Genomic DNA, 57520 nt, shown 5'->3' with positions numbered 1-57520 from the left:
ATCTCGCTCGAGGCGGGACGTCGTCGCCACGTCGCGTCGGCGGTTGCCGAGCAGCTTGTCGAGCCAGTAGTCGCCGTTGCGACGGGGAATGTGTGTGTGCTCCTCGCAGTAGTGCCAGAGGCAGCCATCCACGAACACCGCGACTCGGAGTCGCGGAAAGGACAGGTCGGGTCGACACCGGGTCCCGTCGATCGTGCGGTCGACGAAGTACCGCCAACCCCGGGAGTGGAGCGCCCTCCTGAGGGCCAGCTCCGGGGCGGTGTCCTTCCGGGCAATCCGGCTCATCCTCTGGCTGGTGCCGGCGTCGCAGTCGAGTGCATCAGTCCTCGGCGCGCGCATCGAGATCGATTCGTCGTGGGTCGTCATGGCCTGTCACACCTCGTCCTCACGCTCTCGGGCCCGGCGTCCGAGGTCGGCGACGTCGGCGGCTCAAGACAAGTCCTGTCGGCTCGCGAGGTCGCGGAACGAATGCCGAGGCAGGGTCGAGTGGTAGCCGTCCTCGTCGAACGCGATCTGCCCCCAGGAGGTCGAAGACAGCAAGCTCCGGGCGCGCTTCGACGGACCGGTCGGCGTCGTCGAGCGAGACGACCGAGAGCGGTGCGCCTAAGGCGCCGTTCGCCTCGTGATCGCGGATGAGTCTCGGGTGGAGCAGTTCGTGGAGGTCGCATCCCGCTTCGATGATCATGCGTCGACGTTATGGACGGGCTCGAAGTCACAGGGCGGTGGCTCGTCCTCCTCGGGAAGGTGACCCGCGACGGGATGCATGTGGGCGAGTCGTTCTTGGTGCCTGCACGAGGTGAACAACGGGCGAGTGGGCAGAAAGGGTCCTTCGTCGGGCCGGGAAGGACCGTTTCTGCCCACTCGGCGAGCACGCACCCGCGCCGACGCGGAACGGGGTCAGCGGCGTTCAGGAGGCGCGGGCGGCGCCGGCGACGTCGCGAACGCGACGGCCGCGAGGCCGGTCAGCACGATCGCACCGATCGTCACGGGTGCGAGCGGCCCGGCGAACGCCGCCGCGAGGCCCTGCGTCGTGCCGAGGCCGACGACGAGCTGGCCGATCACCAGCAGCACGAGGCCGAACGCGGCACCCAGCAGGCTCACCCGGGCCAGGTCGTGCAGTCGGCGGGAGTCGTCGGCGAGGCGGCGCGTGCCCGGCGTTCCCGGCAGGCCGGCCGAGAGCCGACGTCTCATCCGGACGAAGAGCACGAGCGCGACGACCGACAGCACCAACGGGATGGCACTGCCGATCGTGAGGGCGGTCTGCACGACGCCGAACAGCGCGTCGGTGCCACCGGGGGAGGGCGGGGTGCTCATCGGACTCCGTTCGAGCGGGGTGGTGGATTCACGGGCGAGTTCGTCGCCGACGGGCGCCTCCGGCGGCCCGGGGACCACGAATTCGCCTGTCCACGACCGTCCCGGCCGAGTCGCCGACGAACCGCCCGGACACGACGACGCCGACCAGGCGGGAGCCGGGTCGGCGTCGTGGGCCGTGCGGACGGGTGTCTAGTAGCGGGGCTTGCGGGCGGGCCGCTCGCCACCCTGCGACCGGTCGGGGCGGTCGTCGCGGCGGGGCGCGCCTCCTCGGCGGTCGGGCTTGATCTCGATGAGCTTGCCGCTGATGCGGGTGTCGCTCAGACGGTCGAGCATGTCGCTCGAGACGTCCGAGGCGAGCTCGACGACCGAGAAGTCGGGGCGGATCTGGATCGCCCCGAAGTCGTCGCGGCTCAGACCGCCCTCGTTCGCCAGGGCACCCACGATCTGACGCGGCTCGACACGGTGACGGCGACCGACCTCGATGCGGTAGGCGGTCATCGGCTTCGACGTCCGCGGGCCACGCTCACGGCGCTCGCCCCGGTCGTCGTCGCGACCAGCGCGCGGGGCACGGTCGTCGCGCTCGCGCAGCGGCCGCTCGTCGCGCTGCGGGCGCTCGTCCTTCGGGTCGAGCAGCAGGGGCGTCTCGCCCTGGGCGACCACGGCGAGTGCGGCGGCGACGTCGGCCTCGGGCACGTCGTGGTGCTCGACGTAGTGGCTGATGATGTCGCGGAACGCCGAGATGCGGCTGTCCTGCGACAGGGCCTCGGTGATCGCGTCGTCGAAGCGGGTGAGGCGCGTGCTGTTGACGTCCTCGACGGTCGGCAGCTGCATCTGCGTGAGCGGCTGGCGGGTGGCCTTCTCGATCGCACCCAGCAGACGACGCTCGCGCGGCGTGACGAAGCTGATCGCGGCACCGCTCCGGCCGGCACGCCCGGTGCGGCCGATGCGGTGCACGTACGACTCGGTGTCGATCGGGATGTCGTAGTTGACGACGTGGCTGATGCGGTCGACGTCGAGACCGCGGGCCGCGACGTCGGTCGCCACGAGGATGTCGAGCTTGCCGCTCTTCAGCTGGTTGACCGTGCGCTCGCGCTGGGCCTGGGCGACGTCACCGCTGATCGCCGCGGCCGAGTAGCCGCGGGCGCGCAGCTTCTCGGCGAGGGTCTCGGTCTCGCTCTTCGTGCGGACGAAGATGATCATGCCCTCGAAGTTCTCGACCTCGAGGATGCGCGTCAGGGCGTCGACCTTCTGCGGGTACGACACCATCAGGTAGCGCTGGGTCGTGTTGACCGAGGTCGTGGTCTTGGCCTTGACCGTGATCTCTTCGGCGTCGTTCAGGTACTGCTTCGAGATGCGACGGATCTGCGGCGGCATGGTGGCCGAGAACAGGGCCACCTGCTTGTCGTCGGGGGTGTCGGCGAGGATCGTCTCGACGTCCTCCGCGAAGCCCATCTTCAGCATCTCGTCGGCCTCGTCGAGCACCAGGTACTTGAGTTCGCTGAGGTCGAGGGTGCCCTTGGCGAGGTGGTCCATGATGCGGCCGGGCGTGCCGACGACGACGTGGACGCCGCGGCGGAGCGCGCTCAGCTGGACGCCGTACGCCTGGCCGCCGTAGACGGGCAGGACGTGGACCCCGCGCATGCCGGAGGCGAACTGCTCGAACGCCTCGCAGACCTGCAACGCGAGTTCGCGCGTCGGCGACAGGACGAGGGCCTGCGGCTTCTTGGCCGACACGTCGAGGCGCGAGAGGATGGGCAGGGCGAAGGCCGCGGTCTTGCCGGTGCCGGTCTGCGCGAGCCCGACGACGTCGCGGCCGTCGAGCAGGGTGGGGATCGTGGCGGCCTGGATGGCCGAAGGGGTCTCGTAGCCGATCTCGCGGATGGCCTTCAGGACCTGGTCGCTCAAGCCCAGATCGGCGAACGTCGGCGTCGTGTCGGCTTGCTCTGTGGCGTCGCTCGGGGCTTGCTCGGTGGTGTCACTCATGGTGCAACGGTAGCTTGTCCGGGCCCTCTGCTGTTGCTCCCGCCCGCGAGGCGGGCCGAGTCAGGTCGGTGCGAGGGGCAGCACCGTCGCGACGAGCGTGGTCACGACGACCACCGTGGTCAGCGCGGAGGTCGCGACGGCGAGTCGGCGCAGGGCCCGGGACCGGCCCGGCCGTCGTCCGACCGTGGCCGACACGAGGGCCGTCACGGCGAAGGCCGCCGAGGTCAGGCCGACCACGGGCGTCGACGCCCGGCGACCTCGAGCGAGGCCGAACGGGAACCCGGTGGCTCCCTCGTCCAGCTCGCCCCAGCCCCACGCGACGTACCCGGCGGCGGCGACCGCCGACAGGGCCAGCGCGAGTGCGGGCTGGTGGGGGATCGGCTCGCGGTGGACGGAGACGCTCGGCGGGCCTCGTCGAGGGGGACGCCGGGGGCGGAGGATCGGGTCGCCGGGGTCGAGGGTGTCGTCGAGCAGGAGTCGGCCCCGACGGCGGAGCACGATCACCTCGTCGACCGGACGGGGTTGCCGCGAGTCCGGCTTCTGCTCCTTCGCAGGGGGTGACACGGTCGTTAGCCTACCGGTCGTCAGTCGAACGGACGGGCCTCCGTGTCGGCGGCCCGAAGTAGTCTTCTCGACGACCGATCCCGCCCCGCGACACCCCGAAGGACGATGTGCAACCGACGTACCGCACCGCCAGCGGTCGACTCTTCCAGGCCGACTGCCTCGAGGTCCTCGCCGAGCTCGACGACGAGTCCGTCGACCTCGTGTTCGCCGATCCGCCGTTCAACCTGGGCAAGGTCTACGGGGCGGGCATCGACGACTCGCTCGACGAAGACGCCTACCTGGCCTGGTGCGGTCGGTGGATCGCCGAATGCGTCCGCGTGCTCCGGCCGGGCGGTTCCTTCTACCTGTTCAACCTCCCTCGCTGGAACATCGAGCTGGGCCACGTGCTGAACGGCGAGGGCATGACCTTCCGTCACTGGGTCGCTGTCGACATCAAGTACGGTCTGCCGATCCCCAACAAGCTCTACCCGTCGCACTACTCGCTGCTCTACTACAGCAAGGGCAAGCCGTCGCGCTTCGTCCGTCCCCGCCTGCCGATCCAGGTCTGCCGGCACTGCGGCCGGGACATCAAGGACTACGGCGGCCACCGCAGCAAGCTGCACCCGGACGGGATCAACCTGACCGACGTCTGGCTCGACATCCCGCCCGTGCGACACCGGGCGACGAAGACCCGCGGGGCGAACGAGCTCAGCGAGAAGCTGCTCGAGCGCGTGTTGACCATCAGTTCCGAGCCCGGCGACCTCGTCCTCGACCCCTTCGGCGGGTCGGGCACCACCTACGCCGTGGCCGAGAAGATGCACCGACACTGGGTCGGCGCCGAGATCGGCGACGTCCAGCCGATCATCCGCCGCCTCGAGGGCGAGGACGCCCAGGTCGAGCTGCCGGGGCGCGGCGACACGGGTCGCGGCGACACGGGGCGCGGCGACGCCGGGCGTGGGGTCACTGCCGGGGCCGAGCGCTAGCCGTTCGAGGTCGCCGCGTCTGCCGGGGGCTCTGCGGATCGGACCGGAGTCGAGAGAGCGACCCCGGGCAGGCGGGGGGCCGTGGGGTCCGCGAGGCGCGGGCGTTCAGGGGTAGGGCTCGGCTTCGGGACCGTCTCGGTGGCCGACGGCACCACGGGGATCGGTGCGGTGGGCGTGGGCGCGGGCACCCCGACCGACGGCTCCGCGACGGGTGCCTCCGCGGCGACCGTCGGGACGATGATGCTGATCGGCGTCGTGTCCGTGTGAACCGACTGCACCCGCACGCGCTTGGCCCGGCGCAACCACCGGCGCGCGCCCGGGGTCGCGAGCAGGCTGCCGAGCACGAGTCCCGCGCCGATCGCGAGGGTCGTCAGCATCGAGAACACGAAGTCGACCTCGGCGCCGTCGTTGCCGGCCATGAAGTTGAGCAGCGACGACGCGACGGCGAGCGACGGCAGCAGCGACCCGCAGAACGCCGGCACGGCGATGACCGTCGCCGCCGTCCGCAGACGAGCCGCGGCCACGGTCGAGAGCGCTCCGAGCAGGGTGGCCGCGACGAACGTGGCCCCCATGAGCGGCAGGCCGAGCTGACGCAGGGTGAAGAGCGAGAGGTTGCCGACCAGGGCGACGCCGATCGTGATCGGGATCATGCGGGCGGTCGACCCCTGCGCGATCGAGTTGGCCGACGCGGCGGCGAAGCTCGAGATGAGCGAGAGCCAGAGCGGCAGGGCCTGCAGGGTGATGTTCGTCGGGTCGACCTCGATGTCCGCGAACCGTGCGGTCACGGCGAGTCCGGCCGGGATGCCGCACACGACCCCGGCGACGATCAGCCCGATCACCAGGGCGCGGCCGACCGCCATCGACCGGAAGCCCGAGATCGCGTCCTGGGCCCAGGTGACGATCGTGGGGTGCGGCAGGACGAGGACGACCACGGCCGCGACCAACGCCGCCGCGCCTCCCGGGGTCAGCAGCCCCGCCCAGATGCCGAGCGTGCCGAGTGCGGCGGTGGACGCGGCCTGCAGGCCGATGACGAAGAACTGGGGGATGCCGCGGGCGGTCAGCCCTCGGCCGGACGTCATGATGCCGATCATCACCACGAAGGCGCCGACGGCGGCCTGCCACGTGCCGCCGGCCTGCAGCGTCACGGAGACGCCCAGCAGGCCCATCGCCAGGTCGGTCATCCATGAGGGCCACCGGGGCGGGGACTTCAACACCTCGACGAGGCCGGCCACCGCCTCGGTCATGTCGCGGTCGTCGTGCAGCAGGTCGTCGACGATCTGGTAGACCCTCGACAGCCGGTGCAGGTTCGAGCCCTCGGCGTAGATGACCCGGGTCTTGACCAACGGGTTGACGCCGGCCGGGGCGTACTGGATGGTGATCGCCGTGCCCGTGATGTCGAGTTCGAGCGGGGCCAGGTTCCACTTGGTGCTCACGGCCACGATCGCGACCTCGGTGCTGCGGACGTCGGCACCCGACGACAGCATGACGTCGCCCAGGTCGAGGCAGAAGTCGACGATCTGACGGGGCGAGTAGAGGTCGCCCCCGATGCCGTGCTCGGGCGTCGTGCCCTCGTAGAGGGTGCCGCGCAGTCGCGCCCGGACGTCGCGCAGTTCGTGCTGGTTGACCAGTCGTGACTGGGCGGGCCCCTTCGGCCTGCCCTTCGGGGCCTTGGGCACCCGCGGCGGTCGGGGCTTGACCGGGGTGGGCCGCTCAGGGCGCCTGGTGTCCGACACGCTGACCTCTTCCTCGCTCACGACCGGCGGGCCGGAGCACCGCCGAGGCGGTCCCCGCGGACCCGTCCGTCGAGTCTAGGAGGCGCGGTGCCGGACGTCCGATCCCGTCGCGTCGAGCAGGTCGTCGGCCCTAGGACGCGTGGTCGGCGTCGTCGTCGTCACCGCGCTCGGCCCGCGCCTCGCCCGCGTCGCCCCGCTCGCGGCCGGCGTCGGCCATGTCACGGCGACCGTGGTCAGCACGCGTGGGGGCGTCGTCGCCGTCCCGCTCGGCGGCGTGCGCCCGGGCGTCGCGTTCGGCCTGCGCGACGAGCTCGGGGTCGTCGTCCATGTCGTCCTGCCCGCCGGCGAACGGCGACTGCGTCTGGGCCACGATGGCCTGCGAGGTCGAGCCGAGGATCACTCCCGGGTCGACTCCCTTCTCGTGGGCGAGGGCGGCGGTGAGACCGGCCGCGAGGCTGCCGCCGGCGGTGCCGAGGGTCGCCATGACGTCCTCCTGTCGCGGCGTCAGCGGTTCGTCGGTCAGCTCGGCGACGACCTCGCGGAGGTTCTCGTCGCTGGCCTCGACGGCCTCGGGGTCGCCCTGCGTGATGGCCGCGGCCTGGGACACGATGGCGAGCGCGAGGGCGGCCGCCTCGTCTTCGGGCGTGCGACCGGTGGGCTCGTTCGTGTCCTGATCCATGGGCCGACCGTACGCCCGGGCCTCGTGGGGCCTGTCAGGCGCGAGGGGCGGGGTACGTCGGTGTGGACGCGCCGGCCGGGAATGCCGGGAGGCGCGATCGGCTTGGACCACGGATGAGCACCACCGAGACCCCCCAGACCGACAGCACCCGGCCCGCCGCCCCGACAGTTCCGGGCACCGCCCTCGTGGTGGGCGCCAGCGGCATCACCGGCACCGCCCTCGTCGAGCAGTTGACGCGCGAGGGGTGGGACGTCCTTGCCCTCTCGCGCCGCGCCTCCTCGTCCGACGGGGTGACGGGCATCGCCGCCGACCTGACGAGTGCCGAGAGCCTGCGCACGGCGCTGGCGGACGCGAAGCCGACCCACGTGTTCTTCGCCGCCTGGCAGAAGCGCGACACCGAGGCGGAGAACATCGCGGTGAACGGCGCCATGGTCCGCGACCTGCTGGCCGCCCTCGACCACGCCCCCGTGCGACACGTGTCGCTCGTCACCGGGCTGAAGCACTACCTCGGCCCGTTCGAGGCCTACGGCACGGGCGACATGCCCGACACGCCCTTCCACGAGGACGAGGAGCGCCTGCCCTACCCGAACTTCTACTACGCGCAGGAGGACGAGCTCTTCGCCGCCGCCGAGCGCCAGGGGTTCACCTGGTCGGTGCACCGCTCGCACACCGTCATCGGGTTCGCCGTCGGCAACGCCATGAACATGGGGCTGACCATCGCCGTGCAGGCCGCGCTGAGCAAGCGCCTCGGCCGCCCGTTCACGTTCCCGGGCAGCGAGACGCAGTGGAACTCGCTCGTCGACGTCACCGACGCGGGCGTCCTCGCCGAGCAGATGATCTGGGCCGCGACCGACCCCGCCGGTGCCGACGAGCCGTTCAACATCGTCAACGGCGACGTGTTCCGCTGGCGCTGGCTGTGGCCCCGCCTGGCCGGCCACCTCGGCATCGACCCCGCGCTCGTCGAGGGCTTCGAGGGCGAGCCGCGTCCGCTCGAGCAGCAGATGGTCGGCCTCGAGCAGGAGTGGCGCGACCTCGTCGCCGAGCACGACCTCGCCGAGCCCGACCTGTCGCGCGTCGCCTCGTGGTGGCACACCGACGGCGACCTCGGTCGCGACATCGAGGTCGTCACCGACATGGGCAAGGCCCGCGACGCCGGGTTCACCCGGTACCGCCGCACCGAGCAGGCGTTCGTCGACCTGTTCGAGCGCTATCGCGCCGCCCGCCTGATCCCGTAGGCCCCGATCCGCCGAGGAGGCGCGGTGCCGGTGGCGAGACCGGCGCCGCGCCTCCTGCCGTCTATGCCCGGGGGTCGGCGCGCTCGGCGTCGGCGATCGCGTCGCTCGGCACGGGCTTCCCCCGCCGCGACACGAAGGTCGCGAGCCAGAGGACGACGCCGATCGCGAGCAGGCCGCCGGCGATCGTGTACTGCTCGGCGCCGCGACCGGAGGACACCGGCAGCACCAGCCAGAGGCAGGCCACGACGCCGACGATCGGCAGGACCGTCCCCGCGCGGAAGTGCCCGTGCGACACGGTGTCGCGACGCAACACGAGGACGACGACGTTGACCAGGGCGAACACCGTCAGCAGCAGCAGGGACGTCGTGCCTCCGAGCACGGCCACGATCGGGGACTCGGGCGAGAGCGAGACGTAGCCGATCAGCACCAGGCTGAGCGCCGTCGTGAAGACGATCGACGCCCAGGGGGTCTGCCGCTTCCGGTGCACCCTGCCGAGGAAGCCGGGCAGCACGCCCTGCTTGCTCATGCCGTAGAGCAACCGGCTCGCCATCATCATGTTGATCAGGGCGCTGTTGGCGACGGCGAACATCGAGATGTACGGCAGCAGCCCGCCGATCGGGAAGTCCGGGGCGGCGGTGTTCACCACGGTGACCAGGGGGGTCTCGTTGTCGGCCAGGTCGCCGATCGGCACGATCGCCACGGCGCAGATCGAGACGAGCACGTAGATCACGGCGGTGATGCCGAGGCCGGTCAGCATGACCTTGGGGAAGATGCGGCTCGGGTCCTTGGTCTCCTCCGCCATGTTGACCGAGTCCTCGAAGCCGACCATGGCGAAGAAGGCGAGCGACGTCGCGGTGCTGACGCTCAGCAGCAGCGACTTGTCGCCCGGCGTCTCGAAGAGCACCACCTGGCCCCAGTCCGCGTTGCCGCCGGCGATGAACCAGAACCCGATCAGGATCACCATGACGAGGCCCGACAGCTCGATCAGGGTGAGGACGACGTTCGCCTTGACGCTCTCGCTGACCCCGCGGAAGTTCACGGCCATCACGAGCAGCATGAAGGCCATCGCGATCAGCATCACCGCCGAGTTCGACAGCTCGACGCCGATGCCCGCCGCCAGGTTGGCCGCGAACGCCCGTGAGGCCGTCGACGCGCTCGTGATGCCCGAACACATCACCACGAAGCACACGATGAACGTCACGAAGTGGATGCCGAACGCCTTGTGCACGTAGAGGGCCGCGCCGGCGGTCTGCGGGTACTTCGTCACGAGCTCGAGGTACGAGAACGCCGTCACGAGGGCCACGGCGAAGGCGATCAGGAACGGCAACCACGCCGCACCGCCGACCTCGGCCGCCACCTGCCCGGTCAGGGCGTAGACGCCCGTGCCGAGGATGTCGCCGACGATGAACAGCAGCAGCAGCTTCGGACCGATCGCCCGCTTCAGCTCGGTGGGGCTCTCGCCCGTGTCGGTCGTGGGCGGCTGCGCCTGGTTCGCGGACCGGGGGTTCGGGGGCTGCTGGTTCGTCGTCGACATGCTGACCTCCGGGGCGCATCGGTGTGTCTCGGGCGTTCCGGTCATCCTGCTCCCGCCGGAGCGGCAGCGGAAGAGGCGGCCGGACATCGTCACACCCCCGACACAGAGGCGGCGTCCGCCCGACACCAGGAGGCGCGTCCCCGGTCCCCGGGACGCAGGCGGTTCCCGAGCCACGCGTCGTACCCTGAGCCCATGTCGGTCCGCCTGTCCCCACCCGAGTCGTCGACGTCCGGCCCCGCACCGACGCCCGGCCCCACCGACCCGATGACCCCTCGCGCCGCCGGGCTGTGGGCCGCTCTCGCCGGCATCGTGTCGATGGCCGCGTTCCTCGCCGCCGCCGAGGTCGTCGCCCTCGTCACCGGGCCCACCGGCAGCCCGCTCTTCGCCGTCGGCTCGGCCGTCGTCGACCTCGCCCCCGCCGGCGTGAAGGACGCCATGGTGTCGCTGTTCGGCACCGGCGACAAGGTCGCCCTCTTCGTCCTGATGGGCGTGCTGCTCGTCGTCATCACCGGCGCGGCCGGCTACGGCGAGTACCGCCGCCAGCCGATCGGCAAGATCGCCTTCGTGGCGGGCGGGGCGCTCGCCGTGATCGCGGTCCTGACCCGCGCGGACGCCGGCCAGGTCGACGCCATCCCGAGCCTCGTCGGCACCTTCGCCGCCGTGCTGCTGGTCGACAAGCTCGCCTCGCGCCTCCGTCGGTGGGTCCGTTCGACGTCGGCCGGGTGGGCGGAGCAGACCCAGCCCGTCCCGCCGCTGCGCGGGCCAGGGCTCGAACGCCGGTCGTTCCTCACGTACACGGTCGTGGCCGGCGTGGCCGCCGTCGTCGTCGGCACGGGGGCCCGCGTCGTGAACGCCGGCCGGGCGAACGCCGCGGCCCTGCGGCGTGCCCTGACGCTGCCCCGCGCGAGCGTGACCGAGGCCGCGGTCCCGGCCGGCGCCTCCTTGGACGTCGAGGGCATCACGCCCTACGTCACGCCCGCCGCCGACTTCTACCGCATCGACACGGCCCTGCAGGTGCCGTCGATCGACCCGGCCGACTGGAGTCTGCGCATCCACGGCCTGGTCGATCGCGAGGTGACGATCTCGTTCGACGAGCTGCTCGCCCTGCCGCTCGAGGAGCACATGGCGACCCTCAGCTGCGTCTCGAACGACGTCGGCGGCGACCTGATCGGCAACGCGCTCTGGCTCGGCTACCCGATCCGCTCGCTGCTCGAGCGCGCGGGGCCGAACGGCGGCGCCGACATGGTGCTGTCGCGCAGCATCGACGGCTTCTCGGCCGGTACGCCGCTCGACGTGCTGCAGGACGACGGCACGGACGCGCTGCTCGCGGTCGGCATGAACGGCCAGCCGCTGCCGATCGAGCACGGCTTCCCGGTGCGGATGGTCGTGCCCGGCCTGTTCGGCTACGTGTCGGCGACCAAGTGGGTCGTCGAGATGGAGGTCACGCGGTTCTCCGACGCCCAGGGCTACTGGACGCCTCGCGGCTGGGACGCCCTGGGGCCGGTCAAGCTCGAGTCGCGCATCGACGTGCCCCGCGACGGGGCATCCGTCGACGCCGGGACGGTCTCGATCGCGGGGGTGGCCTGGCAGCCGCACACGGGCGTCGAGGCGGTCCAGGTGCGGATCGACGGCGGCTCGTGGCTCGACGCGACCCTGGCCGACTCGGTCTCGGCCGACACCTGGCGCCAGTGGGTCCATCGCTGGGACGCCGGGGCCGCGGGCTCGGGGTCGCACACGATCGACGTGCGGGCGCAGGGCGCGGACGGCACCTGGCAGCGCGAGCAGTACGTCCAGCCGGCTCCGAACGGGGCCGAGGGCTGGCACCGCGTGACCGTCGAGGTCGCCTGATCCGGCGGACGAGGAGGCGCGGGTGCCAGGGTGGGAGGTCGCGGCCCGTCCGCCGCGCGGCCCGCTCCCGGGGCCGCCGCCCGATCGAAGGGACCACCATGTCCACCACCGTCCACCTCGAACTGCACGTCGACCCCGCCCGGCTCGACCTCGCCCACGAGATCGCCCGCGAGACCCTCGTCGCCACGCGCGCCTGGCCCGGCTGCCAGGGGCTCGAGGTGCTGATCGACGACGCCGACCCGTCGGTCATGATCGTCGTCGAGACGTGGGCCTCGTCGGCCGACCACGACGCCTACGTCGCCTGGCGCGCCACGCCCGAGGGGGCCAACCGCCTGCCCGAGGTCTTGCTCGCGCCGCCGACCACGCGGACCTTCGCCGAGACGGTGTCGCTGGCCTGACGCCCGCCTCGGCCCGGCCCGGCTCGGGTCAGGCGTCGAGCAGGCCGCGGATGTCGTCGGCGGTGAGCGCCGCGCTGAACACGGCGTCGTCGTCCATCACGGCGTCGAAGAGCTGGGACTTCTGGGCCTGGAGGGCCAGGACCTTCTCCTCGATGGTGTCGTTCGCGATCATCCGGTAGACCATCACGTTGTCGGTCTGCCCGATGCGGTGCGTGCGGTCGACCGCCTGGGCCTCGGTGGCCGGGTTCCACCACGGGTCGAGGATGAACACGTAGTCCGCCTCGGTCAGGTTGAGCCCGAACCCGCCCGCCTTCAGGCTGATGAGGAACGCGGGTGCGTCGCCGGTCTTGAACCGGTCGATCACCTCGGCCCGACGTCGGGTCGACCCGTCGAGGTACTCGAACGCGACGCCACGCTGTTCGAGCCGGGCGGCGACCTTGTGCAAGAACGTCGTGAACTGGCTGAAGATCAAGGCGCGGTGCCCCTCGGCGACCACGTCCTCGAGTTCGTCGAGCAACTGGTCGAGCTTCGCCGAGGGGATGTCGACGTAGGCCTCGTCGACGAGTGAGGCGTCGAGCGAGAGCAGGCGCAGCAGGGTGAGCGACCGGAAGACGATGAACCGGTTGCGGTCGAGGTCGTCCATCAGGCCGAGCAGCTTCTGTCGTTCACGCTGCAGGAAGGCGTCGTAGAGGTCGCGGTGCGCGGGGTCGAGGTCGACGCGGAGGACCTGCTCCTGCTTGGCGGGCAGGTCGGACGCGACCTGTTCTTTCGTCCGGCGCATCATCAGGGGTCGGATGCGCCGGCGGAGCTTCTGGAGCAGGTCGGGTGCCTCGCCCGTGGCGATGGGCTTGACGTAGTCGTCGGCGAAGCGGACGCTGCTGCCGAGCAGTCCGGGCGCCACCACGTGCAGCAAGGACCACAGGTCGGTCAGGCTGTTCTCGAGCGGCGTGCCGGTGATGGCGAGCTTGAACGGCACGTCGAGGTCGACCGCGCACCGGTGGGCCTGCGAGGCACGGTTCTTGACGAACTGTGCCTCGTCGAGGATCAGCCCCGCCCACCCTTCGGCCTGGTAGGCGGCGAAGTCGAGGCGGAACAGGGCGTACGAGGTGACGACGACGTCGGCACCCCGGGCGAGGTCGTGCACCGAACCGCGTCCGCCCTTGGCCTGCGTGGCGGTCACGGCGCGGACGGTCAGCCCTGGTGTGAAGCGGGCGGCCTCGGCCACCCAGTTCGACACGACCGACGTCGGGGCCACGACGAGGAACGGCGCGGGAGGAGCGCCGGGACCGTCGGCCGCGGCCGGGGCCGGGGCCGCCTCGGCCGTGGCCGCTAGCGGGTCCGGGGCCGCTGCCGGGTCCGCGGCGGCTGCCGGGCCGCCCACCCGCATCCGTTCGGTCTCGCGCACGTGCGCGACGAGGGCGAGCGTCTGCAGGGTCTTGCCGAGGCCCATGTCGTCGGCCAGCACCCCGCCGAGCCCCTGCTCGTGGAGGAAGGCGAGCCAGGCGAACCCCTCGTGCTGGTACGGGCGCAGGGTCGCGTCGACCGTGGCCGGCACGGGGGTCGCCGTGGCGGCTGCGAGGCCGCCGGCGTCGGCCAGGGCGAGCAGTCCGCCGACCGACCGCTGCCACTCGGCGGCGGGCACCGTCTCGTCGGCGAGTTCGTCGAGCTCGGACCAGAGGCTGGCCTGGTAGCGGTTGATGCGTGGCGCGACCTCCCATTCGTCGAGTGCCGACGCCTCGTCGATGAGCCTCTTGAGTTCGTCGAAGGCCGGGTGGTCGAGGGACAGGTACGAGTGGTCGACCAGCAGCAACTTCTTGCGACCCTTCGCGAGGGCGGTGATGAGCGGCGTGAAGGGCACGGTCCGTCCCTCGACGGTGACCAGCACGCCGAGGTCGAACCAGTCGCGCTTGTCGGTCGGCATCGTGGTGATGGTCAGTCGGGGCTCGTCGGTCAGCTCGTGGTAGTCGGGCCGCGTGCCGACGAGGTCGACCTGCACGTCGGGTCGCGCCTCGAGTGCTGGCAGCGTGCCGGTCGCGAACTCGGCTGCGGTCACCCCCTTCAGCACCTGGTCGCGGGGGACGACGTCGAGCTCGGCCAGGTCGGGGACGGGGGAGTGGGCCGTCAGCGGTCGGGGTGCCCCGTCGATCGTCCACCGCCAGGTCAGGCGGATCGTCTGCCCCTTCTCGAACCCGACGGTGAGCGTCAGCACGGGCGGCACGATCGTCGGGAACTCGATCGACGCGTCCGAGCTGACGACGTCGACGCGCCGGCGCAGGGTGGGGTAGTAGTCGCGGAGGAACTCGTCGGAGTCGGCGGCCGGGACCACGACCTCGGGCGTGATGGTCAGCAACCGCCGTTGCTCGTCGTCGAGCGGCCCTGCGGTCGGCGCGAGCGTGAAGGTCGGTGCGGGTTCGTGGGCGACGCACCACACCCCGTGGTCGGCGATGACGCCGGTCGACTCCGCGCGACGGGCCACGCCGTCGACGGTGACCCCGGCGGTCAGCAGCATCGAGCCGTCGTCGCCTCGCACCGCGTCGACCGTGACGCGGGCCTCGTCGCCGACGACGACGTCGGTCGCGCGCTTGCCCGTCACGAGCGAGATGCCCAGGCGACCGGCCTCGGCCAGCAGCGGCCACAGCAACGGGCTGGCGAAGTCGTCGACGAACAACCAGTCGGCGTCGCCCGGCGTGTAGGTCGAGACCGCCGACCGGTGGAGCGCCGCGAACTGGCCGAACCAGGCGTGCTGATCGGGCTCGATGGCCAGCCGGTTGAGCTGGTACGGCAGCGACGTCCAGGTCAGGTTGCCGCGCACCCAGTTGCCCGTGCCGCTCAGGGTGACCGGCCGCACGCCGAGTCGCTGCACCGTCGGTCCGCCCTGCCGCCGGGCCGAGGGCGCGACCGCGCGCCCCCGGGTCGAGTGCGCCCGGTCGCGCAGTTCGAAGAGCAGACCCATGCGCGTCGTCCGGGCCGAGGAGGCGCGGGTCGGCTGCCCGATCGCCCCCACCGTCGACCGCCAGTCGCTCGCTCCCGTCCCGGACCGGGCCGCCCCGAGCGCGGTCACGCCCCCGGTCGTCAGCTCGTCGACGGTGGGGGCCGGGGCGCTGCGATCGGCCACGGCCCGGGAGTTGCTCTGCAACAGCGTCGCCGCGACGTGCTTGCAGTCGCTGCCGATCGGGCAGGTGCAGCGGCTGCGGACCGGGCGGCTGTACTCGCCGCGGGTCGCCCGCAGGTCGACGACGACCTGGTAGGGCGTCGACTCGGCCCCTCGGACGGTGCCCTCGAGGCGCTCGTCCGCGGGGTTCCAGGCGGTGTCGAGCACGGCTCCGTCGCGGACGTATTCTTTCGCCCGGTTGAAGGCGCGCGGTCCGACGAGCCGGATGACGTCGACGGCGTCGACCATCGGCACGGCCGTCGAGTGGACGGGGCCGTCGGCGTCGCCGTCACCGGCCGGGAAGCCGTCGTGCACGTCGAACTCGTCGCCCAGGTCCATGCCGCCCATGATGTCAGCCGCCGCCGACACCTCCGGCTCGCTCCCCAGGTGTCGTGGTCCTCCCCGGGATCGTCCGCCGGCCCCGTCGTCCCGCCCCCAGGGCGTGCGTCGTCCACACCCCCGGACGCGTGGCTAGGTGTCGGGGCGCAGCGGTGCCACACTTGACCCGTGGGGCCCACCCCGCACCACCCCGTCGGCACAGCAGCTGGCCCGCACCACCCGCTCGTCCCGTCGCCCCGCGTCATCGTCCTGCCCGAAACGTTCCCGCCTCACCGGCACCGAGCCGTCGTCGCCCCGGTGCCTCTCACCCTGCCCGCACGCTCGAAGGGATCGGCACCCCGTGTCCATCGCCACGCCCCGCGACGCCTCGCGCCTCTCGCACCTCCGCGCCCTGCTCTTCGACCTGGACGGCGTCCTGACGCCGACCGCCGAGGTCCACATGCGCGCGTGGGCCCGCCTCTTCGGCGACTACTTCGCCGCGCACGACCTCGCGCCCTACACCGAGGCCGACTACTTCGAGCACGTCGACGGTCGGCCCCGCTACGACGGCGTCCGGGCGATGCTCGCGGCCCGCGACGTCGTCCTGCCCGAGGGGTCACCCGACGACGACCCCGAGGTCGAGACCGTCTGCGGTCTCGGCAACCGCAAGAACGCGGCCTTCGCCGCCGAGCTCGCCGAGAACGGCGTCACGCCGTACTCGGGGTCGGTGGCCTTCCTCGACCGGGCCCTCGCTGAGGGCGTCCGGGTCGCCGTGGTCTCCAGCTCGCGCAACGCCGTGCCGGTGCTCGAGGCCGCGGGCCTCCGCGACCGCTTCGACGTGATCGTCGACGGCGTCGTGGCCGCGGCCGAGGGCATCGCCGGCAAGCCCGCCCCCGACACGTACCTCGAAGGCGCCCGCCGCCTCGGCCTCACCGCCGACGACTGCGTCGTCGTCGAGGACGCGCAGTCCGGCGTCGAGGCCGGTCGCCGCGGTTCCTTCGGCCTCGTGCTCGGGGTCGACCGGGGCACGGGCGCGCAGACCCTGCTCGACTTCGGGGCCGACCTGGTGGTCGACGACCTCGGCGAGTTGGTCGAGGCGCTCGACCGAACCCGCGCCTCCTCGGCTCCGAATCCCGACCAGGCGACACCGGGCACCCCCTCGACCAGCAGCAGCACCACCGGCACCACGGAGGCACAGTCGTGAACCACATCACGTCCGACCCGCTCGACCGCTCACGGTTCCCCGTCGACGAGTGGGCATTCGTCGAGGACGAGTACATCCAGGGCGACGAGGGCCTCACCGAGACCGTCTTCGCGGTCGGCAACGGGTACCTCGGCCTCCGCGGCAACCCCGACGAGGGGCGCGGCGGTCACTCGTTCGGCACCTTCGTCAACGGGTTCCACGAGACCTGGCCCATCCGGCACGCCGAAGAGGCCTTCGGGTTCGCCCGGGTCGGCCAGACGATCGTCAACGTGCCCGACGCGAAGGTCATCCGCCTCTACGTCGACGACGAACCGTTCGTGCTCTTCGAGGCCGACATCCTCCGCCACACGCGACGCCTCGACTTCCGCGACGGCGTCCTCACCCGCGAGATCGACTGGCGCACGCCCTCTGGCAAGCGCGTCCTGGTGACCAGCCGCCGCCTGGTCAGCTTCGAGGACCGCCACCTCGTCGTCATCGAGTACGAGGTCACGATGCTCGACTCGTCGGCGTCGCTGCTGATCTCGAGCCAGATCCTCAACCGTCAGGACATGGGCGACCAGTACCACGCCGGCATGCGGGCCGCGGCCGAGGCGTTCGACCCGCGCAAGGCCGAGTCGTTCGACGACCGGGTGCTGCAGCCCGTGCTCAACCGCAACGGCGGCACGCGGGCCGTGCTCGGCTACCGCACGACGAACTCGGGCATGACGATCGCGGTCGGCGCCGAGCACCGCATCGAGACCGACGCCGAGTGGGACCAGTCCTCGCAGATCGACGACGACATCGCCAAGCACGTCTACCGCGTGAAGGCGCAGGCCGGCCAGAAGGTCCGCCTGACCAAGACGATCACCTACCACACGAGTCGCGGCGTGCCGCCTCGCGAACTGGCCGACCGGTGCGACCGCACCCTCGACCGGGCCGCCGAGACGCCCACGGCCGAGATCTTCGAGCACCAGCGCGCCTGGCTCGACGACTTCTGGCAGCGCAGCGACGTCCAGGTCGCCGGCCAGCCCGAGATCCAGCAGGCCGTCCGCTGGAACCTCTTCCAGCTCGCGCAGGCGACGGCCCGGACCGACGGTCAGGGGGTCGCGGCCAAGGGCGTGACGGGGTCGGGCTACGGCGGACACTACTTCTGGGACACCGAGATCTACGTCCTGCCGTTCCTGACGTACACCTCGCCCAACGTGGCCCGCAACGCCCTGCGCTTCCGTCTGGGCATGCTCGACGCCGCCCGTGACCGGGCCGTCGAGTTGAACCAGCGCGGCGCGCTGTTCCCGTGGCGCACCATCAACGGGCTCGAGTCGAGCGCGTACTACGCCGCCGGCACGGCCCAGTACCACATCGACGCCGACATCAGCCATGCCCTCAGCCAGTACGTCCAGGCGACCGGCGACGAGGACTTCCTGCAGAGAGGTGCCGTCGACATCCTCGTCGAGACGGCGCGCCTGTGGGCCGACCTCGGCTTCTGGCGCTCGAACGGCGACCAGCGGTTCCACATCGACGGCGTCACCGGGCCCGACGAGTACACGACCGTCGTCGACGACAACCTCTACACGAACGTCATGGCGCGCGCGAACCTGCGGGCGGCCGTCCGGGCGGTCACCCGTCTGAAGGACGACTCTCCCGTCGCGTTCGACCGGATGGTCGACCGCCTCGGCCTCGAGGAGCACGAGATCACGGGGTGGCAGCTCGCCGCCGAGGCGATGCACATCCCGTACGACGACCACCGGGGCATCCACCCGCAGGACGCCCAGTTCCTCGACAAGGAGCTCTGGGACCTCGAGGCCACCCCGGCGAACAAGCGACCGCTGCTGTTGCACTACCACCCGCTGGTCATCTACCGCTTCCAGGTGCTCAAGCAGGCGGACGTCGTGCTCGCGCTCTACCTGCAGGGCGACGAGTTCACGCCCGAGCAGAAGCTGCGCAACTTCGAGTACTACGACGCGCTGACGACGGGCGACTCGACCCTGTCCGGCGTCGTGCAGTCGATCATCGCGGCCGAGGTGGGCCACCACCAGCTGTCGCAGCAGTACTTCCTGTCGTCCCTCTACGTCGACCTGGCCGACCTGCACAAGAACACGTCCGACGGCGTCCACGTGGCGTCGACCGGCGGCATCTGGAGCGCGCTGGTCAACGGATACGGCGGCATGCGCGACTGGCTCGGCTCGATCACCTTCGACCCGCGCCTGCCGGCCGACTGGGACGAGCTCTCGTTCCGCGTCGCGATCAAGGGCAGCCGCGTGCGCGTCGACCTCGCCCAGCACGAGATCGTCTTCACCGTCGAGACGGGCGACGCCGTGACGTTGTCCGTCCGCGGCGACGAGTTCCGGGTCACCCCCGAGGCTCCGGTGCGGGTGGCCCTCGAGGGTCAGGGGCCGCGCATCACGACGCGCGTCCCCACGACGAGCGACCTCCGCGGGCTGATGCGCGCCGACGGTTCCGTCATCACGGCGTCGATCCCGACGATCAGCGTCGACCGCTACGACGAGGACGAAGCCGCGTCCTGACCGACGCGACGTCCGTCGCCCGGACGACCCGCGCCTCCCCGGCCCCGAGGGCTGAGGAGGCGCGGGTCGTCCGGGCGAGGGGGTCGCGTCAGTGCACCGGGACCGGTGCGTCCACGGCGGGCGAGGCCGACGCGTCCACGTCGTCCGACTGCGGGACGCGGCGTCGGAACAGGAGGGCCGCGATGACCGCGCCGACCGCGAAGAACCCTGCTCCCCACCAGTACGCCGTGGCGTAGCCGGTCACGGCGGCCTCGGCCGCGACGGCCCCGGTCGCGGGCAGGTGGTCGGCCACGTAGTTCGCGGCCGCGGTCGCCGCCAGGGTGTTGAGCAGTGCCGTGCCGATCGACCCGCCGACCTGCTGGCTCGTGTTGACCATGGCCGAGGCGACGCCCGCGTGTCCGCGGTCGACGCCGAGCGTGGCGGTCTGGATCGACGCGGGCATGATCGAGCCCATGCCGAAGCCCAGCACCATCAGGGCCGGCAGCACGTTGGCGGCGTACATGCTCTCGAGGTCGAGCCGGGTGAGCAGCAGCATGCCGACCACGCCGAGGGTCATGCCGAACGGCACCATGATCTTGGGCCCGAAGCGCGGCACGAAGATGTTCGTCGACAGCTGGGCCGCGAGGACGAGCATCGCGATCATGGGCAGGAAGGCCAGGCCGGTCTTGGTCGGCGTGTACCCGAGCGAGGTCTGCAGGTAGTACGTCACGAACAGGAAGATGCCGAACATGCCCGCGCCCGCGATGGTCACCGACGCGTAGGCGGCACCCCGGTTGCGGTCGAGGACGATCGACAGGGGCAGCAGGGGGTGCTCGGCCCGGCGCTGCCACGCGACGAACGAGGTGAGCAGCACGACGGCCGCCGCCAGGAAGCCCCAGGTCAGCGGCGAGTCCCAACCCTGCGTCTCGGCGTTCGAGAAGCCGTAGACGAGCGAGAAGAGCGCGCCGGAGACGAGCAGCGTGCCAGGCACGTCGAGCTTGGGTCGCGGTCCGGTGCGGGTGACGTGCGACACGAAGATCGCGGCCCCGACGATCGCGACGGCGGCGATGACGACGTTGATGTAGAGGTTCCAGCGCCACGAGGCGTACTGGGTCAGGAACCCGCCGAGCAGCAGGCCGATGGCTCCGCCGGCACCGGCGATCGCCCCGAACACGCCGAACGCGCGGGCACGCTCCTTCGGGATCGTGAAGGTCGTGGTCAAGACGGCGAGGGCGGTCGGCGCGAGCAGGGCGCCGAACGCGCCCTGCAGGGCGCGGGCGAAGACGAGCAGCCCGAAGGTGCCGGCCGCACCGCCGAGGGCCGAGGCGAGGGCGAAGCCGATCAGGCCGATGATGAACGTCCGCTTGCGGCCGATCAGGTCGCTGACGCGGCCGCCGACGAGCAGCAGGCTGCCGAAGGCGAGCGAGTAGGCGGTGATGATCCACTGCCGGTCGCCGTCCGAGAAGCCGAGGTCGGTCTGGGCGGCGGGCAGCGCGATGTTCACGACGGTCGAGTCGAGGACGACCATCAGTTGGGCGAGGGCGACGGTGGTGAGGGTCCACCAGCGCCGGGACGGCGGCGGGGTGGCAGAGGACGAGGAGGCGCGGGTCGCGCCGTCAGGGGAGGTGGAGGCCTGAGACATGAGCGCGAGCATATACGAGTCTTGCGAGTTTCGGATACAGGCAGTTTCGTAAACATCCGATGTAGAGTCGCCCCCATGACCGACAGGGAAGGCGTGGCGACGACGCCCGCCGAGACCGACCCCGCGACCCCCTCGCGACCGGGTCGCAAGCGCGACCACAGCCGCGACCCCGAGATCCTCCGGTGCACCATCGACGTGCTCGCCGAGACCGGTTTCGAGGGCATGACCATCGAGATGGTGGCCGCTCGCGCCAAGGCCGGCAAGGCCACGCTCTACCGCCGCTGGGCCTCGAAGGGCGAACTCGTCGTCGACGCGGTGGCCTGCCTCAAGCAGGGGGCCGTCGACCTCGACGGCCTGCCCGACACCGGCACGCTGCGCGGAGACCTCCTGGCGATGATCAAGCCGCACAGCATCGACGACGCCGAGAAGAAGATGCGGGTCATGGCGGGCGTCGTGACGATGCTCTCGACCACGCCCGAGCTGGCCGAGGCCGTCGACGCCGCGATCGTCCAACCCCGTGCCGAGGCCAACCGCCTGCTGCTGCGCCGCGCCCTCGAGCGAGGCGAGATCGCGGCCGACACCGACATCGAGGCACTCGCCCTCGTCACCCCGTCGATGGTGTCGTACCGGGTGCTCGTCCTCCGCAAGCCCGTCGACCGTGACTACCTCGTCGGGCTCATCGACGGCGTGCTGCTGCCCGCCGCGGGGGTGCGCCAGACCGCTCGGGTCTGACTCCGAGGCCGACGGGGCCGCGCCTCCTCGTGACCCGTTCATGTGAAATCCTCATGAAGAGGCGGGCAGAACCGGGCCACGCCCGTACTGTGCAGGCATGAGCGCTGAGCTGACGCTGGGGGCGGAAGAAGAACTGCACCTGATCGACCTCGAGACGGGGCGTCTGTCGGCCAGGGCGCCGCACCTCCTCGCCCGGTTGCCTGCCGACCGCTACGGGGCCGAACTGCAGCGCACCACGATCGAGACCAACGTCCCGGTCGTGACCACGCTCGACGACCTGCGGCGCGAGATCCTGACCCTTCGTCGGGACCTCGTCGAGGTGACGACCGCCGAGGGGCTCGCCATCGGCGCCGTCGGCACGGCCCCGCGCAGCGAGGTCGCCGACTTCGAACTGACCACGACCGGGCGCTACGGGCGCATGCACGAGCAGTACCGCCTGCTCGTGGACGAGCAGCTGATCTGCGGCCTGCAGATCCACGTGGGCGTCGCCGACCGCGACCTCGCCGTGGACGTCGCCGGGCGGATCGCCCCGGTGCTGCCCGCCCTGCTCGCCCTGAGCGCCAGCTCGCCCTACCTCAACGGCCAGGACACCGGTTACGCGAGCATCCGCTCGCTCATCTGGCAACGGTGGCCGAGCGCCGGGGCGACCGGCCCGATGGCCGACGCCGCCGAGTACGACCAGCTGCTCGCCGACCTCATCGGGTCGGGCGTGATCGCCGACAGCGGCATGGCCTACTTCGACGTCCGGCCCTCGAGCCACGCGCCCACCCTCGAGCTGCGCACCTGCGACGCCTGCCCGCTGGTCGACGACGCGGTGCTGATCGCCGGCCTCTACCGCGCCGCGGTGCGCCGGGCCGAGACGGACGTCGAGGCCGGCCGCCCCGCCCGGCACCGCGCGGCGCCGCTGCACCGGGCCGCGATGTGGCAGGCGGCGCGCAGCGGGCTCGCCGGCGAGCTGCTCGACCTCGAGCAGCACCCCTCGCGGTTGCCCGCGGCCGAGGCCGTTCGGCAGCTCGTGACCCGGCTGCGGCCACAACTCGAGGAGTTCGGCGACTGGCAGACCGTGTCCGACCTCGCCGAGGCCACGCTCGCCCGGGGCAACTCGGCCGACCGGCAGCGCGCCGCCTTCGCCGAGAGGGGACGGCTCGACGACGTGGTCGACCTGGTCGTCCGCGAGACGCACGGCCCCGCCGCCGGGCTCGACGACCCGGCGCCGACCCTCGTGGGGTACCGGTTCCGTGCCGGCGACGAGGCGATCGGCCCGGGACTCCACCCCCGCCCGGCCTACCGGGACGTCGCCGGCTTCTTCCAGCAGCTCGGCGCGACCGAGGCCCGCGCCCGCGTCGTCGCACGGGACGCCTGGTGCGAGCGGGCCGGTCTCGGGTTCGGCGTCGGCGGCGACCACCGGGCGTTCCACTGCGACCTCGTGCCCCGCATCGTCACGCGGCACGAGTGGAGCCGCCTCGAGGCCGGCCTGACCCAGCGCGCCCGGGCGATCGAGGCGTTCCTCCGCGACGCCTACGGTGAGCGCCGGGTCGTCGCGGACGGCGTCCTGACCCACGAGCAGGTCGTCGGCGCGGCGGGGTGGCGGACCGAGGCCACCCGGCTGCCCGCGGACGCCGTGCGCGCGGCGGTGCAGGGTTTCGACCTCGTGCGCGACGAGCTCGGTGGCTGGCGCGTGCTCGAGGACAACGTCCGGGCGCCGAGCGGGGCCGCGTTCTCGATCGCCGTGCGACGGCTGCTCGACGAGGTGGTGCCGGACGCTCCGCGGCCGGCGGGGCTGCTCGACCCGACGAGAGTGTTCTCGGTGCTGAGGGCGACGCTGCTGGCCCACGCCGCGCCTCCTCGGGGCGGAGGCGAGCCGGTCGGCGCGCTCCTCAGCGAGGGCCCCGCGAGCTCGGCGTGGTACGAGCACCGCACCCTCGCCGAAGGCGCGGGGCTGCTGCTCCTGCAGGCCGACGACGTCGAGGTCCGGGAGGCGCGGGTCGTCGACCGCAGGACCGGCGCCGTCGTCGACGCGCTCTACCTGCGGCTCGACCGCGAGCTGGTCGACGTGCACGCGCCGCACGACCCGTTGCTCGGCGAGCACCTGATGGACGTGGCGGCGGCGGGCGGCGTCGTGCTCGCCAACGCCCCCGGCAACGGGCTGGTCGACGACAAGGCGATGTACTGCGCGGTACCCGACCTCATCTGGTACTACCTGGGCGAGCGTCCGCTGCTCGAGTCGGTGCCGACCTACCGGACGGGCGACCCGGCCGAGCGGCTCGCGGTGCTCGACCGGGTGGGCGAGCTCGTCACGAAGCCGGTCGACGGCGAGGGGGGTCGCGGCGTCCTGATCGGCCCCTCGGCCAGCGCGGCGGTCGTGGCCGAGCGTCGGGCCGAGATCGCCCGGGACCCGTCCGGCTGGGTCGCGCAGGAGGTGGTGACGTTGTCGTCGCACCCGACCCTGACCCCGACCGGGCTGCAGCCCCGGCACGTCGACCTCCGCTGCTTCGTGTACCTCACCGGCACCGGGGCGGGCGAGAGCGTGCTCGCCGACCTGGCGCTGACCCGCGTGGCGCCCGAGGGCAGCATGATCGTCAACTCGTCCCAGGGCGGGGGCGCGAAGGACACCTGGATCGTGGGCGTCTGACCCGTCGGCGTGCCCGAGGGAGGCGCGGTGTCGGCCCGTGCCCCGTCACCGGTCAGAAGGGCCCGGCGGCCTTCGCGATCGCCTCGAACAGGGCGGTCGTGTCGTCGTCGCGGCGCTTGACCGACGTGCCGATCGTGCCGCCGGGGGAGTGGACCTCGGCCGAGACCCGGCTGCCCTTGTCGGACGCGGCGAAGTCGAGCCTCACGGTGTCCGTGCCGCTGGCCGACGCCGACCGACGCAGAAGCGTGGCCCCCGTCTCGTCGGCGTCGCCCAACGAGAACGTGGGGCTCGCCTGCAGTGCTCGACGCACGAGGCCGGGCAGCATCGCCACCGGCAGCTTCAGGTCGAGCGTCGCCCGGGTCACCTCGGGGTCGCCTCGGACGATCTGGGGTCCACGCGTGTCGGCCATGGTCGGAGCGTAGTGCCGACGGACGGCTCCGTCGATCACCTGGGGCGCGCGACGCCGTCGCTGCCACCGCGAAGCCGCGTCGGGGTCGCAGCGGGCACCGCCGCCGCACCCGGGCCTCACCCGGCCGGCCGCCCTACGCTGGACCGATGCCGAGCCCCGACCCGTCCGACCCCCGCCGTCCGTCGAGCCGTCGCGGCCCGTCGGGCACCGCAGCACTCACCTGGGGAGTCGTGCTGCTCGCGATCGCCGTCGTCGGGTCGCCGATCGGCGCGTCGGTGCTGCTCGTCGGGCTCGTGGCGCCCGGTCGGCAGTCGTCCGTCGACGTCGTGGTCGCCCTCGCCGTGGTCGCCGTCCTCGTCGCCGGCGGCATCGTGCTCGTGAGGATCGGTCTGGGACAGCGCCGTCGAGCCCGGCTCGAGAAGGTCGTCGACCGGGCGGCCCCGCCGGCGGGACCGACGCCGGTGACGCGGCCCGCGCCTCCTCGGGTGGCTCCCGGCAGCGCGGCACCGGTCGTCGTGCCGCCCCCTGTGGTCGACGCGACGCCGGTGCGGACCACGGCCGTCGTGGTCGACGACCCGGTCGCCCTGTGGCGCTCGGCGTTCCGACTCGAGGCCTGGTGGTTCGTGGACCGCGGCACGGCCGGGGCCTCGAGGCCCTTCGCCGTCGTGGACGAGGGCACCCCGACCCTGCTCGCCTTCACCTCGCCCGAGCGCGCTCGGGACGCCGCCCTCGCCCGCGGCCTCGACGCGTCGTCGGCCGACCGGCTGGTCTGGCGCGCGCCCGCCGACTTCGTGGCCGACGTCGGCACCTACACGCGTGCCGGGTTACGGCGTCTCGCCCTCGACCCCGACCAGCACGGGGCATCCGGCACCCTCGCGGCGCTGCCCGAGATCGCACGGCTCGTCCGGCGCTGACCCGCAGGACAGGCCGTCCGCTCAGTTCCAGCGGTAGCCGTGCTCGGGTCGGCCCGGGCTGCCGTACCGGGGCTCGCGGGTCGCCGCCCCCGTGTCGGCGAGGTGCTCGAGGTACCGGCGGGCGGTCACCCTCGACACCCCGGCGGCGTCCGCCACCTCGCCCGCGGACGGTGACCCGCCGCGACGCAGCACCGCCACGACCTGCTCGAGCGTGGCCGGCGCGAGGCCCTTGGCCAGCGTCGGTGCCGGTGCCCGGCGCAGGGTGGCGAACCCCGAGTCGACGTCCGACTGGGTCACCTGTCCCTGCCCGGTCGCCAGCGACTCGCGGAACGCCCGGTAGGCCCCGAGCCGGTCGGCGAACGTCGCGAAGGTGAACGGCTTGATCAGGTACTGGACGATGCCGAGCGACACCGCGGTCCGCACGACGGAGGCGTCCCGTACGGCCGTGATCGCGATGACGTCCACGCTCGAGCCCGCCGCCCGCAGGGCCCGGCAGAGCTGCAGACCGTGCGTGTCGGGCAGGTTCATGTCGAGCAGCACGAGGTCGAGACCGCGCCCATGGGGACCGCCGAGAGCGCGGACCGCGTCGAGGGTCTCGCGTCCGTCCCGCGCCCGGCCGACCACCTCGAAGCCGTCCAGCCGGTCGAGGTACGCGACGTGCGCCTCCGCGGTCAGGGGCTCGTCCTCGACGACGAGCACGCGGACCCGGTCGACGGACGAGGAGGCGCCGGTCACGACCGCACCCCACCCCGACGTCGGGCGGTGGTGTCGACGTCGTCCGGCCGCCGGTCGGGCAGCAGCACCGAGAAGGTGGTCCCGTCGGGTCCCGTGGCGACGTCGAGCCGACCTCCGACCCGACCCACGGCCTGACGGACGAGCGCGAGGCCGATGCCGCGTCCGCCCGCCGACGTCGGCTTGGTGCTGAACCCCCGCCGGAAGGCGAGCTCGACGTCGCCGAGCCCCGGGCCGTCGTCCTCGACGTCGAGCTGGACGCCGCCCTCGACCCGGGCGACGGTCACCTCGACCCGGGGCGGGCGGGCCGGGCGGCCGGTGGGATCGGGGGAGGGGGTCGGGGCGTCGAGGGTCGGGGCGACCGCGTCGAAGGCGTTGTCGACGAGGTTGCCCAGGATCGTGACGAGGTCCCCGGGCTCGACGTCGATCGTCCCCAGGTCGGGCTCGACGTCGACGCGCAGGTCGATCGACCGTTCGCGGGCCTGTGCCGCCTTGCCGAGCAGCAGGGCGGCGAGCGTCGGCTCGTCGATCGCGGCCACGACCCGGTCAGCGAGCCGCTGGCCGAGGTCGAGCTCGTCGGCCGCGAACCGGAGGGCCTCGTCGCCACGCCCGAGCTCGATCAGCGACACGATCGTGTGCAACCGGTTCGAGAACTCGTGGGTCTGCGAGCGCAGCGCGTCCGAGAGGGTGCGCATGGTCTCGACCTCGCCGGTGAGGTGGGTGAGCTCGGTGTGGTCGCGCAGGGTCGTCACGGTCCCGAGCGTGCGGCGGGAGCGCGGGCGGGTGGCGCCGGTGACCGGTGCCGCGCCTCCTGACGGTGTCGCGCCTCCTCGTCCGGTCGAGGGCGACGGGTGGGACGGGCCCTCGGTGGGTTCGGTGACCTCCTGGTTCACGACCAGCACGCGGTCGTCGGTCACGTGCACCTCGTCGGAGGCGCGGCGTCCGGAGGCGAGCAGCTCGCGGAGCGAGTCGGGCAGCTGCAGGTCGGTCAGCGGGACGGGAGCGGCGATGCCCCCGGGCGGCAGGTCGAGCAGCTCGGCCGCCTGGTCGTTGTAGAGCGTCAGCCGGCCGCGGTCGTCGACGAGCACGAGACCCTCGCGCACGGAGTGCAGCACGCCTTCGTAGTACGCGAACATCCGAGCGAGTTCCTCCGGGCCGCGGCCCCAGGTCACCCGCCGCAGGTACCGGCTGAGCAGCCACGAGACGATGCCGCCGAGCACCACGGTCGCCCCGGCGGCCGCGAACACGAGCGGCAGCCGCTCGCCGACCGACTGCGTGATGGTGTCGACCGTGACGCCGGCCGACACGAGGGCGACGACCTCGCCGTCGCCCTCGATCGGCACGACCGCGCGCACCGACGGGCCGAGGGTGCCGGCGTAGGTCTCGGTGAACGACCGCCCGCGGAGGGCCGGGGCGATCGTGCCGACGAACGGGCGGCCGATCTCGTCGGGGTCGGGGTGCGTCAGGCGCGTGCGGTCGGGCCGCATGATGGTGACGAAGTCGGTCGACGTGTCGCTCATCAGGGCCACGGCGTAGGGCTGCAGACGGGCGCTCGGGTCGGACGTCCCCATCGCGTCGACGACGTACGGGTTGTCGGCGATCGAGGTGGCGAGCGCCAGGCAGGCCCGTGCCGCCGAGCGATCGGCGTCGTCGCGGGCCGACCGGATCGTCCAGGCCGTCGCCAGCAGGGTCACGGCGACGACGAAGACCACGAGCAGGGCGAACAGCCGGGTGGCGATGCTCCACCGGGTGGGGTCGACGGTCATCTCTGGCGGGCTCCTCGCTGCGCTGCGGCCGGGGTCCATCATGACGCACCACCGGCGCGACCAGTATGACCACAACGTCGACGCCCACCCGGCGACCGGCGAGAGTCGCGGCGACGAACCCCGCACGACCGTCGACGACGACGCCGCCGGTCACGAGCTCGAGGAAGACCCCCATGGCAAAGACGCACAAGGGCCCGCAGACCCCCACACCCGGCGGAACGACGACGACGGGCGGCGTCCGCCCCCGGCGCCGGATCGACCGCTCGCACTGGCTCTACATCGCGGTGATCGTGGCCGTCGCGGCCGGCATCGTCGTCGGCCTCACGGCACCCGAGGTCGCCGTGCAGCTGAAACCGATCGGCACCGCCTTCGTGTCGCTCATCTCGATGATGATCGCGCCGGTGATCTTCTGCACGATCGTGCTCGGCGTCGGCTCCATCGCCAAGGCCGCGACCGTCGGCAAGGTGGGCGGGCTCGCGCTCGGCTACTTCATCGCGATGTCGACCTTCGCCCTGGCCATCGGCCTCGTGGTCGGCAACCTGATCCACCCGGGCGAGGGCCTGATGATCGGCTCGACCGGATACGAGGCGCCCGCCGCCGAGGAGGCCGGTGGCACGGCGGGCTTCCTGCTCGGCATCATCCCCGAGACGCTGGTGTCGTCGCTGACCAGCGGCTCCATCCTGCAGACGCTGTTCGTGGCCCTGCTCGTCGGCTTCGCCCTGCAGCGCATGGGCGATCGGGGCGCGACGATCCTCGAGGGCGTCCGCAACCTGCAGGTGCTGGTGTTCCGCATCCTCGCGATGATCATGTGGGTCGCCCCGATCGGCGCGTTCGGTGCGATCGCCGCGGTGGTCGGCGAGACCGGCGTCGCCGCCATCGTGGCGCTCGGCACCCTGATGGTCGCCTTCTACATCACGTGCATCCTCTTCGTCGCCGTCGTGCTCGGCACGATCCTCAAGCTCGTCACGGGCGTCAACATCTTCCGGGTGATGAAGTACCTCGGACGCGAGTACCTGCTGATCGTCTCGACCTCGTCGAGCGAGGTCGCGCTGCCGCGCCTCATCGCCAAGATGGAGCACCTCGGCGTCTCGAAGCCCGTCGTCGGCATCACCGTGCCGACCGGCTACTCGTTCAACCTCGACGGCACCGCGATCTACCTGACCATGGCGTCACTCTTCATCGCCAACGCCATGGGCACGCCGCTCAACGTCGGCGAGCAGGTTTCGCTGCTGCTGTTCATGATGATCGCCTCGAAGGGTGCCGCCGGCGTCACGGGTGCCGGCATCGCCACCCTCGCGGGAGGCCTGCAGGCACACCGGCCCGACCTGGTCGACGGCGTCGGCGTCATCGTCGGCATCGACCGGTTCATGTCCGAGGCGCGCGCACTGACCAACTTCACGGGCAACGCCGTCGCGACGATCCTCGTCGGCACCTGGACGAAGCAGATCGACAAGGACCGCGTCGAGACCGTGCTGTCGGGTCGTGCGCCCTTCGACGAGGCGACCATGAACGCGGACGGTCACGGCGCCTCCTCGGGGTCGGACTCGGACTCGGGGTCGGACTCCGCTTCGGCCGGCCCGGCCGCCGCGCGCCTGCTCGACGGTCGCGCGGGTGGGCTGGGCTCGCTCGAGGGCACCTCGCCCGACCGCATCTCGACCGGCTCGCTGCACGCCCTGGTCGGCACCGACGGTCGGCGGGCCGACGAGCACCTCGCCGACGCCGCCGCGGACGACGAGCCCCGTCGCGGGTAGGGCCCGCCTCGGACCCCAGATCGTCGCCGAGACCCCCGTGCGTGCGCGGGGGTCTCGGCGACGTCCCGGGGTCTCGCCGTCCGCCCGTCGACCCGCGGCGGGTGCAGCGTGCAACATCCGTGTCGGAGGCGTACCGTCGCACCCGATGTGCGGTCACGCCCCGCGGTCAGAGCCGATCGACCGGGCCCCGCAGGACGGAGCCACCATGCTCGCCGGACGCCTCGACGTCAGCACCCGCCACTTCTCGGTCACCGAGGTGCCCACCCCCGACGCCGGCCCGGGGCAGGTGCGCATCGCCGTCGCCGCCGCCGGCGTCTGCCTCAGCGACGTGCACCTGATCCAGGGGTCGCTCACGCCGCTGCACCTGCCGGGCGACACCGTCACCCTCGGCCACGAGGTGGCCGGCACGGTCGACCAGGTGGGCGACGGCGTCACGCACGTCGCCGTCGGCGACCGCGTGCTGCTGCAGGCCGGCGAGGAGCGCGACGGCCAGGTCTTCACCCGTGGCGTCGACTACGACGGCGGGTGGGCCGAGTTCGCCGTGGCCCGCGCCGACACGGTCGTGAAGATCCCGGACTCCCTGCCGTTCGAGCAGGCCTGCTTCATCCCCGACGCCGTGTCGACTCCCTGGGCTGCGCTCACCACGACCGCCGACACCCGGCCCGGCACGGCGGTCGGCGTCTGGGGCGTCGGCGGCCTCGGCGCCCACGCCGTCCAGCTGCTCTCCCTGCTCGGCGCCGCGCCGATCGTCGCGGTCGACCCCCTGCCCGGTGCCCGGGCCCGGGCGCTCGAGTTCGGTGCGGACCTCGCGCTCGATCCCGCCGACCCGGACTTCGCCGTGGCGCTCGGCCGGGCGACCGGTGGCCGCGGACTCGCCCGGGCCTTCGACTTCGCGGGGGTGCCCGCCGTGCGCGAGCAGGCCATCGCCTGCCTCGGATACCGGGGACGGTTGACGCTCGTCGGCCTGTCGGACCAGCCGATCACGATCACCGACGGCACGAAGTTCAGTTTCCTGCAGCAGCAGGTCCTCGGCCACTACGGCTCCGAGCCCGCCGACGTCACGACGCTCGTCGCGCTGACGGCCCGGGGGAGGCTCGAGTTCTCCCGGTCGGTGAGCGCGACCGTGCCCCTAGCCGAGGCCGAACGGGCGGTGCAGATGCTCGAACGCAAGGAAGGCGACCCGATCCGGATCGTGCTGGTCCCGTGAGCGACGCGACCCGCGCCTCCTCGGTCCCGGGCGAAGGTGACGACCGCCCCGCCGGGGGTGACGACCGCCCTGCCGGTGGTGACGACCGCCCCGCCGGTGGTGGCGACCGCCCCGCCGGTGGTGACGACCGCCCCGCCGGTGGAGGCGTCGAGCACGTCGACCTGCTCGTCGTCGGCGCCGGCCTGTCCGGTGTCGGCGTGGCGGCGCAGCTCCGCCGGGACTTCCCCGGCCGCAGCCTGGCCGTCGTCGAGGCGCGTGCGGCGATCGGCGGCACCTGGGACCTCTTCCGCTACCCGGGGGTCCGGTCGGACAGCGACATGTTCACCCTCGGCTACGGGTTCCGACCCTGGCGCGACGCGCGGGCGATCGCCCCGGGCGAGGCGATCAGGGAGTACGTCCGTGACACGGCCGACGAGACGGGCGTCGCCGGGCTGATCCGGTTCGGGCACCGCGTGGTCGCGGCCGACTGGTCGTCCGCCGAGGCCCGGTGGACCGTCACGATCGAGGTCGCGAGCGCGGTGGCAGCGGACGCGTCGTCCGCCGCCGGCGAGGAGCCGAGCGCAGGAGGCGCGGGTGCCGGCCCGGCGGCTCGTCGCGTCACGATCACGTGCTCGTTCTTGTTCGTCTGCTCGGGTTACTACCGCTACGACGAGGGCTGGTCGCCCGCGTTCCCGGGGCAGGACTCGTTCACCGGACGCGTCGTGCACCCCCAGCACTGGCCGGAGGACCTCGACGTGAGCGGCAAGCGCGTCGTCGTGATCGGATCGGGGGCGACGGCGGTGACCCTGGTGCCCGCCCTCGCCGAGAGCGCCGAGCAGGTCACCATGCTGCAACGTTCGCCGACCTACGTGCTGTCCCTTCCCTCGCGACGGAAGGAGCCCCGCGCCTGGCGTCGGCTGCTGCCACAGGCCGTCGACGACCGGCTGATCCGGTGGCGCAGCATCGGCATGGCCTTGCTCAGCTTCCAGACGAGCAGGCGCTCTCCCGAGAAGATGAAGGCGTTCCTCCGGGCGCAGGTGGCCCGGCGCCTGCCGGACGACTTCGATGTCGACCGGCACTTCCAGCCGAGCTACGACCCGTGGGACCAGCGTCTCTGCATCACCCCGGACGGCGCGCTGTTCCGGGCGTTGCGCTCGGGGTCGGCGTCGATCGTGACCGACGACATCGACTCGTTCACGGCCGACGGCGTCCGGGTGGCCGGTCGCGACGGCCAGCGGGCGCACGAGCTGCCCGCGGACGTCGTCGTCACGGCGACGGGGCTCAACCTGCTGCTGTTCGGCGGCATGCGGTTGTCGGTCGACGGGGTGGAGGTCGACCCGGCGACCCGGCTGACCTACAAGGGGTTCATGCTCTCGGGGGTGCCGAACCTGGCGTTCGCCATCGGGTACACGAACGCGTCGTGGACGCTGAAGATCGACCTCGTCGTGCACTACGTCGCCCGGCTGCTGCGTCACGCCGACCGTCACGGGTACCGGTCGGCCGTGCCGATCGCGCCGGAGCGGCCGGGACCGACGAGCCCGCTGATCGACCTGACGAGCGGGTACGTGTCGCGCGGGGTGCACCTGATGCCCCGGCAGGGATCGCGGTCACCGTGGCGGATGCACCAGAACTACCCACGCGACGTCTGGTTGATGCGGCACAGCACCCTGACCCGGGACGGTGTGCGGTTCGAGCGCTGAGCGAGCCCCGGCGGTCCCGCGTCGGACGACGCGGTGGTCCGCCGGGCGACGACGCGGCGGCCCGCCGGGGACGACGCGGCGGCCCGCCGGGGACGACTCAGCCGACCACCGCGAGGGCGAAGGGCAGCACGGCGGGGGCCCCGGCGCTGCGTAGGTCGCGTCCGGCCACCGTGATCGTCCAGCGGCTGTCGACCAGGTCGTCGACGAGCAGCACCGGCCCGGACACGTCGGCGAGGGCCGCGGCCAACTCGGGGCCGACCTCGAAGGACTGCCAGACGTCGGCCAGACGGTAGACGCTGTTGCCGCCCTGGCCGCGGCCGGCCGAGGGGCGGGCGCTGCCGAGCATGCCGAGCAGCGGCAACCGCCCGACGGTGCTGATCGCTTCGGCCAGCGACCCGACGAGCTGCGGCCGTGACGTCGACGGCATCGCCACGACCCCCACCGGCCGTTCGGCCCACGGCCACTCCTTCAGGACGCGCACGACCCCGTCGAGCAGGTGCTTCGACAGGGGAGCGTCGGGGGCGTTCGCCGCGAAGACCTCGCGGAGGGTGTTGCCCCACCCGAGGTCGGTCAGTCGGGCGAGCGCCCGACCCGGCTCGACCCGTTCGCCCTCGGGGATCTTGCCCTTGACGGCGACCCCGGCCCGGTCGGCGCCCGTGGGCCACTGGGCCCGGGGGTCGATCTCGACGCCGACCCGGTCGAGGGTGCTCGCGGCCGAGGTCGCCGCCTCGCCGGCGATGTCGGTCGGGTACCAGGTGCCCGCGCAGACGTCGCACCGCCCGCAGGGCTCGGCCGCCGGATCGTCGAGATCGACCTGCAACATCTGCATGCGGCAGGTCTCGCCGCGCTCGAACGCGAGCATGGACTCTTGTTCGGCGACCCGGGCCGCGGCGATGCGGTCGTAGCGTTCGGCGTCGTAGACCCAGGGCTCGCCCGTGCTGACCCAGCCGCCCTGGACCCGGCGGACGGCACCGTCGACGTCGAGCACCTTGAGCATCAGTTCGAGCGGGGTGCGCTTGACGTCGACCCGCGCCTCGAGGGCGGGCGTCGACAGCGGCGTCTCGCCCAGCTCGGCCAGCACGGCCGCCGCCCGCGCCTCGGAGGGCATCGAGGCCGTGGCGAAGTACTGCCAGATCTCGGCGTCCTCGGTGCCGGGCAGCAGCAGCACGTCGGCGTTGTCGGTGGCGCGACCCGCTCGGCCGATCTGCTGGTAGTACGCGACGGGCGACGACGGCGCGCCGAGGTGGATGACGAAGCCGAGGTCGGGTTTGTCGAAGCCCATGCCGAGGGCGCTCGTGGCGACCAGTGCCTTGAGGTCGTTGCCCTTGAGGCGCTGTTCGAGCTGTTCGCGTTCTTCGGGGTCGGTGCGGCCCGAGTAGGACCGCACGTCGTGCCCGGCCTCGCGCAGCAGTCGGGCGGTGTCGTCGGCCGCCGAGATCGTGAGCGTGTAGATGATGCCGCTGCCGGGCAGGTCGGCGAGGTGGCTGAGCAGCCAGCCGAGTCGGTCGCGCGAGGTCGGCAGCTGCAGCACGCCGAGACGCAAGGAGGCGCGCGCCAGCGACCCCCGGATCGTCAGCACCTCGTCGCCCGGCCCCACGGCGAGTTGCTCGGCGACGTCGGCCACGACGCGGGCGTTGGCCGTGGCCGTCGTGGCCAGGACGGGCACGCCCGAGGGCAGGGTGCGGATGAGGTCGGCGAGGCGACGGTAGTCAGGCCGGAAGTCGTGGCCCCAGTCGGAGATGCAGTGCGCCTCGTCGACGACGAGCATGCCGAGCCGGGCGATGAGCACGGGCAGCTGCTCGTCGCGGAACCGCGGGTTGTTGAGTCGTTCGGGGGAGACGAGCAGCACGTCGATCTCGTCGTCGACGAGCTGCTGCTGGACGTCGGACCACTCGTGGGCGTTCGCCGAGTTGACCGCGACGGCCCGGACCCCGGCCCGGGCGGCGGCGGCGACCTGGTCGCGCATGAGGGCGAGCAGGGGGGAGACGAGCAGCGTCGGGCCGGTGCCGCGTCGACGCAGCAGCAGGGTGGCGATGAAGTACACCGCCGACTTGCCCCAGCCGGTGCGCTGGACGACGAGGGCCCGGCGACGATCGGCGACGAGCGCCCGGATGGCCTCGAGCTGCCCGTCGTGGAAGACGGCGTCGTCGCGCCCGGTGAGCGCCCGCAGCAGGTCGAGTGCCTCGGCGTCGATGTCGGTCGCGGTGCTCGTCGGTGTCATGGCCCCATGCTCGCAGAGGCCACCGTCACCCGCCGGACGGACGGAGGGCGCGACCACCCGACGTCGGGGGTCGCGCCCTGGGGACGAGACGAGGGAGGCGGGTCAGCCCGCCGAGGAGTCCGAGCCCGGCTCGGCCGGGGGAGTGGCCCGCTTGCCGAGCTCGACCGCCACGAACGAGGCGACGACGCCGGCGACGAGCGCGAAGACCGTTCCGCCGGCACCCCACGACTTCTTGCCGAAGAGCTGGTCGACCGACGGCCCGCCGGGGCCCGAGGCCAGGGCGGCGGCGGCGGCGATCAGGACGGCGTTGTACTCGTAGCCGCCCTCGGTCACCCACGGGCCCTTGGAGAGGTGCACCTTGCGGACGGCGGTGACCATCGTGCCGACGATGCCGGCGGCGGCGAGCGGGGTCGCCGCGCCGAGGGCGAGGGCGGCACCGCCGGCGGTCTCGGTGACCGCGACCAGACGGGCGTTGCGGGCGGCGGGGTGCATCCCCGTGCCGGCCATCATCTGCTCGGTGCCGGCGAGTCCGGGACCGTCGAAGGCGCCGGTCAGCTTCTGGAGTCCGTGGCCGACGAAGAAGCCGCCGACGGTCAGGCGGAGGAGGGTGGATGCGAGGCTCATGCACCGTTCCTACCCGGTGTGGGCCGTCGCCGTCCGCGGCGGGGAGCGTCCGGTCCGCCCGCTCGTGTCAGGATCGGGGGATGCGCGCCGTCCAGTACGACCAGTTCGGGTCGATCCCGACCATCGTCGACCTCCCGGCACCCGTGCCGCCCGCCCACGGCGTCGTGGTCCGCGTCGCGGCCACGGGGGTGTGCCGGAGCGACTGGCACGCCTGGAAGGGTCACGACGACTCGGTGCGCCTTCCCCACGTGCCGGGCCACGAGTTCGCGGGCGTGGTGACGGCGGTGGGTGCCGACGTCTCCCAGGTCGCCGTCGGCACCCGCGTGACCGCCCCGTTCGTCTTCGCCTGTGGCACGTGCGACGAGTGCCGTGCCGGTGCCACCCAGGTGTGCTCGCGTCAGCAGCAGCCCGGCTTCACCCTTCCCGGCTCGTACGCCGAGTCGTTGGTCGTCCCGCACGCCGACGTGAACGTCATCGCCCTGCCGGACGAGGTCGGCTTCGTCGAGGCGGCGGCGCTCGGCTGCCGCTTCGGCACGGCGTACCACGCCCTGCACGCCCGGGCCCGCGTCCGGGCGGGTGAGTGGGTCGCCGTCTTCGGCTGCGGCGGAGTGGGTCTCTCGGCGGTCGCCGTGGCGGTGGCCGCCGGTGCTCGCGTCGTCGCGTCGGACATCTCGCCCGCCGCCCTCGAACGGGCCGCCGAACTGGGTGCCGAGACCGTCCCCATGGACGACCTCGCCGTCGACCGGGTCCGAGCCCTCACCGGGGGAGGCGCCGACGTCGCCCTCGACGCGTTCGGCAGCCGGGTGACGTCCGTCGCGTCCGTCGCGTCCCTCCGTCCGCGGGGTCGACACGTCCAGGTGGGCCTGCTGCTCGACGACGACGCCGCCCCGGTGATCCCGATGGGGCGGGTGATCGCCGACGAACTCGAACTGTTGGGCAGTCACGGCATCTCGGTGGGCGAGTACGCCGCGATGCTCGACGACGTCGTCGCGGGCCGACTGCGTCCGCAGGAGTCCATCGGTCGGATCATCGCCTTCGACGACCTGCCCGACGCCGTGGCCGCCATGGACCGGCCGGCGACCACCGCCGGCATGACGGTGGCCGTGTTCTGACCCGATCTACCTCAGTCCTCGAAGGTTGGTGACGCTCAGCCAGATCAGGCAGAGCATGCCGATCAGCGTGAAGTACGACCCCGACTTCCCCGGATCGAGGACGATCAGGACGATCGAGGCCGCCGCGATCGTCACGGCGACGGCGAGGAGGACGCGCCACGTGGTGCGGCCCGTCGGGGGCGGGGGATTCGAGGTCATCCTCCATGCTGTCATCCCTCCCCGGCGTCCGCGAGGGGCCCGGTACGGGGAGGATGGCCCCATGACTGCACTCCAGGGAATCGACGTCGCGGCCGAACTCCGACAGGTGACCGAGCACTGGACGCCGCGGGTGGTCGGGCAGGTGAACGACCAGTACGTGAAGGTCGCGAAGCTGCTCGGCGAGCTCGTCGGGCACGCGCACGACGCCGAGGACGAGATGTTCCTCGTCGTCTCGGGCACCTTACGCATCCAGCTCCCCGACGACCACGAGGTGCTGCTCACCCCCGGGCAGTTCCACGTCGTGCCTCGGGGAGTGCCGCACAACCCCGTCGCCGACGACGAGGTCGAGATCGTGCTGATCGAGACCACCACGACGGCCCACACCGGTGACGTCGTCGTCGACCGCACCGTGCCCGTCGACCGTCAGGTCGGCGACTTCCGCTGACGACGACCGGCCTGGCATCCGCCCTCGCACCCGCTCGGGCACTCGGCCTCGGGACCGCACCCGGCAGGCCGCCCCGGCGTCGCCAGCGGGCGGCGACTCAGGTGAGATCGCGGGAGAAGCTCGCGATGTCGGCCGCGAGCAGCTCGGGTTCTTCGTGCGGTGCGAAGTGTCCACCCCGCGGCATCTCGGTGAAGCGGACGACGTCGTGGGTCCGTTCCGCCCAGCGGCGCGGGGGATGCACCAGGTCGCGGGGGAACACCGCGACCGCCGTCGGGACGCTCACCCGGATCACCGGGGTCGTGTGCCCGGCAGCGTGCTCCCAGTACGGGCGCAGGGCCGTGGACGCCGCGCCGGTGAACCAGTACAGCGAGGCGAGCTCGAGGAGGTAGTCGTCGCTGAAGCGCGTCGAGACGTCACCGGCGCAGTCGCTCCAGGCGCGGTGCTTCTCCAACAGCCACGAGAGCAGGCCGACCGGTGAGTCCGACAGGGCGGGTGCCAGGGTGAGCGGGCGCGTCCGTTGCTGGTGTTCGTAGGCGCCCTCGGTCGCCGACCACGAGGCGACCTCGTCGAGGTGTGCGCGTTCGTCGGATGCGAGACCGGCAGGGTCGTACTCCGGGGGACCGCCCACGGCGAGCAGGTGGATGCCGGCCACCTCCTCGGGGTGGCTCTGAGCGAGTCGGGAGGTGATGCCCGCCCCGAGATCGCCGCCGTGGGCGACGTAGCGGGAGAACCTGAGCTCGTCGGTCATGAGACGGTGCCACAGCTCGTGCGTCTGGTCGCCGAGCGTGGGTCGGGGCGGCGAGAACGGGAACCCCGGCAGCGCGGGGACGATGACCGTCATCGCGTCGTCGGGGTCGCCTCCGTGCTCGGACGGCCGTGACAACCGCCGGGCGAGCTCGACCAGTTCGAGTGCCGTGCTCGGCCAGCCGTTCGTGAGCACCACGGGCAGTCGCTTCGAGTCCTCGCCCTCGAACCGGAGGTACGACAGCGCGGTGCCGTCGAGGTCCACCGAGCCCCACGGCAGCGACGCCATGCGGCTCTCCCGGGCTCGCCAGTCGAAGCCGGTGACCCAGTGCCGCGCAAGGCGGCGCAGGACGGCTTCGTCGGTCCCCGCCTGCCAGGCGTCCACGGGCCAGCCGGTCGCCCATCGGGTCGATCCGACACGGTCGAGGAGGTCGGTCAGGTCGGCGTCCGACACGGAGAGGTCCATGGCCTCATCTTCCCGTGATTAGGCCGTCGACCCCGAGGAGGCGCGGGGCGCGTTCCCGAGGACGGCGCGAGCCACCGTGTCGACGGCGTCCTCGACGAGCGCGTCCCGGGCGTCGGCGTCGTCTCGCTCGGACTCGTGCACGACGATCGTCGCGCCTCGCCGGGCGCCGACGTAGTCCACGATCCCGTGCTCGATCTGCGTCCGCATCGCCGTCTCGTAGCCGTGCCGTTCGTACGTCCCGGCCGAGTCGCCGGCCACGGCGAGGAGGTGCACGGTCAACCTGCCGAGCCGGCGGCGCGTACCGCCCTCGGGGTCGATCTCGAACGCCCACCCGTTGACGAAGACCCTGTCGATCCAGCCCTTCATCAGGGCGGGCATCGACCACCAGTAGACGGGGAACGCCAGGACGAGGTGGTCCGCCCGGTCGATCCGCTCCTGTTCGCGCACGACGTCGGCGGGAACGGTCCGGTGGCCACGGTAGGCCGCGCGGTCCGCCGTGCCGAAACGTGGGTCGAACCCTTCCGCCGCGAGGTCGGCCAGCTCGACCGTGCCCGGCGGCAGGGCCTGCACGAGCCGTCGGGCGACACCGGAGGTCAGTGAGGCGTGATCGGGATGGGCGGTGACGATGAGCGTGTTCACGGCGACCAGTCAATCCGGTCCCGCTGGGCACCCGTCGACTGGGCAGGGCAGGGCAGGACCGGACCGGACAGGACAGGACAGGACAGGACAGGACAGGGCAGGGCAGGGCAGGGCAGGTCAGCCGCCGCGGGTCCACTCCGCGACGAGCGAGACGGTGTGGGCGTACTCGGCCAGCCGGGGCCGGTTCAGGAAGGCATGGCGGGTGCCCGGCAGGACGTGGTGCCGCACGTCGACCCCCGCGTCGGCGAGCTCCCCGGCGAACACGTCGCCCGAGGCGCGCATGTTGTCGCGCTCGGCATTCACCACGAGCGTCCGGGGGAACCCCGTGAGGTCGTGACCTCCGGGGAAGGCGAGCCGGTCGGCCAGCGCGGTCCGCGAGCCGGCGTAGTTGCGGTTCATCACGTCGAGCGCCCACCTCGCGTGGCTGAGTCCCCGGTGGCCGCCCGACCGGTGGCGTGCCTCCGCCATCCGGGGGTGCGCGGGGTGGAAGAAGCCGTAGGCGAAGACGGCGCCGACCGGAGGGCGACCCTCGTCGATCGTGCGGAGGGTGGCCGCCGCGGCGAGGCACGCCCCCGCGCTCGCGCCTCCGACGATGACGCCCTCGGGCGACCGGTCGGCCACCTCGCCGTAGGCCGTCACCACGTCGTCGAGTGCCCCCGGGTACCGGCTGCGCGACGGCATCAGCCGCCCGGCCACGAGACCGCGACCCGGAGGAGGCGCGAGGCGGTAGTCCACCGTGGCGACCCTCACCCCGCGTGCGGCGAGCGACCGCGCCACGTCGTGCGCCTCCGGCTGGTCGAGCCCCCCACGGAAGAACCCACCGCCGTGCAGCCAGAGCAGCGTCGGCCCGGGCGAACCCGTCGACACCGGCCACGGCTCGTACCAGCGGACGGGCACGGGGACCCGGACGGTCCCGCCACCCGGGGCGGCGAGTAGTCGGCTCATGCCCCGTCGACCGCGTCGTCGGGCAGGACCACCAGGTCGAGGTGGTCCCGCAACTGCTGCACCACGTCGATGCGGTCCGGGTCGAGCAGCCACTGCAGCTGGATGCCGTCCCACAGGGCCACGAGCCCGGACGCCGCCCGGTCGGGGTCGACCCCGGGGCGCAACCGACCCCGCGCCTCCAGCGCTCGCAGGGCGTCGCCGTACTCGGCACGCAGACGCTCGAAGCGCTCACGCACGTAGTCGCTGCCGGGGTTGCCGGTCGTGACCGCCTCGCCTGCCAGCACCGCGTAGAGCGCGATGAGTCCGGGCACCGTCTCGTTGTGTCGCGCCTGCCCGAGGACGGTCCCGATCAGGTCACCTCGGTCGGGAGGCTCGGCGGAACGGTCCGAGACCGTGTCGCGACGTTCGAGCACCGCGAGCAGCAGCGCGCTCTTCGACGGGAAGTAGTGCAGCAGGCTCGTCTGGCTCATGCCGACGACGTCCGCCACGTCACGGAGCGACCCGCCGACGTAGCCCTTGGTCGAGAACACCTCGAAGGCCGCCTCGACGATCGCGAGCCGGCGTTCGGCCGACTTCGCGTACGGGCCGCGACGCGTGGGACGAGAACCGTCGGCGCCACCCGTGGGCGCGCCTCCTGGGTCGCTCGTCGTCGAGCCGGTCGTCGTCATGATCGGCCACTCTACGACCTCGCGGACACCTCGCCCGTGAAATTCGAGCGACCACTCGAATTTGTGTTAGCGTCGCTGACGCCACGGCCCCACGACGAAGTGAGATGAACATGAGCCCGATTTCCCGACGGCAGTTGCTCGGCCTGGGGGTGACCGCCGGCGCCACTGCCATGCTCGCCGGCTGCGCCACGCCCGGGACGACCTCCGTGAACTCCCTGCCGACCATCCCCGCGGCCGACGGCCCGGTCAAGCTCCAGTACTGGGCCTGGCTCAAGGGCCTCGACCAGGTCACCGCCCTGTACAACAAGAGCCAGTCGCGCGTCCAGGTCGAGACCGTCTTCATCCCCGGCGGCAACGCGGGCGGCTACCAGAAGCTGTACTCGGCGCTCGCCGCGGGGGCCGGGCCCGACATCGCCCAGGTCGAGCTGCGCTCGCTGCCCGAGTTCCTCCTCGCCAACGGCGTCGTCGACCTGAAGCGCTACGGCGCCGACCAGTACGCCGACCTCTACGACCCCACGCTGTGGAACCAGGTCAGCTACACCGACGGCGTCTACGCGATCCCTCAGGACAGCGGCCCGATGGGCATGTTCTACCAGCCCGCCGTCTTCGACACGGTCGGCGCCGGCGTCCCCGCCACGTGGGACGAATGGGCCGCGGTCGGCACCGAGCTCAAGGGGGCCGGCGTGCTGATGGACTCCTTCCCGCTCGCCGACGCCTCGCTCTTCGCCGCCTACGCCACCCAGGCCGGCGCCTCGTGGCTGCGCGCCGAGGACGACGGCTGGGTCATCGACATGACCGACGAGGCGACCCTGACCGTCGCCCGGTTCTTCGACAAGGCGATCGACGACGGCATCGTCACGACCGCCTACGGCGCCTACACGCCGGCCTGGTTCTCGGCCGCCAGCGCGGGCACGATCGCCTCCGTCGCGACCGGCTCGTGGGGTGACGCCCTGATCGAGGGCGTCAGCGGCGCCGAGGGCAAGTGGAAGTGCGCCCCGCTGCCCACCTGGCAGACCGGCTACGCGTCGAGCTTCCTCGGCGGCTCGACCGCCGCGATCCTCGCGAACAGCCAGCACCCCCAGGAGGCGCTGGACTTCGCCGTCTGGATGACCACGACCCCCGAGGGCATCAACGCCCTCATCGAGTTCTGCGGCATCGGTTGGTCGCCGGCCCGCGACGTCGTCGGCTCGCTGCGCGAGCAGCCCAGCCCGTTCTTCAGCGGTCAGAACTACAACCAGGAGGTCTTCGTGCCCGCCACGAAGGAGTCCTCGCAGAACCAGGACTGGAGCTGGTGGCCCATCACCCAGCAGTCCTTCAACATCCTGAGCGACGGGTTCCGGGGCAAGGCGTCGGGCGGCACGCTCGTCGACGCCGTGGCCCAGGCCGAGAAGGACATCATGGCCGTCTTCCAGAACAAGGGCCTCACCATCCGGAAGGCGAACGCATGAGCGCCGCGACCGACACCAGGCCCGACGCGGCGACCGACTCGACCCGCGCCTCCTCGGGGCCCCGTCGCAGCAGCTCGAAGGGCGCCGTCAAGCGGGCGCCCTGGGTGCTGCTCGCGCCGTTCCTGGCGCTCTTCGCCCTGACCTTCGTGATCCCGATCGTCATCGCCCTCTTCTCGAGCTTCACGAAGGTCACCCGCAGCGGCCTGTTCGGCGAGGGCGGCGTGACCAGCGGCTTCGCCGGCTTCGACAACTACGCCCAGGTCATCGGCGACCCCAACTTCGTCGCCTCGATCGGCCGCATGTTCCTGTTCGGCATCGTCCAGGTGCCGGTCATGCTCATCCTCTGCACGGTGCTCGCGCTGCTGCTCGAGTCGGCTTCGGCGAAGTGGCCGGGCGTGTTCCGCGCCGCGTACTTCCTGCCGTACGGCGTGCCCGGGGTCATCGCGACCATCCTCTGGTCGTTCCTGTACGTGCCCGGTCTCAGCCCGATCATCGACATCGGCGAGGTCTTCGGCGTCACCCCCGACTTCCTCGGCGCGAACACCGTGCTCTGGTCGATCGCGAACATCGTGACCTGGAGCTACACCGGCTACAACATGCTGATCATCATCGCCCAGCTCAAGTCGATCCCGGTCGAGCTGTACGAGGCCGCCAAGGTCGACGGTGCGTCGTCGTTGCGCGTCGCGTTCAGCATCCAGCTGCCGCTGATCCGTCCGGCCCTGCTGCTCACCGCCGTCTTCTCCATCATCGGCACCCTGCAGCTGTTCGCCGAGGCCCAGGTGCTGCAACGCGTCTCGCCGGCGATCGACAGCCAGTACACGCCCAACCTCAGCGCGTACACCACGGCCTTCGCCTACAACGACTACAACGTCGCGGCCGCCCAGTCCGTGCTGATCGCCCTCGTCGCGTTCGCGCTGTCGATCACGTTCCTCAGCATCACGAACAGGAAGCAGAAATGAGCCTCTCGACGAAGGGCGCCGAGCACGCCACCGAGACCGAGTCCATCGTGACGGCGCAGGGTCGCGGCCGCGGCGCCGAGAAGCCCGCCCGCCGCCGCGCCCGGAGCGCCGGCCCCGACCGCACGGCCGGACGCTCGAAGGCGTCCACCATCATCGTCACGGCCGTCCTGGTCGTGGTGGCGCTGTACTTCCTGGTGCCGGTCTACTGGGTCGTCGTCGCGGCGACCAAGACCACGCCCGACCTGTTCGGCACGTTCGGCTTCTGGTTCGCCCCGACCTTCTCGCTCTGGGACAACCTCGGCCAGGTGCTGACCTACGGCGACGGCATCTTCGTGCGGTGGGTGCTCAACTCGGTGCTCTACGCCGGCGTGGGAGCCCTGATCGCGACGTACTTCGCCGCGGCCGGCGGCTACGCGCTCGCCAAGTACGAGTTCCGCGGACGCAACGTCGTCTTCGGCACGATCCTCGGCGGCGTGCTCGTGCCCGGCACCGCCACGGCCCTGCCCCTCTTCCTGCTGTTCAGCCAGATGGGCATCGCCAACACCTACTGGAGCGTGCTGCTGCCGTCGCTCGTGTCGCCGTTCGGCCTGTTCCTCTGCCGCATCTACGCGCAGGCCACGGTCGACACGTCGCTCATGGAGGCCGCCCGCCTCGACGGCGCCAGCGAGCTTCGCATCTTCCACACCCTGGGACTGCGCATCCTCACCCCGGCGCTCGTCACGGTGTTCCTGTTCCAGCTCGTGGGCATCTGGAACAACTACTTCCTGCCCCTGGTCATGCTGAGCGACGTGGACAAGTTCCCCGTCACGCTCGGCCTCAACAACTGGCTCAGCCAGACCGACCGCCTGCCCGAGTTCTACCAGCTGACGACCGGCGGCGTGCTGCTGTCGATCATCCCGCTGGTCATCGCCATGGTCGTCCTCCAGCGCTTCTGGCGCGGCGGCCTCACCGAAGGAAGCGTCAAGTGACCCCCAGCACCACACCGTCCACCGTCTCCGCCGACTACCTCACCGACACCGGCCCGGGTCAGGGTGCCCGCACACCGGCGCGGTCGTGGCTGCACACCGACGCCCCGACGCTGTCCCTCGACGGCACCTGGTCGTTCCGTCTGCTGCCCGGCGCCCCCGGCACGCTGGGCGGCCGCGGCGTGCTGCCCGAGGGCGAGCCCGTCGACGGCGTCGGCGCGGTCGACCTCGACGAGTCGTCCTGGGGCGAGATCGAGGTGCCGTCGCACTGGGTGCTCGGCGGTGACGGTTCGCGCGGCGCCCCGATCTACACCAACGTGCAGTTCCCGTTCCCGACCGAGCCGCCCTTCGTGCCCGACGCGAACCCGACCGGCGACCACCGCCGGACGTTCGAGCTGCCGTCGTCCTTCGACGGCGCCGAGCGCGTGCTGCTGCGGTTCGACGGCGTCGAGTCGCGCTACGTGGTGTGGCTGAACGGCGTCGAGATCGGCATGGGCGTCGGCAGCCGCCTCGCCCAGGAGTTCGACGTCACCGACGCCCTGCACCCGGGCGAGAACGTGATCGCGGTGCGCGTGCACCAGTGGTCGGCGTCGAGCTACGTCGAAGATCAGGACCAGTGGTGGCTGCCCGGCATCTTCCGCAGCGTCACGCTGCAGGCCCGCCCGGTCGGCGGCCTCGACGACGTCTGGCTGCAGACGCCGTTCCACGGCACGGCCGGTCAGGGCGAAGGAGGCGCGGCGATCGTCCCCGAGATCACCGCCGGCGAGGCCGCCTACCCGGTCACCCTCTCGGTGCCCCAGCTCGGCGTCGAGGTGACCTGGGCCACCCCGGCCGACGTCGCGCCCGTCGCGCTCGACGCGGTCGAGCCGTGGTCCGCCGAGACCCCGCGCCTCTACGACGCGACCGTCTCGAGCGCGGGCGGCGCCGAGACCGTCTCGCTGCGCCTCGGCTTCCGCACGGTCCGCATCGTGGGCGACCAGTTCGAGGTCAACGGCCGCCGCGTCGTGTTCCACGGCGTCAACCGCCACGAGACCCACCCCGACCGTGGCCGCGTCTTCGACGAGGAGTGGTCGCGCCGCGACCTCGCCCAGATGAAGCGGTTCAACGTGAACGCGATCCGCACGTCGCACTACCCGCCGCACCCGCGCCTCCTCGACCTCGCCGACGAGCTGGGCTTCTGGGTCGTCCTCGAGTGCGACCTCGAGACGCACGCCTTCGAACGCCAGGAGTGGATCGGCAACCCCAGCGACGACCCGGACTGGCACGACGCCTACGTCGACCGCATGGTGCGCACCGTCGAGCGCGACAAGAACCACCCGAGCATCGTCCTCTGGTCGCTCGGCAACGAGGCGGGCACGGGCCACAACCTCGCGGCCATGGCGGCGTGGACCCACGCCCGGGACGGCGGCCGTCCCGTGCACTACGAGGGCGACTACACGGGCGCCTACACCGACGTCTACTCGCGCATGTACTCGTGGATCGACGAGACGCGCGCCATCGGCTCGGGCGACGAGTCCGTCCCGCTGCTGGGCTGCACGCCGGCCGAGGCAGCGCGTCAGCGCTCGAAGCCGTTCCTGCTCTGCGAGTACGTCCACGCGATGGGCAACGGCCCCGGCGCGATCGACGAGTACGAAGACCTGGTCGACGCCTACCCGCGCCTGCACGGCGGCTTCGTCTGGGAGTGGCGGGACCACGGCCTGTGCACGCACACGGCCGACGGCGTCGAGTACTTCGGCTACGGCGGCGACTTCGGCGAGGTCGTCCACGACGGCAACTTCGTCATGGACGGCATGGTGCTGAGCGACGACACCCCGTCACCGGGCCTGTACGAGTGGGCCCAGGTCGTTGCCCCGATCCGCCTGCGCTTCGAGACGCCCACCGTCGACGGTCGACCGGGGCTCGTCGTGTCGAACCTGCGGCATTCGGCGAGCGCCTCCGACGTCGTCTTCCGCTGGGTCGCGTCACACGACGGCGAGGAGGTGCGCTCGGGCACGCTCGACGTGGTCGGCCTCGACGGCGGCGCCCTGGCCGCCCACGAGACGGTCGTCGTCCCGCTGCCCGAGGTGCCCGTGTCGGGCACCGGCGAGACGTGGTTCACGGTCACCGCCGAGCTCGCCGACGCCACCGTGTGGGCGGACGCGGGTCACGTGCTCTCGACCCAGCAGCTCGACCTCACGCCGGCACCGGTGCGGGTCGCGACACCGCGCCCCGCAGTCGTGGGCGACGTGCGCGACCGCGTGGCCCGCGCCTCCTCGGGGCGCGTCGAGCTCGGTCCGGCCGTCTTCGACGACGGACGGCTGGTCTCGCTGGCCGGACGGCCGGTCGACGGCGCCCGTCTCGAGCTGTGGCGCGCGCCGACCGACAACGACCGCGGCGAGTGGCTGACGCCGAAGGACCGCGACCGCGACGTGATGCGCAACCGCCACCGCGTCGACCTGTACGAGGTCGGCGTGCTGCCCAGCTCGCAGGACACCTGGCTGCTCGCCGGGCTCGACCGGCTCACCGCGCGCGTCGAGTCGGTGAGCGTCGCGCCGGACTCGGTCCGGGTGCGGACGCGCTACGCCGCGGCCGACACGCGCAACGCCGTGACGACCGACGAGCAGTGGCAGCTCGTCGGTGACGACCTCTGGCTGTCGGTCGACATCGTCCCGACGGGGTGGTGGGACATGGTCTGGCCCCGAGTCGGCGTGCGCTTCGACCTGCCGGGCGACGTCGACCACGCCTCGTGGTTCGGCACCGGTCCGCGCGAGTCCTACCCCGACAGCCGTCACTCGGCGTTCGTCGGACGCTACGAGGCGGGCATCGACGACCTGTCGGCCGGGTACGCCCGCCCACAGGAGACGGGGCACCGCAGCGACCTGCGCACGCTCGACCTCGGCCCCGCCGGTCAGCCGTGGCTGCGCGTGGAGGCGGTGCCGAGCGCCACGGGTGGACGACCCGGCTTCACGCTGAGCCGCCACACGGCCCAGCAGATCGGCGTGGCCGAACACCCGCACGAGCTGCCCGCGAGTGACCGCACCCACCTGTACCTCGACGCCGCCCAGCACGGCGTCGGGTCGCGTGCGTGCGGGCCGGACGTCGCGTCGAGGCACGTGCTGCGTCCGGGCGCGCACCAGCTGCGCCTGAAGTTCAGCGCGCTGTAGCGGGCCGACCCCGCCGAGGACGGGCGGGTCCGTACCGGACGGGCGTCTCAGGACGCCCGTGCCGGACGGACCCGCCCGTCCTGCGCGCGGCCGCGGCCGCGTCCGCGTGCCGCCCGGACGGCGTCGACCTCAGCCCTCCCGGCGCGTGGCGCGGACGACCACGTCGGCCACGTGCCAGACCTCCCCGTCGGGGCCCGTCATGTCACGCGGGCGCACCTCGGCGACGTCGACCCGCCACGAGTCGGGGGAGAGCCTGCCGACCACCTCGCCGACGGTGAAGAGCATGCCCGGGTCGCCGTGCTTCCCGGCGCCGCCCGGCAGGGCGTCGACGTCGTGGCCGACGATCAGCAGGGTGCCGCCCGGTGCCACGCCGTCGGCCAGTGCCGGGAACAGCCGCTCGCGGTCGGTGGGCGGCAGGTGCATGAAGTGCGCCGTGACGAGGTCGAAGGAGGCGCGGGTCGGGCTCCACTCCGTCAGGTCCGCCTGCTGCCAGGTGAGGTGGGCCGGGTCGACGTCCTCCTGCTCGCGGGCCAGCGCGGCCGCCTTGTCGAGGGCGTTCTGCGAGATGTCGACGCCCGTCACCCGCCAGCCCCGCGAGGCGAGCCAGAGGGCGTCGCCGCCCTCGCCACTGCCGACGTCGAGTGCGCGCCCGGGGGCCAGCTGGGCGACCTCGGCGACGAGGGCGGCGTTGGGGCGTCCGCTCCAGGCGCGGCCTGGCTGCCCGTAGCGGTCCTCCCAGTAGTCGCGGTCGAAGACGGGGTGGGCGTGCCCGTTCCCGTGTCGCTCCTGCTCCTGCTCGTGCTCGTGGTGGTGCTGCTTCTGCCCTCGCTCCGCCTCGCTCATGCGTCGATCCTCTCCCCGGTGCGCAGGGCGGCGACGGCCGCCGCGACCTCGTCCGTCACCAGGTCCATGTTGATCGCTGCGGCGGCCATCGTGCCCGCCGCGGCCGCCGCGACGACCTGCGCCATCGGTTCGGTGACGTTGCCCGCGAGCCAGACCCCCGGCACGGCCGATCGGCCGGTGAGCGGCTCGATCGTGGCGAGGTGGGTGCCGACGCCGGCGGGGTGCTCGGTCGCCTCGAGTCCGAGGTCGGCGAGGAAGTCCGCCCGCGAGCGCACCCGGGCCATGACGGCCAGGGCGCCGACGTCGACCGTGCGACCGTCGTCGAGCGTCACGCCGGTGAGGGCGTCGTCCTCGACCCGGAGGCGCGCGACCGGGCCGTCGACCACGGTGACCCCGCGGGCCCGCAACTGCTCGGCCTGCTCGTCGTCGGGGGTGAACGAGGCGTTGGTGAACAGGACGATCTCGCGGCTCCACTGCCCGAAGAGCAGGGCCTGGTGCATCGCGAACGGGCTCGTGGCCAGCACGCCGATCACGCGGTCCTGCACCTCCCAGCCGTGGCAGTACGGGCAGTGCACGGCGTCGCGGCCCCAGCGCTCGGCGAGGCCGTCGACGGCGGGCAGCTCGTCGACGAGGCCGGACGTCACCAGGAGGCGCCGGGCGCGCACCTCGGACGCGTCACCGCCCCTGCCGGTGACGGTCACGACGAAGGGGGCGACGGGGTCGTCGTCGCGGCGGACGCGGGTCACGGTGCCTGACGTGATCGCGCCCCCGTACGCCCCGACCTCGGCGCGACCGAGGCGGGTGAGCTCGCGCGGGGCGACGCCGTCGCGGGTGAGGAACGCGTGGACGCCCTCGGCGGGAGCGTTGCGGGGCCGGTCGTCGTCGACGACGAGCACGGTGCGGCGGCTGCGGACGAGCGACAGGGCGCCGCTGAGTCCGGCGGGACCGCCGCCGATCACGACGACGTCGTGGACGACGTCGTGGACGGCGACGACCGGGTGGGTGTTCTGGTTCATGGTGTGACCTCCTGACCCGATCCTGCGACCTGGGTCAACGGGTTGGCAATCTGTGTTGCCGAAGTGGCAAGATGACCGGCATGGACCACCCCACGAACGCCCCCGGTGCCGACGCCCCGAGCACCGACGACGTCCTCGCCGCGGTCGGCCCGCGCCTCCGTGCCCTGCGCGCGCGGCGCGGCGTGACCCTCGCCGAACTGGGGGAGCGGACCGGCATCTCGGTCAGCACCCTGTCCCGGCTCGAGTCCGGGCTTCGACGGCCCACCCTCGAACAGCTGTTGCCGCTCGCCCGCGAGCACGGGGTTCCGCTCGACGACCTCGTCGGCGCGCCCGAGACCGGCGACCCCCGCGTGCACCTCACGCCGCGGCAACAGCACGGCATGACGGTCGTGCCGCTCTCGCGCGGGGGCGGCGCGATCCAGGCCTTCAAGATGGTGATTCCTGCGGACTCGCCTCGGAGCGAACCCGTGCTCCGCACGCACGAGGGCTACGACTGGCTGTACGTGCTGCGCGGACGCATCCGGCTCGTGCTGGGCGACCTCGACCTCGTGCTGCCGGCAGGCGAGGCGGCCGAGTTCGACACGCGCACTCCGCACTGGTTCGGCCGGGCCGACGACCGGGCCGTCGAGGTGCTCAGCCTGTTCGGTCGGCAGGGGGAGCGGCTGCACCTGCGGACCGCGCCCGGCTCGCCCGCGTGAGGCGTCCCGGGGTGTCGGTGGCGCCTCCTAGGCTCGGGGCGGGCGTCCAGGCCGCGTCCCGACAGAAGGAGTCCGCGTGTACCTCGACGACGACCGGGTGGTCACCAGCCCGTCCGACCTGACGACCTGGGCCGCGTGCGAGTGGTCGTTCCTCCGACGGCTCGACGCGAAGCTCGGCCGGGTCGACGCCGTTGCCGACGCGTCCGACGACATGCTCGACCGCACGGCCCGGCTCGGCGACGCCCACGAACTGCGGTACCTCGAGGCGCTGCGGGCGACCCGTGACGTCGTCGAGTTCGACCGTCCGGCCCCGTCGGGCTACGCGGCGGCCGCCGAGGAGGCGCGGGTCGCCATGGCCTCCGGGGCCGACGTGCTCTTCCAGGCGACGTTCTTCGACGGATCGTTCATCGGCTTCAGCGACTTCGTGGTGCGCACCGACGACGGCACCTACGAGGTCTACGACACCAAGCTCGCCCGCCACGCGAAGATCCCCGCGCTGCTGCAGGTCGCGGCCTACACCGACCAGATCCGCGCGCTCGGACTGCCGTCGGCCGACACCGTGCGCCTCGTGCTCGGCGACGGCAGCGAGAGCGTGCACGACGTCGCCGACGTGCTGCCGGTCTACCGGGTCCAGCGTGACCGGCTGCGGGCCGCCCTGGCCGAGCGGCTCGCCGCCGAGGGTCCGCTCACCTGGGGCGACCCGGGCGTCACCGCCTGCGGGCGCTGCACGGCCTGCCAGGCCCAGGTCGACGAGCACCGCGACCTCGTGCTCGTCGCCGGCCTGCGCGGCGAGCAACGTCAGCGGCTGCACCTGGCCGGCGTCGCCACGATCGACGAGCTCGCCGGGTCGGACGGGCCCGTCGCCGGCATCGGGGCGACGGCCCTCGCCCGGCTGCGGGGGCAGGCCCGGGTGCAGCTCGCCACCGAGCGCGACCACACCGGCGCGCCCGCGGTCGAGGTCGTCGACGCCGACGCCCTGCGGACGATCCCGCGGCCCGACGCCGGCGACGTCTTCTTCGACTTCGAGGGCGACCCGCTCTACACCGAGGGCGACGGGCGGGCCTGGGGCCTCGACTACCTCTTCGGGCTGGTCGAGGCCGACGGCACCTTCCGGGCCTTCTGGGCTCATGACTTCGCGGGCGAGCGGCAGGCGCTGATCGACTTCCTCGACTACCTCTCCGAGCGCCGCCGGCGATTCCCCGACCTGCACGTGTACCACTACGCCTCGTACGAGCGCAGCCACCTGCTCTCGCTGGCGGCCCGCCACGGCGTCGGCGAGGACGCGGTCGACGACCTGCTCCGCGACGGCGTGCTCGTCGACCTCTACCCGGTCGTGCGGCAGGCGTTGCTCGTCGGGTCGCACAGCTACTCGCTCAAGAAGCTCGAGCCGCTCTACATGGGTGACGACCTCCGGCAGAGCGACGTCAAGACGGCCACCGCCAGCATCACGATGTACGTCGACGCCATCGCCGAACGCACCACGGGCGACGCGGCGCGGGGTGACCAGATGCTCGACGAGGTCCGCGACTACAACGAGTACGACTGCCGGTCGACCCTGCGGCTGCGCGACTGGTTGCTCGAGCTGGCCGACCGGCACGGCACCCGGGGCGACGACCCCGACGGCCCGACCGCGCCCGACCCGCTCGAGCTCGCCCGCGTGCCCCGCGAGCCGAACCCGGTCGCCGTGGGCCTCGCGGCGCACGTGGCCGACGTCGACCCGCTCGACCGCACCCCCGACCAGACGGCCATCGCCCTCGCGGCGTCGGCCATCGACTACCACCGCCGCGAGGCCAAGACGTTCTGGCAAGAGCACTTCGACCGCCTCCGCAACCCGGTCGACGACTGGGCCGACACCCGCGACGTGTTCGTGGTCGAGACGGCGTCGGTCGAGCGCGAGTGGCAGAAGCTGCCCCGGGCCCGCAAGCTCAGCCGCGAGGTGCGGCTGCGCGGCCGCCTCGCGCCCGGCAGTCGCCTGGGCGAAGGAGGCGCGCCCTACGCCGTCTACGACGCCCCCGTCCCGCCCGGGGTCGCCTCGCTCGGCCCCGGGCTGCGGGGTGCCGTCGGGTCGACGGTGGTCGAGGCCGGCCCGAACGGCGACCGGCACGAGGTCGTGCTGCTCGAGCGCGTCACCGGCGACGACGACCGGCACGACGCGTTCCCGGTCGCGCTGACGCCCGCCGCGCCTCCCCGGGCCACTCCGCAGCCCGAGGCGATCGCCGAATGGGGTGGGCACGTGCTCGACGCCCTGCCCGAGATGCTGCCCGACCCGGCGTTCGACCTGCTGCGGCGGCAGCCGCCGCGTCGGCGGTCGGGTGGCGGGCCCGCACCCGTGGTCGGGAACGACACCGTCTCGGCCGTCGTCGAGACCCTGCTCGACCTCGACCGCTCGTACCTCGCCGTCCAGGGCCCTCCCGGCACGGGCAAGACCTACGTCGGTTCGCGGGTCGTCGCCCGGCTCGTTCGTGAGCACGGTTGGCGCGTGGGGGTCGTCGGGCAGTCGCACGCCGTGGTCGAGAACGTCCTGCGGGCGGCCATCACGGCCGGCGTCGATCCCGAGCGCGTGGGCAAGGTGCCGAAGTCGGGCACGACCGCCGAGCAGGCCGACGAGCAGCCCTGGCGTGCCCTGAAGTCCGGCGGTGAGGCCGCGTTCCTCGCCGAGGCCGACGGTGGCGCGGGCGGTGCCGGGGTCGACGGCGGCGGGCAGGCCGTGGGGGCCGTGTTCGGGGCGACGGCCTGGGGGTTCGCCAACGCCGACAAGGTGGCCCGCGCCTCCCTCGACCTGCTGGTCGTCGACGAGGCCGGGCAGTTCTCCCTCGCCTCGACCGTGGCGGCCTCGGTCGCCGCGACGCGGTTGCTGCTGCTCGGCGACCCGCAGCAGCTGCCGCAGGTCAGCCAGGGCAGCCACCCCGAGCCGGTCGACGAGTCGGCCCTCGGCTGGTTGGCCGACGGCCACGACGTGCTTCCGGCCGAGTACGGCTACTTCCTCGCCACCACCTGGCGCATGCATCCGGCGCTGTGCGCCCCGGTCAGCGAGCTGTCCTACGGCGGGGCACTGACCGCCCATGCCTCCGACCGCCGGCTCGAGGGCGTCGCACCCGGCCTGCACGTCGAACCGGTGACGCACGTCGGCAACACGACCTCGTCGGTCGAGGAGGCCCGGGCGGTCGTCGAGATCGTGCGGTCGGTCGTCGGGCTCGACTGGTCGGACGCCGACGGCACCCGGCCCCTGACCGCGGCCGACGTCATCGTCGTCGCGCCGTACAACGCCCACGGCGCCGTGCTGCGCGAACACCTCGACGCGGCCGGCTTCGACGAGACGCCCGTCGGCACGGTCGACCTGTTCCAGGGGCAGGAGGCCGTCGTGGCCGTCGTCTCGCTGGCGGCGTCGAGTGCCGCCGACATCCCGCGCGGGCTGGACTTCCTGCTGATGCCGAACCGGTTGAACGTGGCCTTGTCGCGGGCGAAGTGGGCGGCGTTCCTGGTGCACTCCCCGCTGCTCGCGACGGGCCTGCCCACCTCGATCGCGGGGCTCGGGCTGCTGAGCGGGTTCCTGCGCCTGACCGGGCAGGGCCAGCCGGCCGTCGAGGGTTGAGCCGGTCCGTGCAGTCGGGCCAGCGGTCGGGCTAAGGGACGGGGCGCCGCGTCAGCACCTCGGCGCCGTCCTCGGTGATGGCGATCGTGTGCTCGCTGTGGGCCGTCCGGCAGCCCGTCGCGCTGCGCAGCGTCCAGCCGTCGGCGTCCGTGACGAGCTCGTCGGTGTCGGTCATCACCCACGGTTCGAGCGCGAGCAACAGCCCGGGCCGCAGGCGGTAGCCCCGCCCCGGGCGCCCGGTGTTCGACACGTGCGGGTCCTGGTGCATGGTCGAGCCGATGCCGTGGCCACCGAACTCGACGTTGATCGGGTACCCCGCGTCCGACAGCACCGAGCCGATCGCGTGCGACAGGTCGCCGATGCGGGCCCCGGGCCCGGCCGCCGCGATGCCGGCCTCGAGCGCCCGCTCGGTCGTCTCGATCAGACGGACGCTCTCGGCCGGACGCGAGTCGCCCACGACGAAGCTCACGGCCGAGTCGGCCGCCACCCCGTCGAGTACGACGGCGAGGTCGAGCGTCAGCAGGTCGCCGTCGACGAGTCGTCGGTCGTGCGGCAGCCCGTGCAGCACCGCGTCGTTCACGGCCGTGCAGACGTAGTGGCCGAAGGGGCCGCGGCCGAATGACGGCGCGTAGTCGACGTAGCACGAGACCGCCCCGGCCTCGTCGATCATCGTCTTGGTCCACGAGTCGACGTCGAGCAGGTTCGTGCCCACCGTCACCCGGTCGCGCAGCGTCTGCAGGATGGTGCCGACGAGTGCGCCGGTCGCCCGGGCCCGTTCGATCTCGGAGGGGGTCAAGATCTCGATCATGGGTGTCCTGCCGTTCGCGTGCCGAAGATCATCCCGGTAAAGGTATCCCACTCGGGCCTCCGGCGCACTACGCTCGGGGCATGGTCCGTCTGCCGCTCACGCCCGCCGAGCTCGAACGCGGTCGCCGCCTCGGAGTGCTGCTGAGGCGGGCCCGTGGCTCCCGGCCGATGCTGCAGGTCGCCCTCGACGCCGGGCTGTCGCCCGAGACCCTGCGCAAGATCGAGACCGGTCGCGTGGCGACCCCGGCCTTCTCGACGATCGCCGCGATCGCCGCGATCGTCGAAGTGTCGCTCGACGACATCTGGGTCGAGATCACGCGCGACGGGGCCGGGGGAGCAGCGGACGCACCGTCCGTCGTCGACGCGGCCCGCGCCTCCTGACCCCGTCGGGGTGTCGCTCACGTGCCGGGGCGAGCGTCCCGTCGTGACGGCTCGGTCACCCGAGGAGGCGCGGTGTCAGCCCTGCGGGCGCGCCAGCGACCCGAGGTCGAGCCGGGTCGAGACCTCGTGCCAGACGGCGTCGGCGAGTTCGTCGGTCGAGCGGTCGGCGTCGACCGTGACGACGACCTCGTCGGCCTGCTCGATGGCCTCGGCGTAGCGTTCGCGGGCTGCCCGGAGTCGCTCGTCGACCTCGAACCGGTCGGTGGTCGTGCGTCCGCTGGCGAGGCGCTCGAGGGCGACCTCGGGCGAGACGTCGAGGTAGATCGTCAGGTCGGGCAGCATCAGGTCGGTGCTGATGGAGTTCGACGAGGCGATCCAGTCGCTGCCCACGTCGGACGCCTGGTAGGCCTGTGACGACAGGTGGTACCGGTCGCAGAGGACGGTCGTGCCCCGCTCGACGATGCTGAGCATGCCGTCGTGGGCGTTCGTGATGTGGTCGAGGCGGTCGGCGACGAAGAGCGACGCGATGACGCGGTCGTCCAGGTCGACCCGGCGGTTGAAGCCGTTGCGGATCAACGTGCCGACGGGGCCGGTGGTCGGCTCGGCCGTCTGGTGCACCGGCACCCCCGCGTCCTGGAGACGGGCGGCGAGCAGGCGCGCCTGCGTCGACTTGCCCGACCCGTCGATGCCCTCGAACACGATGAACGCCCCACGGGCTGCCTGATCCGTCACCCGGCGAGCCTATCGATCGTCGCCCCCGTCGCGGGACGGACCGCGACGCGGACGTGTGCCGACGGAGGCAGCCCCAGGAGGCGCGGTGAGGTCCCCGATCCCGCCCTCGACGTCTCCGGTCAGCACACGGTGGTGAACGATGCAGGGTGCGCGGTCACCGGTGATCGGTGCGGGGCTGAGTGGTGACGACGTGAGTCGTGGCGCTGCCCTCCGCGCCTGCAGGGTGACCGGGATGACCGCCGGTCGCGGTTCGTGCTCGCCCCGGTGACGTCTACCGACTCACCGCGCAGGTCAGTTCTGCAGTTCGGCCTCCCAGTTGGTCTTCTGGATCTCGACGTCGAGTTCGCGGAGGTCCTTGGCGACGGCGTCGGCACGGTCCCGCAGCTCGGCGACCGGCAGCGCCGAGAACATCCGTAGCTCGCTGCGCAGCTGGCGGTAGCCGCCGGAGGCGCCGCGGGCCGCGTCGGAGGCGGTCACGAGCAGGGCGTGGGTGGCGCGCAGGGTCTCGCGGCGGGCCAGGGCGGCGGTCATGGTGCTGCCGTCGGCGAGGGTCGTGCGGGCGTTGGTGAGGTTGATGCGCACGACGAGCGACTCGAGGACGGCGAGGGTGTCGACCGCCTGGCGCAGCAGCTCGGCGGCGTCCTCGGTGGGCTCTTCGCCCTCCTGGTAGCGGGCGTTCGCGGTGACGCGATCACGCAGCTGGTCGACCCGGCGCTGGGCGTCGGACCGTTGCAGGAGGGCTTCGGCGAGCTTCATGATGAGAAATCCTACGCACGTCGGGTGCGCCACGTGTCGTGCGTGTCGCCGGCGCCCGGTCGCCGGTCGTTCATCGGGACACCTGCTCGAGCTGCGCTCGGCCGGCTGACATCAAATGGCGCCTGGCCTGCGGATTCGCATATGCCTGTCCCGCAAAAATGCCCGGTGACGGGGGTCTAAACGCTACAGTCGTCGGATGCTCATCGGATACGCCCGTGTGTCGACCTCGGGACAAGATCTCGCAGCACAACGCGACGGTCTCGCAGCACTGGGTGTTGATGATCAACACGTGCATGTTGACCACGGGCTCTCGGGCACGACTCGAGCGCGGCCAGGCCTCCGGGAGGCCCTTGCTGCATGCAGGGCCGGCGACGTCCTGGTGGTCACGAAGCTCGACCGTCTTGCTCGGTCGCTGCGTGATGCGACCGACATCGCGGACGAGCTGACGAAGAAGGGTGTCGCGTTGAACCTCGGGGGAGCGGTCTACGACCCCACCGACCCAGTGGGCCGGCTCCTGTTCAACGTCCTCGGCATGGTCGCCGAGTTCGAGGCCGACCTGATCCGGGCCCGCACCCGGGAGGGCATGGCGATCGCGAAGGCTGCCGGCAAGCTCCGCGGCCGGAAGCCCAAGCTGACCACCTCGCAGGAGAAGCACCTCGTGCAGCTACACCGCACCGGCGAGCACACCACGAGCGAGATCGCCGAGCTGTTCGGGGTTGCTCGTTCGACGGTCTATCGTTCGATTCAACGAGGGGAGCAGTCGTGAACGCGTCTGATAAGGGCTCGGCCTCCGAGCCGGTCCACTTCGAGCTCAGTGATGAGGAGCGAAAGTTGTTGTGGCAAGGTCTCGGGCAATGGGGAGGCCTTGCTGATCTCACGGATGCGATGGCCGTCGCTATGGGGTTCGCAAGCACGGCTGATTTCTTCGAAGAGGAGAAGAGGTTGTCGGCTGCGTTGAAGGAGAAGGCTGCGCTGCCTCCGGCGGATTGGCGCCGCATCCTCCTGGCAACGGAGATCGTGTTCGCTTCGGACATTGTCGGTGCCGGCTACTTATGGCAGACGGTCACGGGCTTGGACGATGAGTCCACCCTTGGCGTTCTCCGGCGCTTGCAGCATCGGTTCCCGGCGTCTCTTCGTTGATGGCGCCTTGATCCTCGACGCAGCTGCCTCGAGATGGCCGATGGAGGATGGCGGTTTCAGGGGGTCGTTGCAACGGGTGGTTGTTTCGGGTCCGAGAGTAGCTCCTGG

At 72.5% G+C, this 57520-nt stretch carries 47 protein-coding genes (1 of these 47 cut by a window edge); 23 read left to right on the top strand and 24 right to left on the bottom strand.

What is annotated here, in order from left to right; genetic code table 11:
* The 4 genes from ASL10_RS15510 to ASL10_RS15915 all read right to left on the bottom strand — a co-directional run.
* A protein-coding gene (locus ASL10_RS15510) for a very short patch repair endonuclease (RefSeq protein WP_235452420.1) crosses the window boundary here: on the bottom strand, positions 1-366 show its 5' portion. Its footprint begins 186 nt before the window's first position; the window shows 366 of its 552 coding nt (coding positions 1-366); the start codon lies at positions 364-366; its stop codon lies off the left edge, out of view.
* Between the two features lie 531 nt (positions 367-897).
* Positions 898-1314: a hypothetical protein gene (locus tag ASL10_RS04445; RefSeq protein WP_157485273.1), complete on the bottom strand. Its 417-nt coding sequence runs from the start codon at positions 1312-1314 to the stop codon at positions 898-900.
* Between the two features lie 189 nt (positions 1315-1503).
* The gene (locus ASL10_RS04440) at positions 1504-3297 is read right to left on the bottom strand and encodes a DEAD/DEAH box helicase (protein ID WP_056044815.1); all 1794 of its coding nucleotides are present in this window, start codon (positions 3295-3297) and stop codon (positions 1504-1506) included.
* Between the two features lie 60 nt (positions 3298-3357).
* Positions 3358-3861, bottom strand: a complete 504-nt coding sequence (locus ASL10_RS15915; RefSeq protein ID WP_157485271.1) for a hypothetical protein — start codon at positions 3859-3861, stop codon at positions 3358-3360.
* A gap of 107 nt (positions 3862-3968) precedes the next feature.
* On the opposite strand from ASL10_RS15915, the gene ASL10_RS04430 reads away from it, so the two are divergent.
* The gene (locus ASL10_RS04430; RefSeq protein WP_157485268.1) at positions 3969-4823 is read left to right on the top strand and encodes a site-specific DNA-methyltransferase; all 855 of its coding nucleotides are present in this window, start codon (positions 3969-3971) and stop codon (positions 4821-4823) included.
* Here ASL10_RS04430 and ASL10_RS04425 read toward each other — a convergent pair.
* Complete coding sequence (locus ASL10_RS04425; RefSeq protein ID WP_235452418.1) at positions 4820-6556, bottom strand: threonine/serine exporter ThrE family protein; 1737 nt, start codon at positions 6554-6556, stop codon at positions 4820-4822. The two genes, ASL10_RS04430 and ASL10_RS04425, sit on opposite strands and share 4 nt — an antisense overlap.
* Before the next feature lie 130 nt (positions 6557-6686).
* Positions 6687-7235, bottom strand: a complete 549-nt coding sequence (locus tag ASL10_RS04420; protein WP_056044812.1) for a hypothetical protein — start codon at positions 7233-7235, stop codon at positions 6687-6689.
* Positions 7236-7348: 113 nt separating this feature from the next.
* Here ASL10_RS04420 and ASL10_RS04415 point away from each other — a divergent pair, with 113 nt between their 5' ends.
* Positions 7349-8470, top strand: coding sequence for an SDR family oxidoreductase (locus tag ASL10_RS04415; protein WP_056044810.1), 1122 nt, complete (start codon positions 7349-7351; stop codon positions 8468-8470).
* Between the two features lie 61 nt (positions 8471-8531).
* On the opposite strand, the gene ASL10_RS04410 is transcribed toward ASL10_RS04415, so the two are convergent.
* Positions 8532-10004 (bottom strand): APC family permease, encoded by a 1473-nt coding sequence (locus tag ASL10_RS04410; protein ID WP_082460180.1) that lies wholly within the window; start codon positions 10002-10004, stop codon positions 8532-8534.
* Positions 10005-10196: 192 nt separating this feature from the next.
* Between ASL10_RS04410 and ASL10_RS04405 the strand changes: the two genes are divergently transcribed.
* Both ASL10_RS04405 and ASL10_RS04400 read left to right on the top strand, forming a co-directional pair.
* On the top strand, positions 10197-11852 hold the full coding sequence (locus tag ASL10_RS04405; protein WP_369794365.1) for a molybdopterin-dependent oxidoreductase: 1656 nt from the start codon (positions 10197-10199) through the stop codon (positions 11850-11852).
* Positions 11853-11950: 98 nt separating this feature from the next.
* The gene (locus ASL10_RS04400; protein ID WP_056044807.1) at positions 11951-12250 is read left to right on the top strand and encodes a putative quinol monooxygenase; all 300 of its coding nucleotides are present in this window, start codon (positions 11951-11953) and stop codon (positions 12248-12250) included.
* A 28-nt stretch (positions 12251-12278) separates the two neighbouring features.
* On the opposite strand, the gene ASL10_RS04395 is transcribed toward ASL10_RS04400, so the two are convergent.
* Positions 12279-15740 carry a DEAD/DEAH box helicase gene (locus ASL10_RS04395; protein ID WP_157485266.1) on the bottom strand — a complete coding sequence of 1154 codons (3462 nt, stop codon included), beginning with the start codon at positions 15738-15740 and terminating at the stop codon, positions 12279-12281.
* A 340-nt stretch (positions 15741-16080) separates the two neighbouring features.
* On the opposite strand from ASL10_RS04395, the gene ASL10_RS04390 reads away from it, so the two are divergent.
* Together ASL10_RS04390 and ASL10_RS04385 are read left to right on the top strand one after the other, a co-directional pair.
* Positions 16081-16923 carry an HAD family phosphatase gene (locus ASL10_RS04390; RefSeq protein WP_235452416.1) on the top strand — a complete coding sequence of 281 codons (843 nt, stop codon included), beginning with the start codon at positions 16081-16083 and terminating at the stop codon, positions 16921-16923.
* Positions 16920-19427, top strand: a complete 2508-nt coding sequence (locus ASL10_RS04385) for a glycoside hydrolase family 65 protein (protein WP_056044802.1) — start codon at positions 16920-16922, stop codon at positions 19425-19427. The genes ASL10_RS04390 and ASL10_RS04385 overlap by 4 nt, the downstream gene beginning before the upstream one ends.
* A gap of 88 nt (positions 19428-19515) precedes the next feature.
* Here ASL10_RS04385 and ASL10_RS04380 read toward each other — a convergent pair whose 3' ends face one another.
* Entirely contained in the window at positions 19516-21048 is a 1533-nt protein-coding gene (locus ASL10_RS04380) for an MFS transporter (protein ID WP_056044896.1), read from the bottom strand.
* A 75-nt stretch (positions 21049-21123) separates the two neighbouring features.
* Between ASL10_RS04380 and ASL10_RS04375 the strand changes: the two genes are divergently transcribed.
* On the top strand, positions 21124-21780 hold the full coding sequence (locus ASL10_RS04375; protein ID WP_056044801.1) for a TetR/AcrR family transcriptional regulator: 657 nt from the start codon (positions 21124-21126) through the stop codon (positions 21778-21780).
* Positions 21781-21877: 97 nt separating this feature from the next.
* On the top strand, positions 21878-24412 hold the full coding sequence (locus ASL10_RS04370) for a carboxylate--amine ligase/circularly permuted type 2 ATP-grasp protein (protein ID WP_056044799.1): 2535 nt from the start codon (positions 21878-21880) through the stop codon (positions 24410-24412).
* A 52-nt stretch (positions 24413-24464) separates the two neighbouring features.
* Here the strand turns inward: ASL10_RS04370 and ASL10_RS04365 are convergent, their stop codons facing one another.
* Complete coding sequence (locus ASL10_RS04365) at positions 24465-24821, bottom strand: hypothetical protein (RefSeq protein ID WP_157485264.1); 357 nt, start codon at positions 24819-24821, stop codon at positions 24465-24467.
* Positions 24822-24967: 146 nt separating this feature from the next.
* On the opposite strand from ASL10_RS04365, the gene ASL10_RS04360 reads away from it, so the two are divergent.
* On the top strand, positions 24968-25735 hold the full coding sequence (locus ASL10_RS04360; protein WP_056044796.1) for a hypothetical protein: 768 nt from the start codon (positions 24968-24970) through the stop codon (positions 25733-25735).
* Positions 25736-25756: 21 nt separating this feature from the next.
* Here ASL10_RS04360 and ASL10_RS04355 read toward each other — a convergent pair whose 3' ends face one another.
* Positions 25757-26470, bottom strand: coding sequence for a response regulator (locus tag ASL10_RS04355; protein WP_056044794.1), 714 nt, complete (start codon positions 26468-26470; stop codon positions 25757-25759).
* Positions 26467-28233 carry a sensor histidine kinase gene (locus ASL10_RS04350; RefSeq protein WP_056044792.1) on the bottom strand — a complete coding sequence of 589 codons (1767 nt, stop codon included), beginning with the start codon at positions 28231-28233 and terminating at the stop codon, positions 26467-26469. The genes ASL10_RS04355 and ASL10_RS04350 overlap by 4 nt, the downstream gene beginning before the upstream one ends.
* A gap of 173 nt (positions 28234-28406) precedes the next feature.
* Between ASL10_RS04350 and ASL10_RS04345 the strand changes: the two genes are divergently transcribed.
* From ASL10_RS04345 to ASL10_RS04335, 3 genes are all read left to right on the top strand, one after another.
* Positions 28407-29984, top strand: a complete 1578-nt coding sequence (locus ASL10_RS04345; protein ID WP_082460179.1) for a cation:dicarboxylate symporter family transporter — start codon at positions 28407-28409, stop codon at positions 29982-29984.
* Between the two features lie 205 nt (positions 29985-30189).
* Positions 30190-31191 carry a zinc-binding dehydrogenase gene (locus ASL10_RS04340; RefSeq protein WP_056044789.1) on the top strand — a complete coding sequence of 334 codons (1002 nt, stop codon included), beginning with the start codon at positions 30190-30192 and terminating at the stop codon, positions 31189-31191.
* The gene (locus ASL10_RS04335; RefSeq protein WP_235452414.1) at positions 31188-32870 is read left to right on the top strand and encodes an NAD(P)/FAD-dependent oxidoreductase; all 1683 of its coding nucleotides are present in this window, start codon (positions 31188-31190) and stop codon (positions 32868-32870) included. Before ASL10_RS04340 ends, ASL10_RS04335 begins: the two co-directional genes overlap by 4 nt.
* Positions 32871-32967: 97 nt before the next feature.
* On the opposite strand, the gene ASL10_RS04330 is transcribed toward ASL10_RS04335, so the two are convergent.
* Positions 32968-35091 carry an ATP-dependent DNA helicase RecQ gene (locus ASL10_RS04330; RefSeq protein ID WP_056044786.1) on the bottom strand — a complete coding sequence of 708 codons (2124 nt, stop codon included), beginning with the start codon at positions 35089-35091 and terminating at the stop codon, positions 32968-32970.
* A gap of 102 nt (positions 35092-35193) precedes the next feature.
* Entirely contained in the window at positions 35194-35715 is a 522-nt protein-coding gene (locus tag ASL10_RS04325) for a DoxX family protein (RefSeq protein ID WP_056044783.1), read from the bottom strand.
* An 80-nt stretch (positions 35716-35795) separates the two neighbouring features.
* On the opposite strand from ASL10_RS04325, the gene ASL10_RS04320 reads away from it, so the two are divergent.
* Complete coding sequence (locus ASL10_RS04320) at positions 35796-36827, top strand: alcohol dehydrogenase catalytic domain-containing protein (protein WP_056044782.1); 1032 nt, start codon at positions 35796-35798, stop codon at positions 36825-36827.
* A 6-nt stretch (positions 36828-36833) separates the two neighbouring features.
* Here the strand turns inward: ASL10_RS04320 and ASL10_RS04315 are convergent, their stop codons facing one another.
* Complete coding sequence (locus ASL10_RS04315) at positions 36834-37025, bottom strand: hypothetical protein (protein ID WP_056044780.1); 192 nt, start codon at positions 37023-37025, stop codon at positions 36834-36836.
* Positions 37026-37086: 61 nt separating this feature from the next.
* On the opposite strand from ASL10_RS04315, the gene ASL10_RS04310 reads away from it, so the two are divergent.
* Positions 37087-37470 carry a cupin domain-containing protein gene (locus ASL10_RS04310; RefSeq protein WP_056044778.1) on the top strand — a complete coding sequence of 128 codons (384 nt, stop codon included), beginning with the start codon at positions 37087-37089 and terminating at the stop codon, positions 37468-37470.
* A 97-nt stretch (positions 37471-37567) separates the two neighbouring features.
* Here ASL10_RS04310 and ASL10_RS04305 read toward each other — a convergent pair whose 3' ends face one another.
* From ASL10_RS04305 to ASL10_RS04290, 4 genes are all read right to left on the bottom strand, one after another.
* Complete coding sequence (locus ASL10_RS04305; RefSeq protein ID WP_056044776.1) at positions 37568-38680, bottom strand: epoxide hydrolase family protein; 1113 nt, start codon at positions 38678-38680, stop codon at positions 37568-37570.
* Between the two features lie 18 nt (positions 38681-38698).
* Positions 38699-39319 (bottom strand): NAD(P)H-dependent oxidoreductase, encoded by a 621-nt coding sequence (locus tag ASL10_RS04300; RefSeq protein ID WP_056044774.1) that lies wholly within the window; start codon positions 39317-39319, stop codon positions 38699-38701.
* 117 nt (positions 39320-39436) lie between these two features.
* Positions 39437-40264 (bottom strand): alpha/beta hydrolase, encoded by an 828-nt coding sequence (locus ASL10_RS04295; RefSeq protein WP_056044771.1) that lies wholly within the window; start codon positions 40262-40264, stop codon positions 39437-39439.
* Positions 40261-40932, bottom strand: coding sequence for a TetR/AcrR family transcriptional regulator (locus ASL10_RS04290; RefSeq protein WP_056044769.1), 672 nt, complete (start codon positions 40930-40932; stop codon positions 40261-40263). Before ASL10_RS04290 ends, ASL10_RS04295 begins: the two co-directional genes overlap by 4 nt.
* A gap of 110 nt (positions 40933-41042) precedes the next feature.
* Between ASL10_RS04290 and ASL10_RS04285 the strand changes: the two genes are divergently transcribed.
* The 4 genes from ASL10_RS04285 to ASL10_RS04270 are packed head-to-tail and all read left to right on the top strand — an operon-like array spanning position 41043 to position 47447.
* Entirely contained in the window at positions 41043-42380 is a 1338-nt protein-coding gene (locus ASL10_RS04285) for an extracellular solute-binding protein (protein WP_056044890.1), read from the top strand.
* A complete protein-coding gene (locus ASL10_RS04280; RefSeq protein ID WP_056044767.1) occupies positions 42377-43339 on the top strand; it encodes a carbohydrate ABC transporter permease in 963 nt (320 codons plus the stop codon). The genes ASL10_RS04285 and ASL10_RS04280 overlap by 4 nt, the downstream gene beginning before the upstream one ends.
* Complete coding sequence (locus ASL10_RS04275) at positions 43336-44307, top strand: carbohydrate ABC transporter permease (protein ID WP_082059946.1); 972 nt, start codon at positions 43336-43338, stop codon at positions 44305-44307. Before ASL10_RS04280 ends, ASL10_RS04275 begins: the two co-directional genes overlap by 4 nt.
* Positions 44304-47447, top strand: a complete 3144-nt coding sequence (locus ASL10_RS04270) for a glycoside hydrolase family 2 TIM barrel-domain containing protein (RefSeq protein WP_056044765.1) — start codon at positions 44304-44306, stop codon at positions 47445-47447. Before ASL10_RS04275 ends, ASL10_RS04270 begins: the two co-directional genes overlap by 4 nt.
* 129 nt (positions 47448-47576) lie before the next feature.
* Here the strand turns inward: ASL10_RS04270 and ASL10_RS04265 are convergent, their stop codons facing one another.
* Both ASL10_RS04265 and ASL10_RS04260 read right to left on the bottom strand, forming a co-directional pair.
* On the bottom strand, positions 47577-48290 hold the full coding sequence (locus ASL10_RS04265) for a bifunctional 2-polyprenyl-6-hydroxyphenol methylase/3-demethylubiquinol 3-O-methyltransferase UbiG (protein WP_082460178.1): 714 nt from the start codon (positions 48288-48290) through the stop codon (positions 47577-47579).
* The gene (locus ASL10_RS04260; RefSeq protein WP_056044763.1) at positions 48287-49306 is read right to left on the bottom strand and encodes an NAD(P)/FAD-dependent oxidoreductase; all 1020 of its coding nucleotides are present in this window, start codon (positions 49304-49306) and stop codon (positions 48287-48289) included. Before ASL10_RS04260 ends, ASL10_RS04265 begins: the two co-directional genes overlap by 4 nt.
* 80 nt (positions 49307-49386) lie before the next feature.
* Here ASL10_RS04260 and ASL10_RS04255 point away from each other — a divergent pair, with 80 nt between their 5' ends.
* The gene (locus ASL10_RS04255) at positions 49387-50004 is read left to right on the top strand and encodes a helix-turn-helix domain-containing protein (RefSeq protein ID WP_056044888.1); all 618 of its coding nucleotides are present in this window, start codon (positions 49387-49389) and stop codon (positions 50002-50004) included.
* Between the two features lie 76 nt (positions 50005-50080).
* Entirely contained in the window at positions 50081-53596 is a 3516-nt protein-coding gene (locus ASL10_RS04250) for a TM0106 family RecB-like putative nuclease (protein WP_056044761.1), read from the top strand.
* A gap of 31 nt (positions 53597-53627) precedes the next feature.
* Here ASL10_RS04250 and map read toward each other — a convergent pair whose 3' ends face one another.
* Positions 53628-54404, bottom strand: a complete 777-nt coding sequence (gene map, locus ASL10_RS04245) for a type I methionyl aminopeptidase (RefSeq protein ID WP_056044760.1) — start codon at positions 54402-54404, stop codon at positions 53628-53630.
* An 80-nt stretch (positions 54405-54484) separates the two neighbouring features.
* Here map and ASL10_RS04240 point away from each other — a divergent pair, with 80 nt between their 5' ends.
* Positions 54485-54784, top strand: coding sequence for a helix-turn-helix transcriptional regulator (locus ASL10_RS04240; RefSeq protein WP_056044758.1), 300 nt, complete (start codon positions 54485-54487; stop codon positions 54782-54784).
* A 75-nt stretch (positions 54785-54859) separates the two neighbouring features.
* Here ASL10_RS04240 and tmk read toward each other — a convergent pair whose 3' ends face one another.
* Both tmk and ASL10_RS04230 read right to left on the bottom strand, forming a co-directional pair.
* On the bottom strand, positions 54860-55516 hold the full coding sequence (gene tmk / locus ASL10_RS04235; RefSeq protein WP_056044756.1) for a dTMP kinase: 657 nt from the start codon (positions 55514-55516) through the stop codon (positions 54860-54862).
* A gap of 291 nt (positions 55517-55807) precedes the next feature.
* Positions 55808-56272 carry a DIP1984 family protein gene (locus tag ASL10_RS04230; RefSeq protein ID WP_056044753.1) on the bottom strand — a complete coding sequence of 155 codons (465 nt, stop codon included), beginning with the start codon at positions 56270-56272 and terminating at the stop codon, positions 55808-55810.
* A 196-nt stretch (positions 56273-56468) separates the two neighbouring features.
* Here ASL10_RS04230 and ASL10_RS04225 point away from each other — a divergent pair, with 196 nt between their 5' ends.
* Complete coding sequence (locus ASL10_RS04225) at positions 56469-57038, top strand: recombinase family protein (protein WP_056044752.1); 570 nt, start codon at positions 56469-56471, stop codon at positions 57036-57038.
* On the top strand, positions 57035-57412 hold the full coding sequence (locus tag ASL10_RS04220; protein ID WP_056044749.1) for a hypothetical protein: 378 nt from the start codon (positions 57035-57037) through the stop codon (positions 57410-57412). Before ASL10_RS04225 ends, ASL10_RS04220 begins: the two co-directional genes overlap by 4 nt.
* The last annotated feature ends 108 nt before the right edge of the window (positions 57413-57520 follow it).

Origin of the sequence: Frigoribacterium sp. Leaf8 (assembly GCF_001421165.1) — a bacterium.
In the GTDB taxonomy this organism is placed as follows: domain Bacteria; phylum Actinomycetota; class Actinomycetes; order Actinomycetales; family Microbacteriaceae; genus Frigoribacterium.
Note: the sequence above shows the minus strand (reverse complement) of the source record. Positions and strands in the feature narration are given on the sequence as shown.

Excerpts from the sequence above, each read along its gene's own strand:
- ASL10_RS04415 (WP_056044810.1), top strand. The coding sequence starts at position 7,349 with ATGAGCACCACCGAGACCCCCCAGACCGACAGCACCCGGCCCGCCGCC.
- ASL10_RS04340 (WP_056044789.1), top strand. The coding sequence starts at position 30,190 with ATGCTCGCCGGACGCCTCGACGTCAGCACCCGCCACTTCTCGGTCACC.
- ASL10_RS04255 (WP_056044888.1), top strand. The coding sequence starts at position 49,387 with ATGGACCACCCCACGAACGCCCCCGGTGCCGACGCCCCGAGCACCGAC.
- map (WP_056044760.1), bottom strand. The coding sequence starts at position 54,404 with ATGATCGAGATCTTGACCCCCTCCGAGATCGAACGGGCCCGGGCGACC.
- ASL10_RS04320 (WP_056044782.1), top strand. The coding sequence starts at position 35,796 with ATGCGCGCCGTCCAGTACGACCAGTTCGGGTCGATCCCGACCATCGTC.
- ASL10_RS04275 (WP_082059946.1), top strand. The coding sequence starts at position 43,336 with ATGAGCCTCTCGACGAAGGGCGCCGAGCACGCCACCGAGACCGAGTCC.
- ASL10_RS04350 (WP_056044792.1), bottom strand. The coding sequence starts at position 28,233 with ATGACCGTCGACCCCACCCGGTGGAGCATCGCCACCCGGCTGTTCGCC.
- ASL10_RS04395 (WP_157485266.1), bottom strand. The coding sequence starts at position 15,740 with ATGGACCTGGGCGACGAGTTCGACGTGCACGACGGCTTCCCGGCCGGT.
- ASL10_RS04265 (WP_082460178.1), bottom strand. The coding sequence starts at position 48,290 with ATGAGCGAGGCGGAGCGAGGGCAGAAGCAGCACCACCACGAGCACGAG.
- ASL10_RS04445 (WP_157485273.1), bottom strand. The coding sequence starts at position 1,314 with ATGAGCACCCCGCCCTCCCCCGGTGGCACCGACGCGCTGTTCGGCGTC.
- ASL10_RS04410 (WP_082460180.1), bottom strand. The coding sequence starts at position 10,004 with ATGTCGACGACGAACCAGCAGCCCCCGAACCCCCGGTCCGCGAACCAG.
- ASL10_RS04370 (WP_056044799.1), top strand. The coding sequence starts at position 21,878 with ATGAGCGCTGAGCTGACGCTGGGGGCGGAAGAAGAACTGCACCTGATC.
- ASL10_RS04285 (WP_056044890.1), top strand. The coding sequence starts at position 41,043 with ATGAGCCCGATTTCCCGACGGCAGTTGCTCGGCCTGGGGGTGACCGCC.
- ASL10_RS04230 (WP_056044753.1), bottom strand. The coding sequence starts at position 56,272 with ATGAAGCTCGCCGAAGCCCTCCTGCAACGGTCCGACGCCCAGCGCCGG.
- ASL10_RS04260 (WP_056044763.1), bottom strand. The coding sequence starts at position 49,306 with ATGAACCAGAACACCCACCCGGTCGTCGCCGTCCACGACGTCGTCCAC.
- ASL10_RS04440 (WP_056044815.1), bottom strand. The coding sequence starts at position 3,297 with ATGAGTGACACCACCGAGCAAGCCCCGAGCGACGCCACAGAGCAAGCC.
- ASL10_RS04375 (WP_056044801.1), top strand. The coding sequence starts at position 21,124 with ATGACCGACAGGGAAGGCGTGGCGACGACGCCCGCCGAGACCGACCCC.
- ASL10_RS04380 (WP_056044896.1), bottom strand. The coding sequence starts at position 21,048 with ATGTCTCAGGCCTCCACCTCCCCTGACGGCGCGACCCGCGCCTCCTCG.
- ASL10_RS04360 (WP_056044796.1), top strand. The coding sequence starts at position 24,968 with ATGCCGAGCCCCGACCCGTCCGACCCCCGCCGTCCGTCGAGCCGTCGC.
- ASL10_RS04290 (WP_056044769.1), bottom strand. The coding sequence starts at position 40,932 with ATGACGACGACCGGCTCGACGACGAGCGACCCAGGAGGCGCGCCCACG.
- ASL10_RS04280 (WP_056044767.1), top strand. The coding sequence starts at position 42,377 with ATGAGCGCCGCGACCGACACCAGGCCCGACGCGGCGACCGACTCGACC.
- ASL10_RS04405 (WP_369794365.1), top strand. The coding sequence starts at position 10,197 with ATGTCGGTCCGCCTGTCCCCACCCGAGTCGTCGACGTCCGGCCCCGCA.
- ASL10_RS04420 (WP_056044812.1), bottom strand. The coding sequence starts at position 7,235 with ATGGATCAGGACACGAACGAGCCCACCGGTCGCACGCCCGAAGACGAG.
- ASL10_RS04310 (WP_056044778.1), top strand. The coding sequence starts at position 37,087 with ATGACTGCACTCCAGGGAATCGACGTCGCGGCCGAACTCCGACAGGTG.
- ASL10_RS04295 (WP_056044771.1), bottom strand. The coding sequence starts at position 40,264 with ATGAGCCGACTACTCGCCGCCCCGGGTGGCGGGACCGTCCGGGTCCCC.
- ASL10_RS04225 (WP_056044752.1), top strand. The coding sequence starts at position 56,469 with ATGCTCATCGGATACGCCCGTGTGTCGACCTCGGGACAAGATCTCGCA.
- ASL10_RS04365 (WP_157485264.1), bottom strand. The coding sequence starts at position 24,821 with ATGGCCGACACGCGTGGACCCCAGATCGTCCGAGGCGACCCCGAGGTG.
- ASL10_RS04305 (WP_056044776.1), bottom strand. The coding sequence starts at position 38,680 with ATGGACCTCTCCGTGTCGGACGCCGACCTGACCGACCTCCTCGACCGT.
- ASL10_RS04240 (WP_056044758.1), top strand. The coding sequence starts at position 54,485 with ATGGTCCGTCTGCCGCTCACGCCCGCCGAGCTCGAACGCGGTCGCCGC.
- ASL10_RS04330 (WP_056044786.1), bottom strand. The coding sequence starts at position 35,091 with ATGACACCGACGAGCACCGCGACCGACATCGACGCCGAGGCACTCGAC.
- ASL10_RS04345 (WP_082460179.1), top strand. The coding sequence starts at position 28,407 with ATGGCAAAGACGCACAAGGGCCCGCAGACCCCCACACCCGGCGGAACG.
- ASL10_RS04325 (WP_056044783.1), bottom strand. The coding sequence starts at position 35,715 with ATGAGCCTCGCATCCACCCTCCTCCGCCTGACCGTCGGCGGCTTCTTC.
- ASL10_RS04315 (WP_056044780.1), bottom strand. The coding sequence starts at position 37,025 with ATGACCTCGAATCCCCCGCCCCCGACGGGCCGCACCACGTGGCGCGTC.
- ASL10_RS04400 (WP_056044807.1), top strand. The coding sequence starts at position 11,951 with ATGTCCACCACCGTCCACCTCGAACTGCACGTCGACCCCGCCCGGCTC.